Below are 57,091 nucleotides of genomic sequence, written 5' to 3' on the forward strand. Positions count from 1 at the left end.
GGGAGCAAGCTCCCTCGCCACAGTGAAAAGATTAAATGGCGGTTATTTATTGCGCGTCACCCGCCAAACGGTGTTCGCCAGGTCGTCAGCAATGATCAGCGCACCTTTCGGGTCCACCGTCACGCCCACTGGGCGGCCACGGGTCTTGCCGTCATCGCCGCGAAAGCCAGTGGCGAAATCAATCGGTTCGCCCGCCGGCTTGCCGTTGCTGAACGGCACAAAGATCACCTTGTAGCCCACCGGGTTGTCGCGGTTCCAGCTACCGTGTTCGCCGACAAACACGCCGTCGGCAAATTGTTCACCCATGGCCGGAATCGAGAAGTCCACGCCGAGTGCTGCAACGTGGGAGCCCAGGCTGTAATCCGGCTTGATCGCGGCCGCGACTTTCATCGGGTTCTGCGGTTGCGCGCGTGGGTCGACGTTCTGGCCCCAGTAGCTGTAGGGCCAGCCGTAAAAGGCGCCTTCGCGCACCGAGGTGAGGTAGTCCGGCACCAGGTCAGGGCCGAGTTCATCGCGTTCGTTAACCACCGTCCACAATTGCCCCGAGCCCGGCTGAATGGTCAGCGCGGTCGGGTTGCGCAGGCCGGTGGCGTAGGGCTTGTGCGCGCCGCTGGCCGCATCGATCTGCCAGACCATGGCGCGGTCGATCTCCACTTCCATGCCGCGTTCGGTGATGTTGCTGTTGGAGCCGATGCCCACATAGAGCTGGCGCCCGTCTTCGCTGATGGCCAGGGATTTGGTCCAGTGATGGTTGATCTGCGCCGGCAGGTCGGTGATTTTGGTGGGCGGGCCGCTGGCTTTGGTTTGGCCGTCGGCATAGTCGAAGCGCACCAGCGCATCCTGGTTGGCCACGTACAGCTTGCCGTCGGCGAAAGCCAGCCCATAGGGCGCGTTGAGGTTGTCGGCAAACACGGTCTTGAGTTCGTATTTGCCGTCACCGTCGGCATCGCGCAGCAACGTGATGCGGTTACCGCTCTTGACCTTGGTGTTGCCCTGGGCCTTGATCACGCTGGCGATTACATCCTTGGGCTTGAGCTTGGCCGCACTGCCGCCACGGCCTTCGGCAACGAGAATATCGCCATTGGGCAGCACCAGCGTCTGGCGAGGAATGGCGAGGTCGGTGGCGATGGCCGTGACGCTGTAGCCTTGCGGCACCGTGGGTTTTTGCTCGCCCCAGGCTGTCGGCTCGGCAATCTTCATGCTTGGCAACAAGCTGCTTTGTTGCGCGGGCAGTTTGGGGTCGGGACCGCGTGCCTGGGTCTTGTCGCCGGCGTCGCCACACGCGCTCAGCAACAGGGCCGCGCTCAGTAAGGTCAGCGTATGGAGTGGGTTCATTTGGCAGCTCCCGAGCGCAGGTTGGTCAGGCCGATCCATGTGGCAATAATCGCCAGGACGGTCACGAGCACCGACAGCACCAGGCCCACAGGCATCATGGCGTAGGCGTCCTTGGCATGCTGGAACGCGTTGACCAATCCGAGTACCCAGGTGATCAGTAACAGCAGGAAGTACGCGGCGGGGCGCCCGGCTTTATGCTCGGCACGCACCAGGTTGACCAGCGCAAACAACAATGCAAAGCCACAAAACACCAAGGCTCCGGCGATCAGCCAGGACGCGAAGTTGGCCCATTGGATCTGATAGGTCTGGCCATAGGCGATGTCACTGAGCAAGGCTCCGAGAAACAGCGGCACGGTGCCGGCCAACAGGGTTGAATGCAGCGGGCCAGGCCTGACGAGTGGGTAGGCGGGAAGGGTGGTCATGGGGTCGCGGCTCCTTGTTTATCCAACGCCCCGGGGCGGGGCAACGCATAGGGAAGGAGCGTAGAGCCTGGCGGATAGTTCAGCGTAATTCGTGTCGAAATATTATTTCAGGGGTTGCCAGGGCTTTAACGGGTCCACACATAGCGCACCTCTTCCAGCGTCACGCCACCGCGCACCAGCGTGCGACGGCTACCGGGTTCTTCAGTGCCGCCCAAGCTTGTATAGAAGCGTATGGCTCTTTGGTTTGCGGCTAAAACCCATAAAGAAATGCGTTTATAACCCTGGTCAACCAAACGCTGGAAACCCGCCTGCCACAATTGCGCGCCGATGCCATGGCCCCAATAGTCGGCCAGCACGTAGATAGCCATGACCTCTCCGGCTGTGGTCTCGGGCGTGTCGGCATCACGGCAAGGGCCCAGCGACAGCCAGCCGATAACGGTGCCCTCCATTTCAGCGACTAAAGTGTCAGCCTGTTTGCTTTCAATTGAACGCGCCCAGTGAGCCTCTTTCTGCGGCAAGCTTGTGGTCAGCGAGGCTAGAAAATCCGCCGGCATCAGGTCCACATAGGCCTGTTGCCAACTGCGCACATGCACGTGGGCGATGTGCTTGGCGTCCTTGGGCATTGCATCCCGAATCATAGCCATCCCTTACAGGTAATTTGTCGAAACCAGAGTGCCCATTCACTGTTACAGAATAGGTTCTCATTATGCAGAGGCCTGAAAACTGGCATGCTTCAGGGCCTGACAAAAGGAACCGTGTCCATGCCAACCCCGCAATTTCCAGGCTGCAAGATCCCATTGAGGGAAGCCCAAAGCCCAATGTTTGAAGTGCATCACCCATGAGTACCCTGACCGGTGTAGATGCTCAGGGCTGTGTGCTGACGCTGGACGATGCCGCCTTCCAGCCCGAATTTGAGCCGCTGCTGGCGGATGTCTGCGCCAGCCTCTCCCAGTTGGGGCTGGACAGCATTTATGTGTATGGCAGTGTCGCCAGGGGCGAAGCAAGCCCAGGTGAGTCGGATTTGGACCTGAGCCTGATTCTGCTCGAACCACCGGATGCACAGGTACTGGCACACCTGGAAACGCTACGCCAGGCGCTGGAGCAACGCCACCCGGAGGTCACCAAGATCGACTTCGATATCGGCCACCGCGCTGAAGTATTGGCGCCCGAGAACGCAAATAAGTGGGGCTTCTGGCTCAAGCATCATTGCCGTTGTGTGTGGGGCGAGGATCTTTCGCTGCGCTTTGATCGCTTCCAGCCCTCGCGCGCAATCGCCCTGGCTTTGAATGGTGACTTTGAACAGGTACTGAGTGGCTATCTCACCCGTATTGACCACGCTGGTACCGCATCCGAACGCTTTCGCCTGCAACGCGAGGCTGCGCGCAAGCTGATTCGAGCCACTAACACCTTGCGCGCCGACAACGCGGCAAGCTGGCCACACACGCTCGAAGAGCACGTCGCAGCATTTATCCAGCACCAGCCGACGATGCGCCTCCAGATCGCGTACTTCCTGTTTGAGGCGCGCAACCCCAGTGCCGAGGGCGAGCCTTTTACCACGCGATTGCGCGCCTTTATCGACTGGATGGTTTCACAGCAGGCATAGATAGGTATATTGGCGTTCAACCTCACTTTACATATGCCGAACCTATGATCAACTTCCGTTTGATTCGCCACCTCTGGCTGTTCCTGGCCGTCGCCGAAGAACAGAACTTCGGCCGCGCCGCCAAACGCCTGGGCATGTCGCAGCCGCCCTTGAGCGAGCAGATCCAGGTGTTGGAACAGGCACTCAAGGTCACGCTGTTCGAGCGCTCGCGGCGCGGTGCCAAGCTCACGCCAGTGGGCGCGGCGATCCTGCCGGCGGTGCGCAAGTTCGCCGAGCAGTTGGAGCGCCTGGAGCTGGCGGTAGAAGAAGCGGTGGCGGGGCAGTCGGGCATGCTCACCATCGGCGCGATTTCCACGGCGATGTTTGATGTGCTGCCGGGCCTGATCAACCAGCTCAATCAGCAATACCCGCACCTCACCGTGTCGGTGCGCGAGATTGACAGTGTCGAAGCCGTACCGGCGCTGGAGGCTGGCGATATCGACCTGGCCTTTGCGCGACTGGACGGCGACCTGGGCCAAGCGATCCAGTCGTTGCCGTTGCGCGAGGACCGCCTGATGGTGGCCTTGCCCAGCGATCATGCGCTGGCGGCGCGCACGCGCATCAGCCTGTCGAGCCTGGCCAGCGAGCCGCTGGTGATGTTTTCACGCAAGGTCAGCCCGGTGTATTTCGACAACCTGATTGCCACCTGCCGCGCCAACGGGTTTTCACCGCGAATACTGCATGAAGTGCGCTCGGTGGCTTCGCAAATTGCCTTTGTCAGCTGTGGCCAGGGCATCGCGCTGGTGCCGGCGTCGTTGAAAAAGCTGGCGCCGGACAATGTGGTGCTGCGCGCACTCACGCAAAAGCTCAATGTGGTCACCACTGCCGTGGCCTGGAACAGCGAGCGCCCCAACCCGCTGGTGACGGAGTTGGTCGCGCAGTTTCAGGCTCATACGATTGGCGTATGAATGTGTTCCGCTATCGGTCATTTACACGCAGCGGCAAACCCTTGAAATTGGCGGCCTGTTTGTCCAAGGAAACTGCACCATGTCGTTCGTTCACACCTGCGTACCGCTGACGGTAGACGGCGTTGCCCTGAACATCGCCGCCCTGCACCGTAGCGGCGAGGGCGCGCCTATCCTGTTCCTGCACGGTTTTGGTTCGACCAAGGAAGACTATGCCGATATCGTCCTGCACCCGGCGTTCGACGGGCGCGCCTTTATCGCCTACGACGCGCCCGGTTGCGGTGAAAGCCAGTGTGACGATCTGTCGAAAATCAGTATTCCCTTGCTGCTGGAGACGGCCTTGCAGGTGCTGGAGCATTTCGATATTCAGCGCTTGCATTTGGTCGGCCACTCCATGGGTGGGCTGACCGCACTGATGCTGGCGCACCGCTTTCCGGATCGCGTGCTGAGCTTTACCGACATTGAAGGCAATATCGCCCCCGAAGACTGCTTTCTGAGCCGGCAAATCGTCGACTTCCCGGCAGAGGATCCCGAGGCGTTTTTCAGTGCATTCATCGAACGCGCGCGCCACGCACCGGCGTATGCCAGTGCGCTGTATGCGGCGAGCCTGCGCCACAAAGTGCGCGCCGGTGCGGTACGCGGGATCTTCCAGTCGATGGTCGAGCTGTCTGACCACGCCGACCTGATGGGCAAGTTTCTCGGCCTGCCCTGCCCGAAGATGTTCATGTATGGCGAGCAGAACGCCTCACTGTCGTACCTGCCCCATATCCAGGCCCACGGTGTGCGCCTGGCGCCCATTGCCCGGTGCGGGCACTTTCCGATGTATTCCAACCCGGTCGCGATGTGGCAACAGATCGCGGACTTCCACAGCCGCGCGTTTTAGGATTTGAAACGCCCCACCAAAGCATTCAACTCCTGCGACAAGCTCGATAACCGCCCCGAATCATCCTGCGCAGAATTGGCCAGGCTTTCCACCAGCCGTGCCTCGTCGTAAATCTGCTGAATATGCCGGTTGATCTCTTCGGCCACGCTGTGCTGCTCCTCGGCGGCGGCGGAAATCTGCAGGTTCTGGTCGCGGATCTCGTTGACCGACAACTGGATGCCCTCAAAACTGTCCCGCGCGTTTTCGATGGACGACACGCTGGCGCGGGACAGGTCCAGGCAACTGCTCATCTTCTGGGTGACTTCTTCGGTCTTGCTGCCGAGGGTGCCGAGCAGTTGTTCGATCTCGCCGGTGGAGTCGGAGGTGCGCTTGGCCAGCGCGCGCACTTCGTCTGCCACCACTGCAAAACCACGGCCCTGATCACCTGCGCGTGCGGCTTCGATGGCGGCGTTGAGGGCCAGCAGGTTGGTCTGCTCGGCGATGGCGCGAATGGTGCCGAGGATCTGGTTGATGCTGCGGCTGCCGGCTTCCAGCTCCACCATCGCCTGGGATGACTCAGTCAGGCGGCGGCCCAGGCGGTTGACGTTATCGGTGGTGACTTCGATCTGCTGTTTGCCTTCGGCCACACGGCGATGGCCGTTTTCGGCCGACTCCGCCGCGCCGCTGCATGAACGCGCCACCTCGTTGGCGGTGGCGACCATTTCATTAAACGCGGTAGAGACCAACTCGACCGCCTCACGCTGGCGCCCGGCGGCTTCGTTCATGTTGTGTGCCACTTCACTGTTGACCCGTGACGCGTCCTGAAGGTTGGTTGAGGCTGCGCCGATATGCTGGATCAGCTGACGGATTGCGGCGAGGAATTTATTGAACCAACCCGCCAGCTCGGCGGTTTCATCCTTGCCCTGTACCTGCAACTCATGACGCAAATCGCCTTCACCCTGGGCGATGGACTGCAAGCCGGTGCTGACCTGGCCGATCGGTTTGACGATCACCTTGGAAAACGCCGCGGCGATCAGCCCGAAGATCAGCACCAGCACGGCCACGATTACTGTGGTCAGGTAGGTCATGCGCGTCGCAGCCGCCATGACTTCGTTGTATTCGATCAGCCCCACATACCGCCAGCCCAGGCCCGGCGAGGTCCACACGTTGGCCATGTAGCGCACGCCGTCGATCACCACCTCGGTTGAGCCCTGTGGCGTCTCGGCCAGGTGCGCATACGGCGCGCCGAGGTCCTTGAGCGGCTTGAAGTTATGCGCGGCATTGCGCGGGTCGACCAGCACTACGCCGTCCTCGATCAACATCACGTAGCCGCTTTCACCCAGCTTGATGCTCTTGAGCAGTTCGGTGAGGTTCTTCAGCGACACGCTGACCACGAACACACCCTTGGCCTTGCCGCTGCTATCCAGCAATGCGCGTGCGGTGCCCACCAGCGCCACATCATCCTTGTCGTAGTAGTAAGCCGGTGTGCGCACGGTCTTGTTGGGGCTGGCCATGGCGGCCTTGTACCAGGGGCGAGTGCGCGGGTCGTACTTGGCCAGCTGTGGGTCATCGGGCCATTTGGCGTAGGTGCCGTCTTCGAGGCCGATGGACAGAATCGCCGCGGAAGGGTGGGTTGCACCGAACCGAGCAAACTGCTCGATTACCTGCTGCGCCTGAGCAGGCATTGGCTGACTCGCGGCGTTGGCGGGTAGATAATCCTTCAGCGTGTTCACGGAAGTGTATACAGGATCTGCGGACATTTGATCGACGTTCTGCAACGTGCCATCGAAGAATTGCCGGATATTGCCATCGATCTGGCGTATCTCACGGGTGCTGCCATCAATGAACTGGTCAACGGCCTGGGTCCGTGTATTCAAGACGGAGATAACGGCGACCAGGCTGACCGGGATAAAAGCGACAGAGACGAACGCGAGCACGAGCTTGTTTTTTATTTTCATCGGGACGACCATCGGGCGAGAAGGCGATTTGCTATCAGTGTCTGTTTCGGCCCGATGGTTATAAAGCTTTAGCGGTATTTTGTGTACAACAATAATTGATTTTGTCCGGTAATTTTTTTCACGCCGAACAGCGCGCCTGCGACCTGTTGGTGCGCAGCAGGTCATGCCCGCTGACGATCACGATACCGGCCAACACCAGCAGCGAGCCGAGTACAAAAGACGCGTCCAGAGGTTCGTTTAACAACCCCACGCCAAACCCCACGCCAAACAACGGCGTCAGGAAGGACAACACGCCCAGGCGCGAACCGAGGTAACGGCCCAGCAGCCAGAACCACACCAGCAAGCTCAAGAAAGAAAACACCACGGTCTGAAACGCCAGGCTGACAACGGCGATACCGGAGAGATGTAAACGGGTTTGCCCGGTAGCACCGGCGATCAACGCCAGAATCAGGCAGGCACCGGCCAGTTGGTAAAACAAGGTCAGCGGCGCGGGTGCATCTGCCAACCTTGAACAGCGGATACTCAAGGTGGTCGCGCCCCAGGCGATAGCGCCGACGACGCCGAGTGCATCGCCGATACGCTGAGGCGTCAGCCACGTTTCACCCGGCGCGCCCGGTGCATAAAACGCCACGGCAATACCTGCGAACGCCGTGACGATACCCGCCCATTGCACACCACTCAGGCGTTCTGCCGGGAACCGAAAGTGCAAGCCAATCGCGGCAAACACTGGCGCGGTGTAGAGGAAAATCACCATATGCGCCGCAGAGGTGTAGCTCAGCCCGATCGACACGGCGATGTACTCAAGCGCAAATAACAACCCGACCACCACGCCACCACGCCAGGTCTCCAGACGGCACTTGAGGCGATAACGACGCAGCGTCAACAGCAGCCCTACCATCACGGCCGCAATCCCCGAGCGCAGGGCAATTTGCAGCACCGGCGCGACATCCGCTGCGGCCATTTTGATCGCGACCTGTTGCAGACCCCAGACGGCGCACACTACGACCATAATGATGGCTGCTTGCTTATCAATCGGCTGACGACTTTCCACGACACCACTCCTCTGACTCAATGACGTGAGTCTGGTGGTGTCGCAATGCTTGGATATAGCGCCGAACCGCCAAGCGATAGCGATGAAGCGTCAATCGGTAGCGGTAGCCCTGGCCATCGGCCCGCCCGCATTTCTGTACGGCGTTACTGAGGAAAGCGCACGCTATCGCGCATAATGCGTCATCCCTCGATCACTGCGCAGCCTCTCCCATGATCACGCCCGCCGAGCATCTGATCCTCGCGCCATTCACCGACGAGTTGCCCTCGCCGATCTACTTTCGCGCAGCGCGCATGCCCGCGTCGGCGGCGTACCCGACACACCGCCACCCGTGGGGCGAGTTCGTGTACTCCTTCAGTGGTGTCATGGAACTCAAGCTGGACGGCGCGCACTTCATCGCACCGCCGCAATATGGTGTGTGGCTACCGCCGAATGTGGAACACAACGCGCTGAATCATCAGGAGGCCTGCCATTGTTCGCTCTATATCGCCAAGGCCTTGTGCGACCGCTTGCCGAGTGAAGCGTGCGCGCTGACTATCACGCCGCTGATTCGCGAACTGCTTGAAGAACTGCATGCGTCACCACCAGGGCCGGTGCAAACAGCCGAAGAAAGCCGCTTGCTCATGGTGTTGCTGGACCGCTTGAACCGTACTTCGCGTGTGGGCAGTTACCTGCCGGGCTCCAGTGACCCGGTGCTGGCGCCGATCCTCGGTGCGCTGGAGCAAAATCCCGCCGATGCGCGCTCTTTGGCCGATTGGGCGCGGTTGGTCAATGCCACTGAGCGCACACTGTTGCGGCGCTGCCAGCGGGATTTGGGCATGTCGTTGGCGCAATGGAAGCAGCGTTTGAAAGTGACCACTTCGTTGCTGCAGCTTCGCGCCGGGACTTCCGTCGAGGCGGTCGCGTTTGATCTGGGCTACAGCAGTTCTTCGGCGTTCATCAGCATGTTCCGCAAGCTCACGGGCGAAACTCCGGATGAGTACCGCAGGAAACGGTTGAGCTGAGGCATTATCCCGTCATTGCCTTCAGGGCGGCCTTCAGGCCGGCGGTCGCGCTGGTCAGCGGCGCTGGCCCTGCGGTTACCAGAGCAGCGGCCCCGCCCATGGAGGCCTGGGCCAGCGCAACCACGCATGCGCCATCGACATAGGCCTGATCGGCCGCCGTGGCGACGGTCGACAGGTAGCCACCCATATCGCCCGCCTTGAACAGCACCCAAGCGCCTGGAACCAGCTGCACGTCAACGGTTGCGTCCGAGTGTAACGCTGCGCGGTGGAATAGGCTCGAGGTGGGCGCGAGGGTGGTTTCGACGGCGCATAACACCACGACCTTGCCGCCTGCTTGAACGGCTGTGAGGGCGAGGGCTTGGTCCGTCCTGAGAATGCATGACGGGATGCGCTCGTCAATTTCATCAACCGATGGCCCTAACGTCGAGCAGGTGAGCAGCACGACGTCAGCGTGTTGAGCGAGTGAAAGCAATGCGTTGGCGGTTGAGGCCGCAATTTCAGGTGTGAGACCACCCATTTCTTCCGCTGCGGCCAGAAGGTCGGCGCGCACCTCATGTTGCAGAGCGGCGGGTGCGATCCCCAGCGCTTGTGCAGCTGCGTCGAAGACTGCAATGTTGCTGGCTGCGGTATGAAGGCAGGTGATTCGCATAGGGGGCCGCCAGGTTGAAAGTGTTGAGCCCCGCAGTGTTATCACAGTTAAGATGCCATCGGTATTTTCTCATTAAGGACAATGCATGGCACTGATCACGGAACGCGTAGCGCTGGCCCGCAACGATGCCAACGATAAGGTTATTTGCCGCATGGCCTCAGGCTGGGCGGTCATGGGCGATGTGCAGTTTCTGCCGGGTTACTGCTTGTTGCTGCCCGACCCGGTGGTTGCCAGTCTCAATGATCTGGACGCCGAGGCCCGCGCAACCTACCTGCTCGACATGGCGCGCCTTGGCGATGCAGTGCTGGCGGCTACGGGTGCCGTGCGCATGAACTACGAGATACTGGGCAACTCGGAGCCAGAGTTGCACTGCCATATTTTCCCGCGTTATGCCTCGGAACCGGACGACAAACGCACGATGCCGGTGTGGTTCTACGACTGGAAGGACGCGCCACCTTACGCTGAAGAGCAGCACGGTGAGTTGCGCAACACAATCGCGCACTTACTCAAATCCGCAATGGAAGTTGGATGATGCACAGAAATAATCTGGTCCCGGAATTGATGGTGACCGATCTGAACCAGAGCCTTGATTTCTGGGTAGGTTGCCTGGGGTTCAAGGTGGCTTATCAGCGCCTGGAAGACGGCTTTGCGTATCTCGACCTGGACGGCGCTCAGGTGATGCTTGAGCAAGTCGACCCACTCGCCAATCAATGGCTCACGGGGGCATTGGAACGGCCATTTGGACGCGGCATGAACCTGCAGATAGATGTCGCGGCGGTGCTCCCGGTTATTCAACGGCTGGAGAGGGCAGCGTATCCCGTGTTCAAGGCCAGTAAAGACGTGTGGTACCGGGCGGGCGAAGTCGAGGTCGGGCAGCGCGAGTTTCTGGTACAGGACCCCGATGGTTATCTGGTGAGACTGGTAGAGCGGCTTGGCGAAAGGGCGCGGGCCAATGCGTGAGCGCAAAGCCGCACGCCTGTTGGTGGTCAGCCCGGCGCGAACAGTGCTGCTGTTCCGCTTCGTCCACAAGGACGGCGCACTGGCCGGCAGGAACTACTGGGCGACGCCCGGCGGTGGTGTTGAAGCCGGGGAAACCTTTAGCAGGCAGACGTTTTTTAAAGCATGGCCAGGATATTGGCAGTGCCTGTGACCCTGGCGTAATCCATCGCCAGGTTGCTCAGCGACAGTGCATGCACATCCTCGGCAGGCCAGAGTCGGCCCGACAAATCAGCTTGATCAAAGGTGTAGCAGGCATCCGCCGCCACGGTCACCTCAAAACCCAGGTTGCCGCCGGAGCGCGCCGTGGACTCGACAGAGTTATTGGTGATCACCCCAACGATCACCCATTGCCGGATCCCACGCCCATGTAGCCAGCGCTCCAGGCCGGTGGCGGCGAACGCGTCCGGGACGTTTTTTTCCACCACATGCTCATCCTTGAGCGGTGCCAATGCCGGCTGGAACTCACAGCCCGGTTGGCCCGGCCAAAACACCGAGCCTTCGCTGCGGGACATATGCCTTACGTGCACCACAGGGCGATTGGATTGTCTCCATGCACGCAGCAGGTGCTGTATCTGCACCTCGGCATCGGGGTTGTTGCGTCGCCCCAGCTTGGGGTCATTCATGCCTTGCTGCATGTCGATAATCAACAATGCAGCGTTTGTGGCTAGCGGCTCCATGGCAGATTCCTTGGCTTGGTCAGAGGCGAAAGATAGCAGCGATTGGGCGTACTAAAACAGGGCTGTTGTTCGAAGCCCATTTCACGAGGTACATCGATCCAAGGTGGGAGCGGGCTTGCTCGCGAAAGCGGTGGACCAGTCAATTGATGTATCGACTGACACGCAGCCTTCGCGAGCAAGCCCGCTCCCACATTAAGATCATTTTACACTCGATGAATCTTGATCCTGTGCATAGACCACCGGTCAGCGCAGCTTTTCTAGCATCTGGTAGTACCACATCCCGGCCGCCAGCATCGGGTTGCCGAACACATCGCCGAGCGGCACCTTGATGTGTTTGCACCCGGCAAAAGTGTCAAATTTCGACAGCGTGCCGGTCAGCGCTTCGGCCATGATTTCGCCCATGATGTGGCTGGTGGCGATGCCATGCCCGGAGTAGCCCTGGCAGTACCAGACGTTGTCCGAGAGCTTGCCCAATTGCGGGATGCGATTCATCACGATGCCCATGGCGCAGCTCCACTGGAACTCGATATCCACGCCTCTGAGCGCCGGGAACGTGCGTTCGATACAGGGCCGCAGTTCTGCGGCGATGTCGCGTGAGTCGAGCCCGGAATAGTTGGCGCCGCCACCAAACAACAGCCGACCATCGCCGGTCAGCCGGTAGTAGTCGAGTACAAAACGGCAGTCGTACACCGCCAGGTCCTGCGGGTTGATCTGGTGCGCCAGTTCGCCCAGGGGCGCGGTGGTGACAATGCCGCCCATGGCCGGGAAGATCTTGCCCTTGAGCTGTTTGGGTTCGAGCTTGTGGTACACATCGCCGGCCAGCAGCACCTGGTGCGCATCGATGCGGCCTTGGGCGGTGATCACCGCCGGGCGTTCGCCATGTACGATTTCCAGCACTTCGGAATTCTCGAAAATCAGCGCGCCCAGGCTGTGTGCGGCGCGCGCTTCGCCCAGGCACAGGTTCAGCGGGTGCAGGTGCAGGTTACGGGTATTTTTCAGGGCGCCCAGATACAGCGCGCTGTCCAGGTGCTGACGCACACCGGCCTGATCGAGCAGGCTGACCTGATCGCCCATGCCGCGCCGTTGTGCTTCGTCGTGAAAGGCGCGCAGTTCGGTCATGTGCGAGGGTTTCATCGCGGCATGCAGATGGCCGTGCTTGAGGTCGCAGTCAATCGCATATTTTTCTACGCGTTGCTCGATGATTGCGTGCCCACGCCAGCGCAAGTGCCAGATGAAATCATCCACCTCATCGCCCAGGCGTTTGCGCATCTGTTCGCGCATGGCCTCGTCGCCCGACAGGCTGCCGGTGACTTGCCCGCCATTGCGCCCGCTGGCGCCCCAGCCGATTCGATGGGTATCGACAATCGCCACCTTGAGCCCGCGTTCAGCGAGCTCCACGGCGCTGGCAACGCCGGTGAAACCGCCGCCGATGATCACCACGTCCACGCTGACCTGGCCTTGCAAGGTCGGGTACTGGGTGGCGTCGTTGAGGCTGGCGGTGTAATACGAGGGGCTGCGCAAAGCTGCGGTCATGGGGTGATCCTTCTGATAAATGAATGCCGGCAAGGCGTATTCGACGTGGATCAGAAGGGTGCATCAGGTGGGCGTGCATGGCGGCAATGCCACAGCGCCCAGAAGGCCAGGATGTGATTCAACAACGGGTTTTCGCAGGAACGCGCCTGTACCTTCGCGAAGGAGGGGAGCAGGGCACGACGGATCAAACGCAGGCGCGAAATCATGGTCGCCGATGCTCCCATCGTGCGTGGGTGCATTCAATCGCCGTTTGTGAACCTTCAGTTATGGCTTTGTTAAACAATCAGGGCCGATTGAGTGTATTCACATAAGCGCTGAACATAGCGGCCATGCCATCGGCATACAGCTCAATCTCGGCGGTGGTGCGCGGGCTCATGGAGAAGTCCTTGCCCACGCAACCCAGCGTGCTGCGGATCAGGTCGCACGCGAGTGCGCGGGTTGCGTCGGGCACCTCGGGCAGTAACTCGTGCATGAATGCCTCAAACGCTTGCCGGCCGGCCGCGCGCACGTGTTCCGCTTCCGGCGCGTCGCGGTACAGCGGCGCTGCGTCGTGGAGCGCGCTGCGCATCAGAGCCTCCTCGCACTCGGAATGGATAAATGCATGCACCAAGGTACGCAGGCGGGTCAGGGGCGCGACTGCGGTTTTTTCGAGGATGTCGCGCAGCATTTGGGTGGTCTGCTGCCATTCATCACTTTGCAGCCGAAACAGGATCGCGGCCTTGTTGGGGAAATATTGATACACCGAACCGACACTCACCCCGGCTTTTTCCGCGACCCGCGCGGTGGTGAAGCGTGTGGCGCCTTCCTTGGCCAAAACCTGAATAGCGGCTTCGAGAATCGCCGCCACCAGTTCGGTGGAGCGTGCCTGCTGTGGCTGTTTGCGCGAGGCAATACGCGCGGTCTGGCGGGTGGTCATTTCGGGCTCCGGGCGCTGGGCGAACGCGAATAGCGAAGGCGAGGAATCACTTGCATACTTTTAATGCGACGAATTAGTCGCATCTTAATCCCCATCCAACGGAAATCAATCATGACCACCCTGACCACCGAGCCTCTCGCCGCCTTGATCGAACGCCTTTACACCCAAGCCGATGCAGCCACCAGCCCGCTCATCGACACTGTGTCGCCGCAAGAGCGCAACCGCCTGATGCACAGCAAAACCGAATACCTGGAGCTTTACACGATGCTCAAGGACTTGTGGCTGCCGGTCTCGCGTGACACCGGCAACCTGCTCTACATGCTGGCCCGCAGCAGCCACGCAAAAGCGATTGTCGAGTTCGGCACCTCGTTTGGCTTGTCCACCCTGTTCCTGGCTGCCGCACTGCGCGACAACGGCGGCGGCGTGTTGATCGGCAGCGAATTCGAACCGTCGAAGATCGCCCTGGCGCGCGAGCATTTCATCCAAGGCGGCGTCAGCGACCTGATCGAAGTGCGTGAAGGTGATGCGCTCGTTTCACTGGCTGCAAACCTTCCGCAATCGGTCGACCTGCTGCTGCTCGATGGCGCCAAGTCACTGTATGGCGATGTGTTGAACCTGGTGGAGAAGCACCTGCGGCCGGGCGCTTTGGTGGTGGCCGATAATACCAACTACTGCCCTGAATACCTGGCGCATGTGCGCGCGCCTGCAAACGGCTATCTGTCGGTGCCGTTTGCCGATGACATCGAACTGTCGATTCGCCTCGGCTGAGGATTGGTTCAACGAGCGGTGGCCGGCCGTTAGCACCGATCGGCAGCCGATTCGCAAAACCCTGAGACTTCCCGGCGAAAATCTTCATAATGGCGGCCAATTTGTTTAGCTCGTTATTCTGGTGTGCCCGCATGGAAATTAAGGTCAACTTTCTCGACAACCTTCGGCTTGAAGCCAAGTTCGATGACTTCACGGTGATTGCCGACCAGCCGATTCGCTACAAAGGCGACGGTTCGGCCCCGGGGCCGTTCGATTACTTCCTGGCTTCGTCGGCGTTGTGCGCGGCGTACTTTGTGAAGCTGTACTGCGCAACACGCAATATTCCAACCGAGAATATTCGCCTGTCGCAGAACAACATCGTTGATCCGGAAAACCGCTACAACCAGATCTTCAAGATCCAGGTCGAGTTGCCGGCGGACATTTCCGACAAGGATCGCCAAGGCATCCTGCGTTCCATCGACCGCTGCACGGTGAAGAAAGTCGTGCAGGCCGGGCCGGAATTTGTCATCGAAGAAGTCGAAAACCTCGACGCGGATGCCCAGGCATTGTTGATGCCACATTCCACCTCCGAGGCGGGCACCTACATCGCCGGCAAGGACCTGCCGCTGGAGCAGACCATTGCCAACATGTCCGGCATTCTCGCCGGCCTGGGCATGAAGATTGAGATCGCCTCGTGGCGCAATATCGTGCCCAACGTGTGGTCGCTGCATATCCGCGACGCACACTCGCCGATGTGTTTCACCAACGGCAAGGGCGCGACCAAGGAAGGCGCACTGGCGTCGGCGTTGGGCGAGTTTATCGAGCGGCTCAACTGCAACTTTTTCTACAACGACCAGTTTTGGGGTGAGGAACTGGCCAACGCGGCGTTCGTGCACTACCCGGATGAGCGCTGGTTCCAGCCTGGGCCCAAGGATGAACTGCCGAGTGAAATCCTCGATGCCTACTGCCTGAAGATCTACAACCGTGAGGGCGAGCTGCGTGGCTCGCACCTGTTTGATACCAACTCGGGCAATGAAGAGCGCGGGATTGTTTCGTTGCCGTTCGTGCGCCAGTCCGACGGCGAAGTGGTGTATTTCCCGTCCAACCTGATCGAAAACCTTTACCTCAGCAATGGCATGAGCGCGGGCAATACCTTGGCTGAAGCCCAGGTGCAGTGCCTGTCGGAGATTTTCGAGCGTGCGGTGAAGCGCGAAATCATCGAAGGCGAGTTCGCCTTGCCGGATGTGCCCGCAGAAGTGTTGGCCAAATACCCCGGCATTGTCGCGGGTATCGAAGGCCTGGAGGCCCAGGGCTTCCCGGTGCTGGTCAAGGACGCGTCCCTGGGCGGCGAGTTCCCGGTGATGTGCGTCACCCTGATGAACCCGCGTACCGGCGGCGTATTCGCCTCGTTCGGCGCGCACCCGAGTCTGGAAGTGGCGCTGGAGCGCAGCCTCACCGAACTGCTCCAGGGCCGCAGTTTTGAGGGCCTGAATGACCTGCCGCAGCCGACCTTTGAAGGCCAGGCGGTGACCGAGCCGAACAACTTTGTCGAGCACTTTATCGACTCAAGCGGCGTGGTGTCGTGGCGTTTCTTCAGTGCGCAGTCGGACTATGAATTTGTCGAGTGGGATTTCTCGGGCGAAGGTGAAAACTCCAACGCCGAAGAAGCCGCTACCCTGTTCGGTATTCTCGAAGGCATGGGCAAAGAGTCCTACATGGCGGTGTACGAACATCTAGGCGCCACGGCTTGCCGGATCCTGGTGCCGGACTACTCGGAAATCTACCCAGTGGACGACCTGATCTGGGACAACACCAACAAGGCACTGTTTTTCCGCGCCGATATCCTCAACCTGCACAGCCTTGACGAGGAGGCGCTGCAAGCGTTGGTCGAGCGTTTGATCGAAAGCGAGCTGGACGATTACACCGACATCACCACCTTGATCGGCATTGAGTTCGACGACAACACGGCCTGGGGCCAGTTGACCATCCTGGAGTTGAAGCTGCTGATCTTCCTGGCCTTGCAGCAATATGAGGAGGCCAAGGAGTGCGTGGAGATGTTCCTGCAATACAACGACAACACCGCTGAACGCGGCCTGTTCTACCAGGCGGTGAATGCGGTGTTGGAGATGCAGCTGGACGACGACCTGGAGCTTGCCGATTACGAGGCCAACTTCCGCCGGATGTTCGGTAACGAGCGGATGGATGCGGTGATTGGTTCGGTGGGCGGCAGTGTGCGGTTTTATGGCCTGACGCCGACCAGCATGAAGCTCGAAGGGCTGGATCGGCATTTGCGCTTGATCGAGAGCTACAAGAAGCTGCACTCGGCACGGGCCAACGTCACCTCGGCCTGACTGATCGTTGACTGATCGTTCCCACGCTCCGCGTGGGAATGCCGCATGGGACGCTCCGCGTCCCGCTGTTGCCTTGGTGACGCGGAGCGTCACAGGATGCATTCCCACGCACAGCGTGGGAACGATCGTGTGGAGTTAGATCAGTGCCAGCGCCTGGGCCAGGTCGGCTCTCAAATCTTCGACATCCTCAACCCCCACCGACAACCGCACCAACCCATCGCCAATCCCCAACTGCGCCCGCGTCGCCGCCGGAATGCTTGCATGGGTCATGATCGCCGGGTGTTCAATCAGGCTTTCCACGCCGCCGAGGCTCTCAGCCAGGGCGAAAATTTTGACGTTTTCCAGAAAACGTGTGGCACCCGCCAGGTCACTGTTCAAATCCACCGAAATCATCCCGCCAAACCCGCGCATCTGCTGGCGCGCCAGTGCGTGCTGCGGGTGCGAGGCCAGGCCTGGGTAGTACACCCGCGACACTTGCGGCTGCTGCTCCAGCCAGGTGGCCAGGTCCAGGGCGTTGCTGCAGTGGCGCTCCATGCGCAGTGCCAGGGTTTTTACCCCGCGCAGGGTCAGGAAGGCATCGAACGGCCCGGCAATCGCGCCGACCGAGTTCTGCAGAAAGCCCAGGCGCTCGGCGAGTTCCGGGTTGTGGCCGACGATGGCGATACCGCCGATCACGTCGGAGTGGCCGTTGAGGTATTTGGTGGTGGAGTGCACCACGATGTCGAAGCCCAGCTCCAGTGGGCGCTGGATCCAGGGGCTGGCGAAGGTGTTGTCGGCCACACAGATGATGCCGCGATCGCGGCAGATGCGCGCAATGGCGCTGAGGTCGGTGAGGCTCAGCAGCGGGTTGCTTGGGGTCTCGACCCAGACCATGCGTGTGTCGCTCTGCAGCGAGGCTTCAAAGGCCGACAGGTCGCTGAGGTCGACAAAGCTGAAACGGTGCCCGGCGCTGCGTTGGCGCACCTTGTCGAACAGGCGGAAAGTACCGCCGTACAGGTCGTTGCCGGAAACGATGTGCGCGCCGGCATCCAGCAGTTCCAGCACGGTGGAGATCGCCGCCAGCCCGGACGCAAACGCGAACGCCGCGCTGCCGCCCTCCAGGTCGGCCACGCAGCGTTCCAGGGCAAACCGCGTGGGGTTGTGGGAGCGCCCGTAGTCAAAACCCTTGTGTACGCCAGGGCTGTCTTGCAAATAGGTGGAGTTGGCGTAGATCGGCGGCATCAGCGCGCCCGTGGTCGGGTCGGGTGATTGCCCTGCGTGGATCACACGGGTGGCAAACGCGCTTTTATCGGGCAGGCTCATGCAAGGGATCTCCGTAGGTGGTTAAGCAGGTCGACGCGGGTGATCAGGCCGTGAAAGCCCGAGGCGTCAGCAATAATGGCGACCAGGCCGCGATCCAGTTCCGCCTGCAGTTCGGCCAGACTGGCGCTGGGGGCCAGGGTTTGCAAGGTGTTGCTCATGGCATCGGCCACCACCATGGAAAAGTGTGTGGCGTCCTGATGCAGGCCCAGCAGAATGTCGGACTCATCTATTACACCCACTAGCTTCTGGCCGTCCACCAGCACCGGCAGTTGCGAGACGTCGGCCAGGCGCATGCGCTGGAAGGCGGTGAGCAAGCTGTCGTCGGGGCTGACGCTGATCACCCGGCCGTCTTCAAAGCGGCGTGCAATCACGTCGCGAAGGTCGCCGTAGTGTTTGTATTGCAACAGCCCCGCGTCGTTCATCCATTGGTCGTTGTAGACCTTGGACAAGTAGCGCGTGCCGGTGTCGCAGACGAAGGTGACCACGCGCTTGGGCTCGGTTTGTTCGCGGCAGTAACGCAGTGCGGCGGCAAGCAGGGTGCCGGTGGATGAGCCGCCGAGGATGCCTTCGGCCTTGAGCAGCTGGCGGGCGTGGTCAAAGCTTTCTTCATCGCTGATGGAGTAGGCATGGCGCACGCTGGAGAGGTCGGCAATCGAGGGGATAAAGTCTTCGCCGATGCCTTCCACGGCCCAGGAGCCGGGCGTTTGCATGTTGCCGCTGCGGCTGTATTCGGCCATCACCGAGCCCACCGGGTCGGCCAGCACCATTTCCAGTTCGGGCTGCACGCGTTTGAAGAAGCGCGTAAGGCCGGTGAGGGTGCCGGCCGAACCGACGCCCACCACAATCGCGTCCAGATCATGCTGGGTTTGCGCCCAGATTTCCGGGGCGGTGCTGGTTTCGTGGGCCAGCGGGTTGGCGGGGTTGTTGAACTGGTCGGCAAAGAATGACCCGGGAATGTCTTTGGCCAGGCGCGCGGCCACGTCCTGGTAATACTCGGGGTGGCCCTTGCCGACGTCGGAACGGGTGATGTGTACTTCGGCGCCCATGGCCTTGAGGTGCAAGACCTTTTCGGTGGACATCTTGTCGGGCACCACCAGCACCACACGGTAGCCTTTTGCCCGGCCGACCAGCGCCAGGCCCAGGCCGGTGTTGCCGGCGGTGGCTTCGATGATGGTGCCGCCCGGTTGCAGGCGGCCGTCGCGTTCGGCGGCGTCGATCATGGCCAGGCCGATACGGTCCTTGATCGAGCCACCGGGGTTTTGCGATTCAAGCTTGAGAAACAGCGTGCAAGGGCCAGTATCGAAACGGCTGACCTTGACCAGCGGCGTATTGCCGATCAGTTCGAGCACGGCGGGACGTGGGAGGCTGGGCATGAATTCACCTTGGTTGCGAGCAGACAGAGGTGGAGCAGCAAAGTAAACGCGTGCCTTGGAACATAGGCCGGGATCGCGCCGGTCGCAACCGGGCGGTCCGTTGGATGTCTTTTTTTGGCGCATGAACCCGACAGGGCGTTTACGGCAGTTCGCCCAACGCCTGCTGTACGCGCGCACTGGCTGCTTGCATCGGTGCGCGCAGTTCGCTGCCGATCAAGCCCTGCAAGGCCAACGCCGCCTTGACCGGCGCCGGGTTGGGTTCCATAAACATAGTGTTGATCAGCGGCAACAACGTGAAAAACGTCGCCCTGGCCCCGGCCAATTGGTTATCGCGCACTTGCTGGCACAGCGCCACGAAGGCCTCGGTGCGCACATGCGCCGAGGCCGCAATCGCGCCACTGGCGCCCAGGCACAGCGCGTTGAAGATCTGGATATCCTCACCACACAGCACATCGACCTCGCCGCTGGCGATCAACGCCAGGGTCGTGGCCAGGTTGCCGCCACAGTCTTTGATCGCAGCGATGCGCGGGTGTTTGACGATATTTAGGAGCGTGGCTTGCTCGAAGGTTACGCCGGTGCGGTAGGGAATGTCGTAGAGCACAATCGGCACGCTCGAGGCATCTGCCACCGTGCGAAAAAACGCCTCAAGGCCAGGCTGGGAAGGGCGGATATAGCTGGGCGCGGGCACCAGCAGACCCGCTATCGGGCGCTGGAGAATTTCAGTTTGAAAGTGCAGCAGTTCTATCTGGTTGTTGCCCGCCAGGCCCATCACCACCCGCTGCGCGGGCACCCATTGCAGCACGGCATCGAGCACGGCGAGCTGTTCCTGACGGCTCAACGACGCGGCTTCACCGGTGGTAGTGCAAACCATGATCCCGGCCACGTGTTTTTCCAGCAGGTGGCTGACCAGCCGGTGCAGGCCGATAAAGTCGATGGCGCCATCCTGAAACGGCGTGACTACGGGAACCCAGATACCTTGAAACGATGACATGCACTTTCTCCTGATGGTTGACCGCTAAAGTCACCGTCAGAAGGCCAGAGGGGATTGTGCAGAAGGAGGTGTGGTCCGTCGCGCTCAATGTCCTGTCAGCTCATCTGACGGGACAGCGCGCCCCGGTCACATGAGCGACTGTTTCTTCGATTTGAGGGCGCGCGCAACGCAACCTTGCGCCTTGGCAAACAAGCCAATGGCGGAGAGGTTAACGAAAGACGCTGCTGACATGCGCTGGCACACCCTGAATAAGATCTCCATCTTCAGGGGATGTGACGGGATGTGTCAACCCCGCCGCAGGTGCTTATAGGCAAGCGAGCGCATAGTTGGAGGGATACTCGGTCAACTGTGGGAGCGGGCTTGCTCGCGAATGCGGTGTATCAGTGACAGATGAGTTGACTGACCCACCGCATTCGCGAGCAAGCCCGCTCCCAGATTGGATCTTTGGTGCCTTCAATCACCCGCTACCGCAGCTTCGATAGCAGCCACGTCAATCTTGGCCATGGTCATCATTGCCTCGAACGCACGCTTGGCGATGGCCGGGTCGGCATGCGTTACCGCCGCAGACAAGACGCGCGGGGTGATCTGCCAGGACACGCCCCACTTGTCCTTGCACCAGCCGCAGGCGCTGGCCTGGCCGCCGTTGTTGATAATGGCATTCCAATAGCGGTCGGTTTCGGCCTGGTCGTCCGTGGCCACCTGAAACGAAAACGCCTCGGTGTGCGGGAATGCCGGGCCAGCATTCAGGCCCAGGCACGGGATGCCCAGCACGCGGAAGTCGACGGTTAACACATCGCCTTGCTTGCCCGCCGGAAAGTCGCCGGGGGCGTGATGCACGGCCTTTACAGCGCTGTCCGGGAAGGTCTTGGCGTAAAAAGTGGCGGCTTCCAGGGCGGTGCCGTTGTACCAGAGGCAGAGGGTGTTTTTGTTCATCTCGAATCTCCACGGGGTGGTCGGGTGTAGAGAGTCTAGACGGTCGATCAAGGCTTATCGGGTATCAGCTGTTGAGCTATCGCGGCTTTGTCGATGACCGACCAGGCCTGCGCAATTTTCCCGTCGCGGCACTCGTAGAACACGTTTTCGTCGAAGCTCACCGTCCTGCCATTAATCGGCAGCCCGAAGAATTCACCGCTGGGGCTCACCGTGAAATTCAACCGGCTGGCGACGGTCGGCGGGTCGGCTACCAGCAGTTGGATGCGGAACACCAGGTCGGGGATTTCACGAAAGTCGCGCTCCAGCATCGCGCGGTAGCCTGCCAGGCCGACGGTGGTGGCATTGTAGGTCACGTCCGGGTGGACGAAGTCGCCCAGGTGCTCCCAGTCCTGACGGTTGAGGCAGTCGATGTAGCCTTGGTAAAAATCGGCGAGTTCGGTTCGGGTCATGTCGCGTTCTCCCTATTCAGGGTGTCCATGTTAGTTGAGTGCGCGGAGCCACCCTCAGGCCCTGCGCGCCATCAGCAGCACCGTTGCCGCCGCCGACAGCAACCCGGCGCAGCAGCGATTGAAAAGCCGCTTGCCGCTAGGTTCGGCAAACCATCGGCGCATGTGCGTGCCCATGTAGGCGTAAGCGCTGATCGCTATCCATTCCAAACCCAGGAACATCGCACCCAGCAGCGCGAATTGTGGGGTGATCGGTTGGCCGGGCACCACGAATTGCGGGAGGAACGCGGTGAAGATCAGGATGGCTTTCGGGTTGCCGGCCGCTACCAGAAACTCCTGACGCGCCAAGGCCCACAATCCCACCTTGCCCGTGGCTGATTCAGCTTCTTTTTGCGGGTTAGCCCGCCACAGCTGAAATGCCAGATAAAACAGATACGCCGCACCGAGAATCTTGATCCCGTAGAACAGCAGCTCCGAAGTCTGCAACACCACCGCCAAACCGGCAGAGGCGAGGGCGATCATGCCGGCAAAGGCCAGCAAACGGCCAATGCCGGCAAGGCAAGAAGTGCGATAGCCATAACGCGTGGAGTTGCTCACGGACAGCAGGTTGTTGGGGCCGGGCGCCATGTTCAGGGCGAAGCAGGCGGGGAGGAAGAGGGCGAGCGTGGCGAGGTCCATGGCGGCTCCGGAGTGGGTCGAGCGGGACCGAAGAGGATAAAGGGTCTTGAGGGGGTTGGACAATCCGCGCGCACCGCTAAGTTTTAGCGGTGATTTGCCAGTAGGTACTGTGCAATTTCACACGGCATTTGACGCTAAGGTATAAACCCTGGTGCGTTCATTCTCAGCTTGAAAAAATTGATCGGGGCAGCGTCGATGCGGGTTACGTATGTGATAACGATTCGACTCTGTTTTTATAACTGGCGATAGAATAGGTCGCCAGTATAAAAATTTAGGTATTAAATAGTTTTTACACTTGGGGGTGGGGCAGGCAGGCTTTTCCAGCCTCTATTAATAAGCACGGTTATTCGATCACTTGATGAGTACGAGGCTTTTGCATGGGTTTTGATTGTTAGCGAGATGACGCCTCCTTTGAGCGTTTTTTTATTCAGCACGTTCTCAAAGGTCCCCAAAGGAAATGAATCAAGGCGGACCTCGTCTTGAATATTAATTAGGGCGGGTTCTAATCGCTTAACGGTGAATATTGTTCCGTTGTGATCAATGCTGATGAGTACAGGACTCTTGCAAATGTCGCAACACCAAGTCGCTGTGGAAATAGCAATGTGTAACCCTTGGATGTTGCAGGTTCTACAGATGTAATCCTTGTCGTAATGTGCCGTAGGCATGATCTACTTCCTGTTGGTTTTTGTTGCGGTGATAGAAAGTTTATCAGGCGGCGAGCTGATATCGAGCTGCGCTTAACCGCTCACGCAAAAAAAATTTTAGTATTGCGAGTACCGTCCTGCATTTGAGCTTGCAACCCCAGCACTCACTCACGTGCTTTAATAGTGCGCACCTTATAGTGGACGCTGCTGACCGGCTGCATGCGGCATCGATCTATCCATCCGCTTCACGTACCGCGCTTTCAGGGAGAAATCAGTTGGTTACTACGGACGTTGTTCACACACTGGGCACACCGGCAGAGCTGGATTACTACGACCGCAGGTCGGTCAAATTGCCCACTGATGTCACCGCCCTGGAGGCCTGGAACATTGTGACCGCCGAGCGCGGGTGGCCGATGCAGTTGGCTTTTCGAATCCGCGACGGGATTTCGTCGCTGTTTGGTGTGAAACGTATCGGAGGGTTCTCCGGCACACCGCGAAATGCGGTGCAGGCGGGCGAGCGCTTGGACTTTTTCCTGGTGGAGCACAGCGTTCCCGACATACTGGTGCTGACCGAGCGCGACCGGCACCTGGATGTGATGATTTGTCTGTCTGTCAGTGACCGTGAGTTTACGATTACCTCATCGGTGATCACCCACAACACTTTTGGGCGCCTGTACATGTTGCCGGTGGGGCCGGTGCACAAGCTCATCGTCAACAATGACTTGAGGCGACTGAAACGCAAGCTGGATGCGCTGCAGAAGTAACCTGTGGCGAGCAGGCTTGCCCTGCGTTGGGCTGCGTAGCAGCCCCAGCCTTGCTAACTGACTAACCGCGTTGCCTGAAGTGGGGCGGCTTCGCCACCCAGCGCGGGGCAAGCCCGCTCGCCACAGTGGCTATGTTTGCCTTGGCTGATGGGTGTGAGCCAAGTGCGGCTGTTTTTCCAATGAGACGGGCTTGTTCCGGCCTGTTTAGCCAGTATTCTGTTCCACTCTCTCAGTGAGGTTTACCCATGCGCGTCACGGTCGTAGGTGCTGGAGCAATCGGTGGTTTCCTGGCGTGTAAATTGTTCGCCGCCGGCCATGATGTCAGCGTAATCGCGCGTGGCGAAACACTCGCCGCCATTGGTGAGCATGGGCTCAAACTGCACACGGGCGATGAGGTGTTGATTGCCCCGCTGAAAGCGACCTGCGCACCTGAAGAGCTTGGCATTCAGGACATGGTCATATTTGCCGTCAAGGCACCGGCACTGCCCAGTGTGGTGGAACAGGCCAAGGCACTGATTGGCCCGCAAACTATCGTTATTCCCGCACTCAATGGGTTGCCCTGGTGGTATTTCCTGCAGTCGGCAGACGCTTTGGCGGGTATGCGTCTTGAGGCTGTCGACCCCGGTAGCGCGATAGAAAAGGCTGTGCCCGTGGCAGCCGTGGTCGGTTGCGTTGTATTTGCCTCATGTACCGTGCTGAGTCCCGGTGTGATCAAGCACATGTCCGGAAGCCGAATAGTGTTCGGCGAGCCGACCGGTGGCAATAGCGCGCGCGTAGATGCCACCACCCAGGCGTTTCGTGACGCAGGTTTTGATGCCCACGCCCACGCCAATGTGCGCGAGGAAATATGGTTGAAGCTTCTGGGCAATGCCTGCTTCAACCCGGTCAGCCTGCTAGTGGGGTGCGCGACCGATGAACTGATCGACGACCCATTCCTGCACGCCCTGTTCCTCGGCATGATGGATGAGTTGCTGGATTTGGGCCGCGCGCTGGGCATCGCACCCCAGATTGATTCCGCGCAACGCATTGCCATCACCCGCAAGCTCGGCAAGGTAAAAACCTCGATGCTGCAAGACGTTGAGGGGCACAAGCCGGTCGAGATCGAGGCCATCCTTGGCACGCTTGTTTCAGTGGCTGATCGCGTCGGGGCACCGATACCTCGCACGCGTACCGTGTATGCCCTGGCGCGGATGCGGGCAAAAAACCTGGGGATTCTGCCAGGCTGAGCCATCCTCACCTTGAGGCTTTTTTCAGGAGTGAAACCTGCGCCCCAACGCATCCAGCCTTACCGCAATCGGCGGCAACTGCTCACTGCTGCGCGCCAGGGTTTCCACATCATCTGCGGTACTTTGCGCAATGCTCTGCACCGACTGCAAGCGCCCGACTATCTCCAGATTGGCCGAGGTCTGTTCGCGGGTGGTCGTTACGATTCGCCCGTTCAGCTCGTCGATATGCGCGATGTCGGCGCCCACGGCCTGCAACATGTCCACCGCCAGTTGGCTGTCCTCTACGCAACGCGCTACACCTGCCTGGCTGTCGTGCATGGCCTCGACGGCCTGGCGGCTGCCGTGTTGCAGGCCTTCGATGATCTGTTTGATTTCCTGGGTGGAAACGGCGGTGCGTTGCGCCAGGCTGCGGACCTCGTCGGCGACCACCGCAAAACCTCGGCCTTGCTCGCCGGCGCGGGCGGCTTCGATGGCGGCGTTGAGCGCCAGCAGGTTGGTCTGATTGGCGATGCTGCTGATCACTTCGAGTACCGAGCCGATCTGCTCGGCTTGCGTGGCCAGGCCTTGCACCGTTTCATTGGTGCCGTTGATGCGTGAGGCCAATTGGGTGATTTCATGCTGGGCGCGGCCGACACTGTCCTGGCCGCGTGCAATCTGTTGGCTGGCCTTGCCCGCGTGTTCCACGGCTTGTTCAACGTGCAGGGTAATGTGGCCGGTGGCGTCTTCCATGCGCTGCATTGAGTCGGTCATCTGGTTGATTTCGACCAGTTGATGGCGTGCACCTTTTTCCAATGTGCCGCTGGCGCTGGCCAACGCCTGGCCGAGTTGGCCGAGACCGTGGGAGTCGCGGGTCACGCCATCGATCAGGTGGGTGATCTGCTGCAGGAAGTGGTCGAAACGCTTGGCCAGGGACACATGCGCCTTGCCTTCACCCTGGGCGGTTTCTACCGTGAGCTGGGACGTCACGGCGAGCATTTTTTCCAGCATCTCCTGGCTTTCGACCGCCTCAGCCTGGCTATGAATGGCGAGGTAGAGCAGGGCGATCGTCTCCATCACTACGTAAAAGGCGTGTACGAACACCATGTTCCAGCCGCCATGATGGTCCATCACAAACACCGGGAAACCTTGATGCTGCAACGCGTGAAACACCACATGGTGGACGGCGATGGTCAGCGCCGCGACGAGAATCGGCAGCCAGTCGCGATAAAACGTCAGCACCGCCAGCAGCGCGAAGATACCGAAGTGCGCTTCGATCAAGCCCTGCGCCTGGTTGATATGCAGCGCGGCCATGACCATCAGGCCGGCGCCGAGCAAACAGCGCATCAAACGGGTGCCACCGAGGGCGCGATAAAGCAGCGTAAGCACCACGCTGGCGCCGCCGCCGACGAGCACGGCTTGCAGCCAGGTGTCGTGCCAGAAGGCCAGTCCCAGGGAGAATAGAAACATCAGCCAGATCAACGCCAGCATAATGCGATCGGCTTTGCGGTAGTGCTCCAGGAAACGGGCGCGTGCGGGCATTCACTCTTACTCCATGTGGTCGAGCCAGGAACAAAGCATGCGGCGTGCCACGATGGGCCGCCGGTAAAAAGCAAAGCAGGTATCAGGTTTTTTGCCGGATCAGCTGTAACAAATCGTTATCGGCAGTGGACAGTAAGACTTAAGAACGGCCGCCCGAGCGGGCGACCGAAAATACAAACAGGATCAGAAGCTATATTTGGCGGTCACCATCATATTGCGCGGTGCGCCGTAGGAGTCACCGCCATAGCTCACGGAGTTGGAGATGGACTGGTAATACGTGCGATCAAAGATGTTGTTGGCATTGAGCTGCAGGTCCAGATGCTGGTTGACCTTGTAGCCGGCCATCAGGTCGGTCACGGCATAGGCACCTTGCTTGAGGCGGTAAGTGCTGCCGTCCGCGACTTGGAAGTCGTTATACAGGCGGCTCTGCCAGGAGATGTTGCCGCCCACACGGAGCTTTTCCAGAGCGCCCTGGAAGTGATAGCTGGTGGTCAGTTTGAACAGGTGTTCCGGGACGTCGGTGTCGAACTGTTTGTTAACCTTTTGCGGGTTGGCGTCATCCTTGATGGTGTGGGTGCGCGCATAGGTGTAGCCGCCGCCAACTTGCCAATTAGGGGTCAATGCGCCCTGCAGTTCCATGTCGATACCCTGGCTGCGAATCTCGCCTGAGGCTACCGCGCAGGATGCCTGCGGGCAGTTCGGCACCACCACCGCCACGGCACGGTTTTCCTGGTCTACACGAAACAGCGCGACACTCGCATTCAATGCGCCGCCCAGGTATTCGCCCTTGATACCGACTTCATAGTTCTTGCCGACAATCGGTTTGAGCGGTGTGCCGGTGCTGTCCTTGTCACTCTGCGGGGTAAAGATGTCGCTGTAGCTGACATACACCGAGTGGTGGTCGTCCAGCTCGTAGATAAGACCGGCGTAGCGGGTGAGGTTGCGCGTTACATGGTAATCGCCATCGTTGCTGCCACGGGCATCGTAGTCATACCAGTCCAGGCGGGCGCCAAGTATTAGCTTCAATGGGTCGGCCAGGCTCAGGCGTGTGGTGAGGTAGACACCGTCCTGGGTGGTGACGTCGCGGTCGTTGGTGGTGTGGACGAAGTCCGGCTTGCCCGCCGTCAGTGGCCAGTTCAAGTTGTATGGGCTGTAGTTGTGGGTGGTCATGTCATAGATGCGGCGGCTGGCGCCGACCACCAATTCATGGGTACGTCCGAAGGCCTGGAAGGGGCCGCTGGCGAAGGCGTCGACGCCAGCCTGGTCTTCATCGTAAGAGGCCTGGTAGACCGTGCGCGCCAGGGTGTTGTTGACCCAGCGCGACTGATAGGAGCCCGAGAACAGTGCGTTCTGTTCGGCGTAGTTGGCGTTGATCTGCAGTTTCCAGTCGTTGGCCAGGCGCTGACGCAGCTCGGCAAACACCGTGTTGATCTCCTGGTCCTTGTTCTCCCAGGTGGTCCCTGGGTTGTAGGAGCGCGGCAGGTTCAAGTGATGGCCGTCCTGGCCAACCATCGAAGAACCCCAGAAGTAGTTGGTCTTGTCCTTCTGGTTCGAGAAACCGAGGGTCAAAGTGGTGTCTTCGCTCAGGTCTGCCTCGGTGACGGCATAGAACAGGCCATGGTCTTCCTTGGCTTTGTCGATAAAACCATTGGCGTCACGGTAAGAGGTCACGACCCGGCCGCGCCATGTGCCACTGTCATTGAGTGGGCTGGAGGCGTCCAGCTCGCCACGGTAGTCGTCCCAGCTGCCGGCGGCGCCGGTGAGAGTAACCTTTTGCTCATCCAGTGGCCGCTTGCGTATCAGGTTGATGGCTGCCGAAGGGTTGCCGGCGCCGGTCACCAAACCGGTGGCACCGCGCACGATCTCGACGCGGTCGAACATTGCCAGGTTCGGCTGGGCGCCGACTGAAACGCCGTTATAGCCGGTGGGGATGCCGTCATACATCAGGTTGTCGATGTCGAAACCACGTGAAGTGTAGGACTGCCGGCCAGGGCCACTGGAGAAATTCAGGAACAGCCCCGGCGTGGCTTTTACCACGTCGTTGATGCTGGTCATCGCCTGGTCGTCCATCCGCTGACGGGTAATGACCGTGACCGCTTGCGGGGTTTCACGCAGGGTAAGCGGCAGTTTGGTCGCGGTTGCCATCGAGCCGGTGGTGTAGGACTGGCTGCCTTCGGTCGTCGCACCGAGGACTTGCTCGGTGTTGATCTGCGTCGCACCTAACTCAACCACTTCGGGCGGTTGTTGCGCGTCGGCGGCGAAGGCCGCAGGTGAGGTGGCAAGACAAACCGCCAACGCCATCAAACTGGGTGTAAAAGTTTTGCCAACATGAAGTTGCACAGACATGAAACGGAGTCTCCCCTGAACGCCGTCCCTAGCGAATAATAAATCTGTTGATAATTATTCGCATTAGTGTGGCAGATTCGCCCGAAGCAAAAAAGCCTTTGGGGAGACATAGTTAACAAAAATTTCACATTTTCCAGGGTGGCATATGGCTAGAGCCCGTCACAGCTGGTCGGCGTCTATCACGGCCTTGGCAAATGCCGCCGGCGCTTCTTGCGGCAGGTTATGGCCGATACCGCCGCTCACCAGACGGAACTGGTACTTGCCGGTAAAGCGTTTGGCGTAGTCCTCAGGTAACGGATGCGGCGCACCGTTGGCGTCGCCTTCAAGCGTGATCGTCGGCACGCCAATGCTCGGCGACTGCGCGAGTGTTTGTTCCAGGGCAGCGTATTGCGCTTCGCCCTGCACCAGGCCCAGGCGCCAGCGGTAGTTAAACACGGTGATGGCCACGTGATCGGGGTTGTCCAGGCCTTTGGCGCTGCGTTCGAAGGTGGCGTCGTCAAAGGCCCACTTCGGTGAGGCGGTCTGCCAGATCAGCTTGGCAAAGTCGTGGGTGTTTTTCTGGTAACCGGCGGCGCCGCGTTCGGTGGCGAAGTAAAACTGATACCACCACTGCAATTCCGCTTTGGGTGGCAGCGGGTTTTTGCCGGCGGCCTGGTTACCGATCAGGTAGCCACTGACTGACACCAAGGCCTTGACCCGCTCCGGCCACAGCGCCGAGACAATATCTGCTGAGCGCGCGCCCCAGTCGTAGCCACCGAGCACCGCTTGCCGGATCTTCAGCGCGTCCATGAAATCGATCACGTCCTGGGCCAGCGCCGCCGGTTCACCATTACGCACGCTTTTATCCGACAGAAAACGCGTATCGCCATACCCTCGCGCATATGGGATCAACACGCGGTAGCCCTTGGCAGCCAACAGCGGCGCGACGCTGGCATAGCTGTCGATATCGTAGGGCCAGCCATGCAACAGAATCACTACCTGGCCATTGGCCGGGCCGACCTCGGCGTAGGCCACATCCAGCAGGCCAGCCTTGATGTGCTTAAGCGCCCCGAACGCCGATTGATGCTGCGCTGCCGGGGTTTGCGCTTCGGGCATCTCGGCATGGGCCATGCCCATGGCAGCCAATGGCGACAGGGCAAAGGCCAGGAAAAGTGGGTGGCGTTTCAACTGAGGGTGCATGGCGAGCCTCCTTGGGCTTGATGGGTGCCGGATGCTCAGTTGAACGCGAAGCTGTATCGGCTGTGTTTCAGGAATGGGCGCGGGTTAAACGCTGTGTATCGCGAGGGGCGCTATACACAGTGCGATACATAAACAATCGCTAGGCAAACACGATCTCATAGGGTTCACGCATCCGCTCCAGCAACTCCTGGGCGAGCATCGGCGCCAAACCGATCTCCGGGTCGCCGACCAATTGGCTGGCATAGGCATGAGTGGCGTGAAGTTTGCGCGCGACGCTCCAACTGTCCAGCCGTACCTTGCGCGCGCGATGCCAGGGGATCACCGAGCCTTCACGCAGCGGCCAGTGCCAGGCCCATATCGGCAGTTCATACAGGTGCGCGCCGGTGAGTTGGCAGGCTTTGGCGCTGGCGCGGCCGACCGCGTCATGGTCGTCCTTGCCGTCGTGGCGCCAGGTGGTGAACACCACGTCACCTGCTTGCAGGTAGCGTGCAATGAACTGGCTCATGGGCTGTTCGCGGGCGGCGAGGGCGTCGTCGCAAAAGCCGCCGCGAATCCACTTCAGGCTGTGCAGCGGCATGCCCAGGCGCCGCAGTGCCTCAGCGCTTTCCTGCGGCCGGATCACACTCAGGCGGCTGGCCGGCCAGGCATTCGAGCCTGGGTGGCTGGCGCTGCCATCGGTGATCGAGATCAATTGCAGCGGGTGGTTGAGGCTACTGAGCAGTTGCAATAAACCGCCACACGCCAGCACCTCATCGCCGGGGTGAGGCGCGATGACAACCACGCGCGCACCGCTTGGCACCAGCGAGGAGGGCTTGATAAAGGGGATTTGCGCCAACTGCGGCGCACTGTTCCAGATTTGCGCAGGGCCGCGACGGCCCTCGCTTAATGAGGCAGGTTTCATGGGTGTCACGTCCTTGTCGAATGATGCCGGGTCGTACCCCGTTGACGGGACGACGCTCTTTTTCTCAGCACAGGCTCCGCTGCGATGAACTGCGGCCATCCAACCCTGGATGACCAGCAAGGCGACTTCAGCATAGTCAAGGATTGGGCGTTTTTACATCTTGCAAGGTCGAAATTTTCAGGTGGCCTGCATCAAGCTCTTCAAATAATCACCAAAACCGCCTTGGGCGCGGCAGTCCAGGCGCGCACTGGTAATCACCTGGGGCGTGTGGCTCCAGGCGATGGAAGCGCCGCAGCGCTCCAGGTTGCGCACCAGTTGCACATCTTCGTGGCAAGCCAATGGCTCGAAGCCGCCGGATTGCACATACGCCGCGGCACTCACGCCCAGGTTGGCACCGTGAATATGCCGATGGCCGTCGCGGGCTTCGTAGGCTTGGGTGTAGCGGATCTGCGCCGCTGCGTCGAAGCCTTCGTTCCAGGCGTCCACCGTCACCGTGCCGCACACGGCATCGGCGCCCAAGGCCAGTTGCGCCACCAACCAGTCGGGGGCGACACGGCTGTCGGCGTCGGTGCAGGAGATCCAGCGTGCGCCCTGGTTCAACAAATGCCGTGCGCCCACCCCGCGCACATGCCCGACATTACGTGCCTGCACGTGTAGACACTGCACCGGATACGCCTGGGCAATCGCCGCGCTGCCATCGCTGCAGCTGTCGAGCACGGCCAGGATCTGCACAGGTTCGCCGAGCAAACCTGGGTGGCTGGCGGCAATCATCGCGGCCTTGAGGCATTCCCCCAACAGCGCTTCTTCGTTATGCACCGGGATCAAAATGCCGATCATCGCAAGCCCTCATGGGTGGCGACCGAGGTGCCGTCACGGCTCCACAGGTCGAGTAGAAAGTCACTTTCATGATGTTGGACGAGGTGGGCCATGCCCAGGCGTTGCGCGAGCATTTCGTGCACCTGTTCAGCCGTTTGCGGGCAGCCATCAATGCGCGGGCGCCAGTGGCAGGCGAGCAGTTGGCCGTTGTCGGTCAGTGCCTTGAGGGCGCAGTCGATCAGGCGCTGTAAATCGTCGGCGTCGAGGTAATAGCAAAGCTCGCTCAACACGATCAGTTCGAATTGGCCGGCCGGCCATTCCTGAGGTAAACGGCTTTGATGCACCTGGGCGTGGGCAAACCCCAGCAAACGGGTGTGTGCCAGCGCCACGGCAGCGGCGGCCGTGTCGCAACACACCAGGCGGTCGCAACGCGCAGCCAACTCGGCACTCAGCTCACCGTTCGCGCAGCCGGGTTCAAAGATCGACGTGTAATGGGGTCGGGTCAGCACGGCCAGGGTCAGGGCGCGCTTGCGCTGTTCATACCAGCGCTGGCGAAAAGCCCATGGGTCGTCATTGCCGGCGAACAGCTGATCAAAATAGGGCGTGGCCACGCTCATACAAACACCACTTCAAAAGGTTGCAGCAAACGCTCCACCACATAGGGTGCCAGCACCGGTGCCAGGCCCATCTGCGGGTCGCCTTCCAACTGGCTGGCAAAGGCATGAATGGCGTGGCGTTTACGCGCCACGGCTTCAGGTGTCAGCGCGATCTTGCGCGCACGGTGCCACGGTACCTGGCTGTCTTCGGGCGTTGCCCAGTGCCAGGTCCAAACGGGCAGCTCGTAGAGGGTTGCACCGACCGCCTGTGCCGCTTTGGCGCTGGCGCGGCCAACGGCTTCATGGTCGCAATGCCCGTCTTCGCGCCAGGTGGTGAACACCACATCGGTGGGCTTGAGATAGCGTTCTATGAACGCGCTCAACTCATCTTCACGGGCCGCCACCTGGCTGTCGGCAAAGCCTGCGCGCAGCCACTGCAAACTGTGCAATGGCAGGCCGAGACGGTGCAGGGCCTGGGCCGATTCCTGCGGGCGCACGATGCTCAAGCGCTCGACCGGCCAGCGCCGGGAGCCTGGGTGGCTGGCGCTGCCGTCGGTGACGGAAATCAGTTGGATCGGCCGGCCCAGCATGGCCAGGCCTTGCAACAGGCCGCCGCAGCCCAGCACTTCGTCGTCCGGGTGCGGAGCAATGATTACGGCCCGGTGCCCAGCAGGCACCAACTGCTCGACACTGATGTGCGGCAATTGGGCCATATGGGCTGAATCCTGCCATTGATGCAACGGCGTGCCCTGGCCAACGATCGGGTTGGGTTTCACAACAGCCACCTCCCTGTGGCTTCGTCCGCCACCAGCTTTCCCAACGCCGCCAGGTCGCGCTCGGCGTGGCTTTGGCGTACATACACGGGCAAGTCCGCCATCAACTGGGCGAAGTGCGGATCTTTGCAATACGGCCCGGCACCCACCGCGCGACCGACATGGTGCATGACCTGCTCGACCGTATCTTCGATGCACGCCCGTGCCTGTTGGGCCAACAGCTGCGCATTGGCGCGAGGGTCGCGGTCGATCTGCTCAGCGGCGTCGCGCAGTACACAGGCGGCGCTGTTGAGCACGCTGTCGACCGCGCCCAGATGCGCCAGCGCATGGGGTTCAGGACGTTGGCTGCACTGCGCGCGCAGCACTTCGGCCAGGCGTTGAGCGCCGCCATACCAGCACGCGGCGATACCGACGCCGCCGTGCCAGAAGCCCGGCCGTGACAGGTAGTCGCCCGGTTCGCCGACCGCGATGCCGTGAGCCCCATCAAAGATGATTTCGACACTGCCGGTGGCCGCCATGCCCACGGCGTTCCAGCCTTCGTGGGTGACGGTGACGCCGGGCTGGTTCATCTCGACCGCCACTAACTGTTGGCGGTCGTCTTCGTCCCAGGCCGTCAGCAAACCATGGCTGACCACCGCTGCGCCGGAACACCAGGCTTTACGCCCATCGACGATCAGACGCTGGCCGTCGCGGCGCACGCGCACCTTGGCCGTCGGCGGTTCGGCGGCCCACATGCCCCAAACACTGCCCAGGGGCGGCAAGGGGCTGTCGAGCTCGGCGATGATCGCGAGGGCATCGGTGTGGCCTTCGAACAGCTTGCACAGGCGCAGGTCATGACCTGCCACCTGCGCCAACCGGCTGAAGCGTTCAAGCGTCTGGCCGCTGCCGGGCAATGGCAGTTGGTCCAGGCCTTCCTCCTGAAGCGCCTTCAGTGCAACGCCCAGCGCCTGCGTGTCGGCGTAGCTGCGGTTGCCTTGAAGGAATCCATGCAGAGCCATTTCACACCTCGTCGTCGCGTTGCAGTTCGAACAGCAGCAGTGAGCGTCCGGTGACCGCGTACTCGTGCTCGAAATCAAAACGCTCCTGACCGCGCACTGCCGGGGCATTGGTATCGAGCATACAGGTCCAGAACTCACCCTGAGGCACTGGCGGCAGGCGGAAATTCACCATGTCGTGGTGAGCGTTGACCACCAGTAACAGGGTCGCATCACCGCCTGGGCGACGAATCCCGGTTTCCTGGGCGCGGCCGTCCATCAGCATGCCCAGGCAGCGGCCATGGCTGTCTTCCCACTGTTCGGTGCTCATCTCGTTGCCATCCGGCGCCAGCCAGGTGACGTCTTTTACGCCGATATCTTCGTTGTAGTCGCCGACCAGGAAGCGCCCACGGCGCAGGATCGGGTAGGCCAGGCGCAGCTTGATCAGGCGTTTGACGAACTTGAGCAGTGCCTTGCCATCGTCGTCCAGGTCCCAGTTGACCCAGCCGATCTCGCTGTCCTGGCAATAGGCATTGTTGTTGCCGTGCTGGGTACGCGCGAATTCGTCACCGGCCACGATCATCGGCGTGCCTTGGGCCAGCAGCAGCGTGGCAAAGAAATTGCGCATCTGGCGCAGGCGCAGCGCATTGATTTCCGGGTCTTCGGTGGGGCCTTCGACGCCGTGGTTCCAGGACAGGTTGTTGTTACTGCCGTCCTGGTTGTTCTCGTCGTTGGCTTCGTTGTGCTTGTCGTTGTACGACACCAGGTCGTGCAGGGTGAAACCATCGTGGGCGGTGATGAAGTTCACCGAGCTGTAGGGCCTGCGACCCCGGTGGTTGAACATCTCACCCGAGGCGGTCATGCGCCCGGCAAAGTCCGCCAACTGGCCGTCGTCGCCTTTCCAGAAGGCGCGCACGGTGTCGCGGAAGCGGTCGTTCCATTCCACCCAACCCGGTGGGAAGTTGCCCACTTGATAACCACCAGGGCCACAGTCCCAGGGTTCGGCGATCATTTTCAGCTGGCGCAGCACCGGGTCCTGGCGGCAAGCTACGAGGAAGCTGTGGCGCTCGTCGAAGCCGTCGCGGTAACGCCCAAGGATGGTCGCCAAGTCAAAGCGGAAACCGTCCACATGCATCTCGGTGGCCCAGTAGCGCAGCGAGTCGGTGACCATTTGCAGCACGCAGGGGTGACTCAAGTCCAGGGTGTTACCGGTGCCGGAATCGTTGATGTAGAAGCGCTTGTCGTCGGGCATCAGCCGGTAGTACGAGGCGTTGTCGATGCCGCGCATTGACAGGGTAGGGCCGCGCTCGTTGCCTTCGGCGGTGTGGTTGTAGACCACATCGAGGATCACTTCGAGTTTTTGTTCATGCAGGTGCGCGACCATCTCCTTGAACTCGGCGATCTTGCCGCTGGCCAGGTAACGCGGGTCGGGCGCAAAAAAAGCGATGCTGTTGTAGCCCCAATAGTTGGTCATGCCTTTTTGCAGCAGGTGCTGGTCGTTGACGAAGGCATGCACCGGCAGCAGCTCAACGGATGATACGCCGAGCTGGCGGATGTGCTTGAGCACGTCATCTTCCATCAACCCGGCGCAGGTGCCGCGCACCGACTCACCCACCGACGGGTGACGCATGCTGATGCCGCGCAGGTGGGTTTCGTAGATGATCGTGCGGTCCCACGGCACCCGTACCGGCTGGTCGTTGCCCCAGGTGTGGGCGGGGTCGATGACCTTGCACTTGGGCACAAAGGGCGCGCTGTCACGTTCGTCAAAACTGAGGTCGTCGTCCGGGTGGCCGATGGTGTAGCCGAACAGCGCTTCGGACCATTTGAGTTCACCCACCAGTTGTTTGGCATACGGGTCGATCAGCAATTTGTTGTGGTTGAAGCGGTGACCATTGGCCGGGTCATACGCACCGTACACGCGGTAGCCGTAAATCAGCCCGGGGTGGGCGTCGGGCAGGTAGCCGTGGAAGGTTTCGTCGGTGTATTCGGGCAGTTCGATACGCTCAAGCTCGACCTCGCCGGTGTCATCGAACAGGCACAGCTCGACCTTGGTGGCATTCGCTGAGAACAGCGCAAAGTTGACGCCCAGGCCGTCCCAGGTGGCGCCTAGAGGGAAGGGCAAACCTTCACGAATCCGCGACGGCTCATTTTCCGGCGTGGCTGGGTTGTTTTCGGGTTTGCTCATTAAAGTGCTCCTGCAAGGGTCTTTTTCGGGCCGAGCGCTACCGTGCCGACGGTTGCTCAGCTGACGCAATAAAAAGTAAAAAGGGCCGCCTGCCGACAGTGACGGCAGGCGGCGCGTGGGCTGTTAAGGCTTGGGCTTTTTCGGCGCCGCAGGCTTCTTCGCCGCTGGCGGTGCAGGCTTGCTGGCCGCCGGGGCCGGCGGCTTGGCTTTTGGCGCAGGCTTGGGCGCGGTTTTGGGCTTGGCCGCAGCTTTAGGTTTGCTCGGGGTCAACGCCTCGGCTTCCGCTAACTTGCGCGCCATCTCCCAGTGGCGTGCATCTTCACCGTGGGGTTTGCCTTCGGATTCCCAGATCTGATGCGCCAATTCGCGTATGCGTTTGTCTTCAGTACTCATCACAATACTCCTCACAGAAAATTTTCAGCTTTCTTGATCATCGGAATTGATAAAGACATTGACCGGGAAATCCCCCAGGGCAGCGCTGATCAACAGCTCCTTGTTTGGTGTGACTGCGCCTGTATGAAAAAGTCCCTTCCAGTTTTGTGTTGTGGTGGCGAACGGTAATTTCACCCGCGTATCGCCCCAAACCTGCGCATTGATGTGGGGTTGTTCACCTTTTTCCAGCAAGCGATGGGACCAACGTGGCACCACTACCAGCAGGTGTTTGCCTTGATACGTGCGGCAAAATGCGACGACGTGATCGGCGTGTTTGCCTTCCACTTCCAGCGCGGTGTAACTGCCGCGTTGGAAGAGTTCGGTATGGGCCTTGCGCACGGCCAACACCTGGGCAATCAGCGCCTGTTTGATACGCCCGTCGCGCCAGTGGGACAACAGTTCGCCGACGTCCGGTGGGTTGTTCAGCGCGTGTTGCCGTGCGTTGAAATCCACTGGGCGGCGGTTGTCCGGGTCTACCAGGCTGAAGTCCCAGAACTCATCGCCCTGGTACAAATCCGGTACACCCGGCACGGTGATGCGAAGCAAGGATTGCGCCAGGCCGTTGAGTGCGCCCGCCGGGGCGATGGCCTGGGCGGCGCTGGCGATGGCATTGCGTAACGTCGCACCGGCATCGCTGAGCAGCAGGCGTGACAGGAAGGCTTCGACCGCCTGCTCATAGGCTTCGTTGGGCGCGCTCCAACTGCTTTGCAACTTGGCCTCGCGCAGGGCTTTTTGCTGCCATTGCCACAGGCGTTGCTGGTAAGACTGCAGGTCCGGGTTGGTTTCCAGCGGCCAACTGCCGAGCAGCACCTGGTAAAGAATCAGCTCATCGCCCGCCGACGGGCTGTGTGCATCGTCGCGCAGCGGTGCGGCGAGACGGCGCCACTGCTCGACCTGTTCGACGTACCACGGCGCACATTCACTCAGTACCGCCAGGCGCGCCCGTGTGTCTTCGCCGCGCTTGTGGTCGTGGGTGGCGGTGGCCAGCAGGTTGTCGGGGAAAGTCTGCAAACGCTGCTGGTTGGCTGCGTGAAAGTCCGCCAGGGGGGAACTGAACTGTTCAGTGCTAAAGCCCACATCGTTACGCGACAGCAGCACCGCAGAGCGATAGAACGCGGTGTCTTCCACGGCCTTGGCAGCCGCCGGAGAGGTCAATTGCTGAAAACGCACGCAGGCATGCTTGAGCATCTTGCGTTCACGCCCGACCGGGCGGTTGCGCCACGGCTGGCCGCCCAGCCATTTTTCCAGGTGGTCCAGCACCGGCCAGTCGCCTTCGCCCAAGGTACTGCGCGCACCGGCCAAGGCCTGCAGGAAAAACACATCGTCATTGGCGCTGCGCCCACGGGCACTGATGTAGGTGCGGTACACCGGGAAGTGCACGATCAGTTCCTGCAAGGCGCGGCGGATCGCGCCCAGGGTCAGGTCGCGGGTCATCACGTCATCGCGCGCCACTTGCAGCAGGGCCTGGGCCACGCTCTCGAAGTCACCGGCCAGCGAGCCGTTGAGGATCTGCTGGCGAGCCAGCCAGGCTTCTTCGATAAAGGCCGCGGGCCGTTCGCTGTGGCGCGTCCACAACTCAGCCAGCGGCGCAAAGCCTGCCGGGTCGTGCTGTAACAGTGACAGCTGGTTCATGAATTCATAGCCGGTGGTGCCGTCCACCTGCCAGTCTTCGCGTAGGGTTTCGCCTTCACCGAGGATTTTTTCCACGAAGATCGGCAAATGCCGGTTGGGCGAGAGGGCGTCCACGCGCCGGCGCAACTTGCGGCAATACCCGCGCGGGTCGGCCAGCCCGTCGATATGGTCGATGCGCAGGCCGTCCACCAGACCTTGGCTGATCAGCTCGAAAATCTTGCCGTGGGTGGCTTCGAACACGGCGCTGCGTTCTACGCGCAGGCCGCCCAGTTCATTCACGTCGAAGAAGCGCCGCCAGTTGATATCGTCCGCTGCGGTACGCCAGCTGGCCAGCCGATACACCTGTTGTTCCAGCAAGGCATGCAAGTGCTGGAAGCCGTCTCGCTGGCGGCCATCAAACTCGGCCAGCCTGCTTTCGATAGCGTGCAGCACCGAAGCTTCGCTGGCGCGCTCGGCCAACGCGTGTTTAAGCCAGCCGGCTTCGGTGTAGGCGTCATCATCAACGGCGAGGGCGCTGAAACGCTCGGCCAAGGGTTTTAACACTTCGTCGCTGCCCAGGATCATGGCGTAGTCACGCGGGCAAATCGGGAAGCGGTGTTCGTAATGTTCGACGTAAAACCCGCCATGGTCGGCATCGAACTTGAGCAACAAGTTGCCGCTTTGCAGCGCGTCACCGTAGTCGCTGCCCAGAAACGGCATCAGCAACTGGCCCTTGAGCAGCGGGTCCGGCGAGTGCCACTGGATATCGAAAAACTCGCTGTAGGGGCTAAGGCGCCCCCATTCCAGCAGGTCCAGCCACCACGGGTTGTCGGCACCGCCGACGGCCATATGGTTGGAGACGATATCGAGGATCAGCCCCATGCCATGCTCGCGCAGCGCCGCTACCAGCCGGTGCAAGGCTGGCTCGCCGCCAAGCTCGGGGTTGACGCGGGTGGGGTCAACCACGTCGTAGCCGTGCATGGAACCGGCGCGCGCGGCGAGCAGCGGCGAGGCGTACAGATGGCTGATGCCCAGTTGGGCGAAGTAGGCCACCAGCGGGACGGCATCGTCCAGGGTAAAGCCTTTATGAAATTGCAGGCGCTGGGTTGCGCGCAGGGGTAATGCGTTCATCGGTCACGCTCATGGGCCTGGTTGCGCGCCACGGCCAGCAACTCCAGGCGGCGGGCGGCACTGTCGTTGTCGAGCAGGCTGGCGGCTTCACCGGGCAGGCGGCGGCGCCAATTGGGGTGAGTGTCGGTAGTGCCGGGCAGGTTGGCTTGTTCCTCGATGCCCAGCGCGTCTTCCAGCGGCAGCAGCACCAACGGCGCGCGGGTGTGGCCCAGGTAGCGCACGCTGGCGTCGATCATGTGGTCGGTGTCGTTGCGGATTTCATCGACGAAGTTCTGCGGGTCCTGGCTCAAGGCCTGGCGCAGCGCCTGGCGTTCGCGCAGGCGGTGTTCGCTCCATTGCTCCACGGTCGGTGCATCGATCAGGCCCAGTTGGATATTCCACTCGATATCGCGGCTGTGCCACCAGCCGTTGAGGGTTGGCAAGTCATGGGTGCTGGTGGTTGCCAAGGCGTCGTCCGGCCAGTCGAGGATCGGCTTGAAGTGGCCCTCGTGGTTTTGTTCAAAGAGCAACACGCGCATGCCCAGGATCGAGCGGCCGCTGAGTTTCTCACGCAGGCCATCGGGCACGGTGCCCAGGTCTTCACCGAGCACGATGGCCTGGTGGCGGTGGGATTCCAGCGCCAACAGGCGCAGCAGGTCATCCACCGGGTAATACAAATACGCGCCTTCGCGCGGCGTAGCGTCCATGGGGATGACCCACAGGCGTTGCAGGCCCATTACATGGTCGATGCGCAGGCCGCCGGCGTGAGCGAAGTTGGCCCGCAGCATCTCGATAAAAGCGCGAAAGCCATTGCGTTTGAGGCCTTCGGGGGAAAACGCCGAGATGCCCCAACCTTGGCCCGCGCGGTTGAGAATGTCGGGTGGCGCGCCGACGGTGAGGTTGGCGAGCAACTCATCCTGCCGACTCCAGGCCTGGCTGCCGCCGCCGTCGGCGCCCACGGCCAGATCAGCGATCAGGCCGATGCCCATGCCGCTGCCACGCGCGGCTTGTTGCGCGCGCTCCAGGCTGCGTGCGATCAGCCATTGGCTGAAGGCGAAATAGCCGATCTCATCCGCATGCTCGGCGGCAAATTGCGCCAGCGCCGGGCTCTGTGGCGTGCGCCAGGCTTCGGGCCAGTGGCGCCAGTCGAGGTCTTCACCGGCGACGGCGCGCACGGCCTGTATGGCTTCGAAGCGACAGTGGTTTTCCAGCGCTTCGCCACCGGCCTGGCGAAAGCTCAGGAAATCGGCGTGTTGCGGGTGCTGGCCGTGGCGGAAATCTTCATACAAGGCGCGCAACAGGCGCTGCTTGGCGCGGGCGGCGGTGGGCCAGTCGATCAAGCTGAGTTGTTCCAGCTCGTGCAGCTCATCCGTGAGGTCCAGCGCGTCGATGGCGTTGCGCACTTCGCGCTCGCCAAGGATGCAGGCGGGCGAGGCATACAGGCTGTTGAGGAACAGGCGGCTGGACGGTGAGTAGGGGCTGTAGCGCTCGGTGTCGGCGCTGAACATGGCGTGCATCGGGCTGATGGCCAGCGCGTCGGCGCCGCGTTCGGCGGCGCTGCGCACCAAGTGCTCCAGCGCCAGGGTGTCACCGAAACCGCCGTCACCCAGGCGGCGCAGTGCATACAGTTGCGCGCTCAGGCCCCAGGCGCGGGCGGGTTGGCTGTCGACCGCTTCAGCGACGCTGTAGCAATGGGTAGGGGCCACGGCCAGGGTGAAGGTTTGGTCGTCGATATGCACCTGGTGATAACCCAGCGCAATCACGCCGGGCAGTTCGGCATTGCCATCCAAACGCAACTCCAGGGTTTCGCCCTGTTCCAGGCTGACGCGGCACGGTGTGTCCGGGGCGAAGTAACGCGCAAGGTCCAGGCCCGCGCCGGTGTCCACGGTCATCAGCGGCGGCAGGTGCTTGTCTTGTTGCACCTGTTCCATTTCGAGCAGGCTGGCATCGATCTCGGCGTCGGTATCGGCCGGGTGGCCCAGGCCTTTGAGGACGGCCCGCAAGGCGGCAGGTTTGACATGTTGCGGGCGGCCGTTTGCGTCGATCCAATCGACGGCCAGGCCCGCGCGGCTGGCGAGTATTTCCAGGTTCGCTTCGCTCAAGGGTGCTCTCCAACAGGGGATAAGGCGACGCGCGCGCTGAACGGCGCCAGTTGCGCGCCCTCATGGGCAGACGTCTCGAATAGCAGGTGCGGCGGCGCCGGGTGATCCAGCGGCGTGGCGCCCAGGTTCAGGTCAATCTGCAACACGGCGCCGTTGCTCAGGCGCCAGCGCGCGGTGACGGCGCCGTCGGCCAGTACCTGTGCGCCGAGGGCTACGCTGCCGGGCAAGTGCGGCACGATATGCAGGTGGCGCAGGTTCAGCAGCTGGCGGTACAGCTGCGCGTGTGCGTTCTCGGTGAATAAGGGCGCTGACTGCAGAAACGTCGGCAGCGCATTGGGATCGGGGATATGTTCGCGCCGTTCAGGGTCTTTGAACGCGGCGAAGTCGGCGAATTCGTTGCGCCGACCTTCGCGCACGGCTTCGGCCAGTTCACCGTGGTGATCGGTGAAAAACAGGAACGGTTGCTCGGCGTTGACTTCATCGCCCATAAACATCAGCGGAATCATCGGCGACATCAGCAGTAAGGTGGTGGCCGCTTTCAGCGCCTGGGGCGAGCACAGCTGGTGCAGGCGCTCGCCCAGGGCGCGGTTGCCGACCTGGTCGTGGTTCTGCAAAAACGCCACGAAGGCGCTGGGTGGCAGGTCGCCGCTGGGCTCGCCGCGTGCGTGGCCATGGCGGGTGGTGTGGCCTTGGTAGATAAAACCTTCGCCCAGGCAGCGCGCGAGTTTCTCGGTAGGGTTTTGCGCGAAGTCGCTGTAGTACGCATCCGTTTCGCCGGTGAGCAGCACGTGCAGCACGTTATGGAAGTCATCGTTCCACTGCGCATCAAAGTCGTACTTGAGCAGGCTGGCCTGGTTGAGTTCGTTTTCCAGTACCAGCCAAACGTGCCGGCCGGTATCCACCTGCTGGCGTACCCTGTGCGCAAGTTGTTTGAGGAAGTCGGGGTTGTCGATCGCGTGTACCGCGTCCAAGCGCAGGCCGTCGAAGCGGTACTCGAGCAACCACATCAGTGCATTGTCGAGGAAGAAGTCGCGCACCTCACGGCGATCAAAATCAATCCCGGCGCCCCAGGGCGTGTGCACGTCTTCCTCAAAGAAGCCTTGGGCATACTGGCCCAGGTAATTGCCGTCGGGGCCGAAGTGGTTGTAGACCACATCCAGGATCACCGCCAAACCGTGTTCGTGGGCACTGTCGATCAGTGCCTTGAGTTGTTCGGGGGAGCCATAGGAGGCTTGCGGGGCGTAGGGCAGAACCCCGTCGTAGCCCCAATTGCGCTCGCCGGGAAACTGCGCCAACGGCATCAGTTCAATGGCGGTAACGCCAAGTTCAGCCAGGCGTGGCAGCTGTTTTTCAACGGCTGCATAACCGCCCATTGCGCCCACATGCAGTTCGTAGATAGCGGCTTCATGCCAAGGGCGACCTTGCCACTGGCTGTGTCGCCATTGATAGGCGAGGGGATCGACGACGATGCTCCAACCGTGTACGTCAATAGCCTGAGCCCGGGACGCGGGGTCGGGAACGTCGTGTTCGCCGTCGATGTTATAGCGGTAACAAGTGCCCGCCGGGCACTTGGTTTCTACCTCGAACCAGCCATCTGCCTGGGGCAACATGGCGATGGACTTGCCGTCTTGCAATTCAACGCTGACATAAAACGCGTCTGGCGCCCACAAGGCAAAACGCGTGTGTTGCGCGTCCAGCATGATTGCGCCGTGGGGCCAGGTTTCCAGAGTCCTTGACGGCATCTATGAAGACCTCCCTTTTTTTGAAACAAAAACTAAAAATTACTTCGTGGGTTTCCCCAGCGCCTTGGCCACCAGTTGCTCATAAAGCTCGGCGTAGGGTTCCACCGCCTGGCACCAGTTGAACGGTTGGGTCATGGCGCGGCTGCGCATGGCATTAAGCAGGCCTTTGTTGGCAAATACCCTGAAGGCGCGGCTCAGCGCCTCTTCATAGCTTTCAACCGTGGACTCGTTGAACAGAAAGCCGGTCACGCCATTTTCGATGGTGTCCGCCAAGCCGCCGGTATTGCGTGCCACCGGCAGCGAGCCGAAACGCTGGGCATACATCTGGCTCAGGCCACACGGCTCATAGCGCGAAGGCATCAGCAGGAAATCGCTGCCGGCGAACATGCGCCGTGCATCGGTTTCGTTGAAGCCGATGCGCACCCCGACCTGGCCAGGAAAGCGCAGGGCCAGTTCGCGCATGGCGTGTTCTTCCTCCGGCTCGCCACGGCCGATGATGGCGATCTGGCCACCGTTCTCGACAATAAAGCTGCTGACCGCTTCGGTCAGGTCCAGGCCTTTTTGGTACACCAGCCGTGATACCACCGCGAACAGCGGGCCGCTGGACTCGTGCAGGCCGAACAGTTCGCGCACATGGGCGGCGTTCACCGCCTTGCCTTCCCAGTCGCCAATATTGAAGTTATGGGTCAAGTGTGTGTCGGTGGAGGTTTCCCAGCTTTCATCGATACCGTTGGGTATCCCGCTGAGCAGGCCTTGCTGGGTCTTGCTGGCGAGGAAACCATCGAGGCCACAGCCGAATTCCGGGGTGGTGATTTCCTGGGCGTAGGTCGCACTCACGGTGGTGATATGGCTGGAATATGCCATGCCCGCCTTGAGGAACGACATTTTGCCGTAGAACTCCATGCCTTCCTGTTGCAGGGCATGGGGTGGAATGCCCAGTTCCGGGGTCGACGCCAGGCTGACCACACCTTGGTAAGCGAGGTTATGAATGGTGAACAGTGTGGGGGTGCGCGACCCACGCCAGTGCATATAAGCCGGCGCCAGGCCTGCGGGCCAGTCATGGGCGTGCACCAGGTCCGGGCACCAGTGGATCTGCGCCAGGTTGGCAGCCATGTCGGCGGCGGCCAGGCCCAGGCGGGCGAAGCGAATATGGTTGTCCGGCCAGTCGCGGCCGTTGTTGGCGCCGTAGGGCGTGCCTTCACGCTCGTAGAGCTCAGGGCAGATCAGCACATAGATGACCAGGCCATCCTTGAGGTCCATGCGCCCGATCTTGCACGGCGGCAGCGCCGCGTGGCCGCCCAGTTCGCCGATGATATGGATCGGGTTGTCGCTTTCCATCACCTGCGGGTAACCCGGGATCAGCACGCGTACATCGTGCAGGTGCGCCATGGCACGGGGCAGGGCGGCGGAAACGTCGCCCAGGCCGCCAGTTTTCACCAGGTCGGCGAATTCGGAGGTCACAAACAAGACTTTCTTACGATTAGGGTTCTGACTCACGATCGGCCGCACAGTGTTGGGCAGGTCGGCCAACGAAGTCGGTCCCCCTGCCGGCTGACTAAAACGCTCTCCCTGAGTATCGACTGCAGCACTGATCATTGTTCTCTCCTACATGTTTGGTCGGCTGATGGCCCGCTGCCACCGGCTCCGATTGGCCACATCCTGCGGCCAGGCGCACAAGCACTGTACAAACTGGCAAGGCGTATGCCAGTTGTACCCATTGCGAAAAAAGAGTGGATGGACGGGCATTCGGCTGAATCGCCTGCGCTCGTCTCCCTTAAAAACTTGACCTGCGGCAGAGTTGTAAAGTTTCGATTTTTTGCGGGGTTTTTGTTTTGGAACGGACCCATCGGTCATGAGTCTAGGACAGATCCCAGAGCCTGCAGGGTTTGTAGGTGTTTTTTGTAGGACAAAAAACTTGTAACGATATGCACAGTTCGAAACTGTTGTGATTTTGCGAGAACGGCGGGGCAATAGTGGCTAATGGCCTAGGTGTGGCGAGCAGGGTTGTTGTGGTGAGCAGGCTTGCCCTGCGTTGGAGCGCGCAGCGCTCCCAAATGGCCCACTCGGTACATCAGATAGATCGGGTGTGCTCATTATGGGGCTGCTGCGCAGCCCAACGCAGGGCAAGCCTGCTCGCCACAACAAGCCCACATGCCACAACAAGCCCTCCTGCCACAACAAGCCTGCTTGCCAAGACAACCCTGCTTGACATACCGCTTACAGGCTATGAATCGGCGCCCCGCTGGCCCAGGCCTGAATGTTCTCGATCATCTGCTGATAAAACTGTCGGTAATTTTGTTCACTCACATAACCGACGTGGGGCGTCGCCAGCACGTTGGGCAAGCGCCGGAAGGGGTGATCAGCCGGCAGCGGCTCTTCGCTATAGACATCCAGTGCGGCCCCTGCCAGTTGCCCGGCGGATAACGCCTCGATCAGCGCCTGCTCATCCACAATCGGCCCGCGTGAGGTATTGACCAGGCGCGCGCTTGGCTTCATCCAGCCCAGCGCCTGTGCATCCACCAGGCCACGACTGCGCTCGCTGAGCACCAGATGCACGCTAAGAATGTCGGCCTGCTCGAACAGCTCGCGCTTGCTGACCCAGCTTACACCCGCCTCGGCAGCACGCTCCGGCGTGAGGTTCTCGCTCCAGGCAATCACGCGCATGCCAAATGCCTGGCCAAACTGCGCGACTTTCTGGCCGATGCTGCCCAGCCCGAGAACCCCCAGGGTTTTGCCATACAGGTCACCGCCCAGCCCGACCTGCCAGCCGCCGGCCCGCAGTGAGTTGGCTTCGGCCAGCAGGTTGCGGGTCGAGGCCATGATCAGCGCCCAGGTTAACTCCGGTGCCGCCTGCTTGTAGCTGTCGGTGCCGCACACCTGGATGCCCAGGGCTTTAGCCGCGGCGATGTCGATGGCCGCGTTGCGCATGCCGCCGGTCACCAGCAGTTTCAGCTTGGGCAGGCCTTGCAGCAGGGCCTGATCGAAGGTCGAGCGCTCGCGCATCACACAAATCACGTCGAACGCCTGCAAACGTTCGACCATCGTGGCGGTATCGGCGGGGTAGTCGTGCAGAAAATGCACCTGGCCCACCGACGCCAGTGCCGACCAATCCACCACACCACTGGCCACATTCTGCCAATCATCAATGACTGCGATCTGTACCGACATTCACGAGTGCCTCGAAAAAGGTTGGATTAAAGGGCGTTCAGCCCCTGTAACAGTGCTGTATTAAACTGCGCCGGTTCTTCCATTTGCGCTGCGTGGCCCAGGCCTGGGAACTCCACCAGCGTCGCATGGGGGATCAGCTTGGCCGCTTGCTTGCCGAGCACGTCGTAGTGACCGAGCCTGGCCTTGACCGCCGGCGGCGCGATATCGCTGCCGATGGCGGTGGTGTCGGACGTGCCGATCAACAGCAGCGTGGGCATCTGCAAGTCCTTGAACTCGTAGTACACCGGCTGGGTGAAGATCATGTCGTAAATCAGCGCCGAGTTCCACGCGACCTGCGTATGGCCGGGGCCTTTGTTCAGGCCGGCAAGCATATCGACCCAACGGTCGTACTCGGGCTTCCAGCGCCCGACGTAATAGGTATTGAGTTCATACTGGCGAATGCCGTCGGCGCTCAGTTTCAACTCGCGCTCATACCATTGGTCGACGCTGCGATAAGGCACGCCCAGGGCTTTCCAGTCTTCCAGGCCGATGGGGTTGACCAGCCCCAGTTGCTCGGTTTGCGTGGGATACAGCAGTGCATACCGGGTGGCGAGCATACCGCCGGTGGAGTGGCCGATGATTGTGGCCTTCTGAATGCCGAGTTTTTCCAGCAGTTGATGGGTGTTGATCGCCAATTGCTGGAAGCTGTATTGGTAGTGGTCAGGCTTGCTGGACGTGCAAAACCCGATCTGGTCCGGCGCGATCACGCGGTAACCCGCTTCGCTCAGGGCTTTGATCGAGTCTTCCCAGGTGGCGCCACAAAAGTTCTTGCCGTGCATCAGCACGACGCTGCGGCCATTGGCGGTGCCTTTGGCGGGCACGTCCATATACCCCATCTGCAGGGTTTTGCCCTGGGACTGGAAACTGAAGTGTTCGACCGGATAAGGGTATTGAAAGCCTTGCAGCTCCGGGCCGTAGGTCGGCCCTTCGGTGGCGGCAAAAGCGGGCAGGCCAGCGATCAACAGCAGGCTTGCGGCGCACAGAGAACGGATCGGCGTCATGGGTCAGGCTCCAGGAACAGTGCCCGGATGCTCTGACGAGGGGATTAAGCGAGGATTAACGGTGGCGCAGCGGCCTCGCTGCGCCCCGACGCAGGAGGGTTTAATACGCCAATAAACCCTGCATCAATGCCTGGTGAAAACGTTCGGGTTCTTCCACCTGTGGCGAATGGCCAAGGCCTTCGAACTCCACCAGCTTGGCATTGGGAATCAACTGGGCGACGTGCTTGCCCAGGGTTTTGTAGTCACCGAGCTTCGCCCTGACTTCAGGTGCGGCCAGGTCGCGGTTGAGGGCGGTGGTATCGGCGGTGCCGATCAACAGCAGCGTCGGCACCTGCAGGTCCTTGAACTCGTAGTACACGGGCTGGGTATAGATCATGTCCCAGATCAAGGCGGAGTTGCGTACCACTTGGGTGTGACCCGGGCCGTTAAAGAGCCCGACGAGCATATCGACCCAACGGTCATAGGCCGGCTCCCAGCGGCCGCCGTAATAATTGTCCTGTTGATACTTGCGCACGCCCGCGTAGGTGAGCTTGCGCTCTGATTGCGCCCATTGTTCGAGCGGGCGGTAAGGCACGCCCAAGGCTTTCCAGTCTTCCAGGCCGATAGGGTTGACGAGCCCAAGCTGTTCGGTTTGTGCTGGGTACATCAAGGCATATCGGGTGGCGAGCATACCGCCGGTAGAGTGGCCCAGCAGCGTGACTTTTTTGATGCCCAGTTTTTCCAGTAACTGGTGGGTATTGTTGGCCAGTTGCTGGAAGCTGTATTGGTAACCTTCGGGCTTGCTTGAGGTGCAAAAGCCAATCTGGTCGGGGACCACCACGCGAAAGCCATCCGCGCTCAGCGCCCTGATCGAGTTGTCCCAGGTGGCGCCGCAGAAATTCTTGCCGTGCATCAATACGATGGTGCGGTTCAGGGGCTTGCCCGTGGGCGCGACGTCCATGTAGCCCATCTGCAGCGACTGGCCCTGAGACCTAAACTTGAAGCGTTCGACCGGATAAGGGTATTGGAAACCTTGCAGCTCGGGGCCGTAGCTGTCGTCTTTGCCGGTGGCGCAGCCGGTAAGGGCCGTAACCAGTAGCAAGCTCGTGAGAAATAGCGTGCGCGTCGGTCGCATGGTGTGCTCCGTAGTGAAAAAAACGGAGGCTGTCGGCACAGGATTAATCGAGGATTAATCCTGTGTACCGAACGACAGACACAGCTTATTCCTACGCCAAAAGCACCTGCCACTGACAGTTGTTACGGCTTCGCCAAATGGTTCAGCGTCAACGCTGCCAGCACGGCGTAGCGGGCGCCTTTGGCCAGCGTGACCAGCAGCACAAAACGCCAGAACGGCTCACGCATGACCCCGGCCACCAAGGTCAGTGGGTCGCCAATAATCGGCACCCAACTGAGCAGCAGCGACCAATGCCCCCAGCGTTGATAGTGGCGGCGGGCTTTTTCCAGGTGCTTGGGGCTGACCGGAAACCAGCGCCGCGCCTTGTAGCGCTCAACCGATCGGCCCAGCCACCAGTTGACCACCGAACCCAACACGTTGCCGACCGTGGCGATCACCAGCAGCCCCCACAGGCTGTAGTGCCCGCTGAGCAGCAGGCCGACCAGCACGGCTTCCGATTGCAGCGGTAGCAGGGTGGCCGCGCCAAAAGCGGCAAAAAACAGCCCGAGGTAACCGACGAACATTAATCAGTGGGCCGGGTAATCAGCCACCACTACATCCTGACCCTCGCGCGTCAGGCCAATGACCTGGTAGGCCTCGCGCCGCTCACCCATTTCCATGCCGGGCGAGCCCATCGGCATGCCGGGTGCGGCAATACCCAGTAGATCATCGCGTTTGCGCAGCGCCAGCACCTGCTCGGCGGGCACATGGCCTTCGACGAACTTGCCGTCGATCACGGCGGTATGGCACGAGCCCAGGCGCGGTGCGACGCCCAGGCGTTGCTTGACGGCGCTCATGTCGGCTTCGACATGGTCGTTGACCTTGAAGCCGTTGGTTTCCAGATGGCTGATCCACTTTTTGCAGCAACCGCAGTTGGCGTCGCGGTGGACGTCGATAGGGATCAGGTCGGCGGCCTGGGCCAGGGTTGAGGTGAACAGGGCGCAGAGTAAGGCCAGTCGCAAGGGGTTTTTCATGCGGGTCTCGTGGGCAAGAGGATGGCGTCGCAATTGTGCGGCGATCATGCCGACGTCATCGCAGGCAAGCCAGCGCCCACAGGGTGATAGGTGAGGGAGTAATGTTTCTAAATTATACGAAGGCCGCGTTTTCCAGCCGATGCTTGAGCTGGTCCAGCGCAATGCCCGACAGCTCGATCATGCGCGCGTGCAAGGTGGCCAGTTGCAATTCGGTCTCGTAGGTCAGCACTCGCTTGAACAGCGTGCCGTCACGGTGGGGCTGCAGGAAGTAGTGAATCGAACCGTCGACCGCCAGGGAGGTGAACACGGTTTTGAATTCACTGGGGCGGCGGGCGATCTGCACGCGATAGCTCATGGGCACGCGCACGCCCAGCAGGTCGATAATTTCGGTAAAGCGTGTACCGGCCGGCAGTGAACCGCTGGTGCCGGTGTCGGCACTCAGGGAGGAGGGGTGCCACTCGTGCCAGCGATCCGGCTGGGTCACGTAGTCGTAGATGACCTCGATAGGCGCCTGGATGAAGCGCTCCTGACTGATCCGCTCCAAGCGGACCGAATGCTCAGTTGCATGCATGACACACCTCCTGTGTGGCGAGATTTTGTCCTGAGAACTGTCAGAATAGTCCCACTCCCGCGCATTGCACGGGAGTGTCTCAGTAAATTATCAGCGCACCTTGAAGCGGCTCATCAATGCAATCACTCGGCCATTGGCGTCCAGTAGGCTCTGGGTGTTGGTTTGCGTGGCGTGGCCGCTTTCTACCAACTCGTCGACCATCTGTCGGATCTGCACCATGCTGCGGTTGATCTCCTCGGTCACCGCACTTTGCTGCTCGGCGGCTGTGGCGATCTGGGTGCTGAGGTTATTGATATGGCTGACGGAACCGGCCATCTCATCCAGCCCGGTGTTCACCCGCGCCGTGGCATCCGCCGCCGACTGGCAACTGGCCTGGGTGTTTTCCATGGCCGCCACCGACGAACTCACGCCCGTGGTCAGGCGCGCGAGCATCTCGTTGATCTGCGAGGTGCTGGCCTGGGTGCGTGCCGCCAGCGCCCGCACTTCATCGGCCACCACCGCAAAACCACGACCTTGCTCGCCGGCCCGCGCTGCTTCAATGGCGGCGTTGAGGGCCAGCAGGTTGGTCTGGCCGGCAATCGCGCCGATCACGCCGAGGGTTTCGGTGATGCGTGCAGCGTCCTGGCGCATGGCCTCCACGGTGTGGGTGGCGCTGGCGACTTCGCCGATCAAGGCGCTGACGCTGGTGGACGCTTCGCCGACCACCACGCGGGAGCGGTCGGCATGCTCATTGGCGCGCTGGGTGAAGGAGGCGGTTTCCGCCGCATTTTGCGCCACGGTGTCGGCAGTCGAGCTCATTTCGGTGATGGCGGTGACGGTCTGGTCGGTCTCCGAGGCGTGGCGCACCAGGATCTGGTTGGTGTGGGCCGAGGTCTGCTGCAACTGAGCCAGGCTTGACGACATGGCGCCCGTGGCCTGGGTCACCTCACCAATCATGTTCTGCAGGTAGACGATAAAGTGGTTGACCGAATGGCCGATGGCGCCCAGTTCATCTTCGGCGCGAATGGTGATGCGCCGCGTCAGGTCGGCGTCGCCGGCTGACAATGCATCAATATTGGTTTTCAGTGACTTCATGCGCTGCACCAGTTGGCGGATCGCATAAGCGGCCAGCAGCACCAGCAGCAACACCATGGGGATTTGTATCAGGGCCAGGCTGCCGAGCACGTCATCGCGTTGGGCGGTGATCAACGAGGTGGGCAGGGCGGTGGCGAGGAACCACGGCGTGCCCTCGATCGGGCGCAAGTAGAAGGTGCTGGCCACGCCTTGGTTGTCGAACTCGCTGCGCACAAGCCCTTGGTCGCGATGGGCCAGGGCTATACTCACCTGGGCGGCAAACGCCGAGGTGCCGGCCAGTTCGCTGATGTTCTTCAACACCACCGGGCCACTGATGCGCGAGCTGTTGCTGATGATCTTGCCGTCGCCTTCGACGATCAGCATCTGGCCGCCGATGTCTTTTTCCTTGCTGGCCACCAGCTCATTGAAGAACCCCAGGGTTACGTCAATGGTGGCCACCCCGTAGGCCGCGCCGTCACGCTGGATAGCCATGGCGCAATTGGTGCGCGGCTCCTGGCTGGCGTCGTCCTTGTAGGCCGCCGCCCAGGCGCACTGGCCGCGTGGCGAAGCGAGGCCGCCTTTGTACCAGCTCTGGTCGTAGTAGTTGGGTGCGGCGTCGCTGTTCCAGAACGTATTGACCGCCAGCTTGCCTGAGGCATCGCGGTGCCAGAAGGTGCTGAACTTGTTGCGCCCTGGCGCGCGTTGGTTGGGCAACGGCCAGATGCCGCCGCCGAAGACTTTCAACTCGCCATACTGGTCCACCAGGCCGGGCAGCACCTTGTCGATGGCGTCGCTGTCGAGCAGGGGAATGGTTTGGGTGATGCTGCGTTGCTGGGCCTGAACCTTATTCAGTTCGCCCTGGATGCGTTCAGCCACTTCGGCGACGCGGTTGAGCACCACCTGCTCTTCGGTATGGCGCAGCGTAGGGGCCACCAACTGGCCGATACCGACGACGGTCAACACCAATATCAGCAGGACGAACAACACCAGAAACAGGGTGTAGCGGGTTTGGATGGAGCGCAGTGGGGGCATGGGGTCGTCCTTACGAAGCGTTATTATCGACGCGGCTTTGTTAGAGCTTCGTAGGGCTATCGGCTTGGCGAGAAGGAGCTTTAGGTACCATGGTGCAAAGTTGTTGGGTGAGCGGCGACCCTGCTGGCGTTTGCTGCGCAAGGTCACCGAATGGAGGCGCGGTTAGCCGAACAAATCTATTCGCCAGCCTTGTCCGGCTTCACCTCAGTGAAAGCTGAACCCTGGGTGCGGTCGAACTGATCATTGGCCCCGGCGACAATGCTGTCCAGGCTCGAGTTATGCAAGTCGCTCGCGCTTGGATGCTGTGTGTCAGTTCTGCCATTGACCTTTGCGATAAGCCCCAGGTTGCTGGCCGGTGGTTTTGTGGAACGCGCGAGTAAATGCCGCCACCGATTGGTAGCCCACCGCCAGTGACACATCGGCCACGGTCATGTCCTGTTTGAACAGGCGGCATGCATGGCGCATGCGCATCATCAACAGCACGTGCCCCGGCGACTGCCCGCACAGCTCGCTGAAGCGCTTGAAAAATGCCGAGCGCGACAAGCCGGTGCAGGCTGCCATGCTTTCCAGTGTCCATGGGTCTGCCGGACGGGCGATCAATTGTTCCAACAACTCGGCAAACGCCGGTTGGCGGCCCAGTGCGGCCAAACCGCCCAGTTCGGTGTTATCGATAACCTGCTGGCGCAGCACATACAGAAACAATAAATGGCACAAGCGCTCAAGCAATGCCGAGGAGGGCGCCGGGACGCGCTCGCACTCTTGCAGGATCAATTCGAAGAGGTTGCGCGCGGCGGTCAGTGATGGGTCGCCGGCGCGCAAGACAATCCAAGCGGGCAAGCTGTCGACGATCATCGCCGACAAACCGGAATGGAAGTGAAAAAAGCCGCAGACCAGGCCGACGCCGTCGTCGGCGTTGCTGTCCAGCGCCAGCATCGGTCGGCGCGGGCATTCCTGCGCGGCTTTGGCCGTGGCCTCGCCAGACAGCCGATACTCGAGGTCACGCAGCAGAAACACCGCATCACCATTATTCAGGTGTTGGGGAAGGGGTTCGCCGTCAATATGCAACCAGCATTGGCCCTGCACAATCAGGTGGAAACTCGCGCTGGCCAGCCCGTGGGTGCTGGCATGCCAGGCACCGCAATAGCGGCCGACATGAAACAGGCTGGTGTTGAGTTCGAGGCTGTCTAATAACCAATCAACGAGAGAACTGGACGAATTCATCTAACGGAAAGACTCTAGAGCAAGTAATCGCTACTTTAGCCTATTGAGGCGTTTTTTTATAACCAACAGACTTAGGTGATGAACCCATCAGGAGACCACTCCATGTCCCGTGTACCGTTGCTCACCCCCGAAACCGCCCCGGAAGCGGCCAAGCCATTCCTGGAAAATGCCCTCAAAGGCTCGGGTTTCATCCCCAACCTGCTCGCCGTGTTGGCCAATGCACCGGCGGCGCTGGAGACCTATATCACCGTGTCCGGGCTCAACGCCAAGTCGGAGCTGACCCTCGCCGACCGCGAAGTGGTGCAGTTGATTGCCGCCACCACCCACGGCTGCGATTTCTGTGTGGCCGGCCACACCGCTGTCGCGCGCAATAAAGCCAAGCTGCCCGAAGACGTGATTGACGCCCTGCGCCAGCGCGGTGAATTGCCCAACGCCCGGTATGAGACACTCGCCGCCTTCACCCGTGAAGTGATCGCCACCCGTGGCGATGTCAGCGACGCGGGTTTTGAAGCGTTCCGCGCCGCCGGTTATACCGATGGCCAGGCGCTGGAAGTTATTTTGGGCGTCAGCCTGGCAACCCTGTGCAACTTCGCTAACGTGTTTGCTCGTACCCCGCTGAACCCGGAGCTGGCGCAATACCGTTGGGAAAAACCGGCAAGCTGAATCGGCGATGGTCCACCTGCTGTAAAAAGGAGAAACGAATGCTTGACCCAATCTTGAGCCGTTGGCTCGATGTTCAAGCGCAGGCCCTGGATGTGGGCAGTTGCGATCCACAGGAAGTGCTGCCAAGGCTGGCAGAGTCGAATGTATTAAGTATCGGCGTACCCAAGGCGCTGGGCGGCCTGGGCGGTGATGTGACCGGCGCGGTGGAAGCCATTGCCAATGTGGCCAGCCATTCCCTGGCGGCCGCATTTGTGTGCTGGGGCCAGCGCTCTTTTATCGAATATTTGTTACAGAGCCCGAATGAGCGGCTGCGCGAGCAACTGTTGCCGGACCTGCTCAGTGGCAAGCTGGCCGGGGCCACCGGGTTGTCGAACGCGATGAAGTTTTTGTCCGGCATCGAGACCCTGCAAATCAGCGCGGAGCCAACCGAAGACGGTTGGACCCTTAACGGCCGCCTGCACTGGGTGACCAACCTGCGCAAGAACGGTTTTGTTGCGGCGGCGGCGATCGAGCATGCCGGCGGCGGCGCGCCGTTTATCCTGGCCATCCCGGATTCGGTCGCAGGGCTGCAGCGTTCGCGTGACCTGGAACTGATGGGCCTGCAATCGAGCAATACCGCAGCCCTGGGCCTGGAAGGCGTGGAGCTGAGCCGCGACTGGTTGCTGCATGAAGACGCACGCAAGTTCCTGCCGGCCGTACGCCCGGCGTTCCTGGGGTTGCAATGCGGCATGTCCATTGGCCTGGCGCGGCGCTCCCTGGCGGAGGTGGCCAACCACCTGGGCTCATCGCGCACGGTGTTGCGTGACGAGCTGGAAGCCTTGCGAGCGACCCTGGATCACCTGGTCACAGAACTCAAAAGTGGCCTGTTGGCCGGTCGTTTTGCCGTCGAGCCGGTGCCTTTGTTCAAACTGCGTATTGCCTTGGCGGAAACGGCCGCCAGCGCGGTGCAATTGGAACTCCAAGCCAGCGGCGGCAAGGCCTACCTCACCGCCCATGGCAGTGGCTTTGCACGGCGCTGGCGCGAGTCGGCCTTTGTGCCGATTGTGACGCCCAGCCTGGTGCAACTGCGCACCGAGCTGCACCGTCAGGCCAATCTATGAGCCAGGCGGTAATGCACGCCCAGGGGATTTGCCTGGGCTATGCCAGCGGGCCGGTGTTGCAAGGGTTTGACTTGCAGCTGCAAGCGGGTGAAGTGGTGTCGATCCTCGGCCCAAGCGGCGTGGGCAAGTCCAGCCTGTTACGCGTGCTGGCCGGTTTGCAGGCGCCGCAGGGCGGTAGCGTGCAGGTGCTGGGCGAGCCGCTGGCCGGGCCGCATCCACGGGTGGCAGTGGCGTTTCAAGACCCCAGCCTGTTGCCCTGGCTGAACCTGGAAAAGAACGTCGCCTTTGGCCTGGATTTCGCTCGTCAGCCGCACTTGAGCCCTGACGAGCGCCGCCAGCGCGTCGACCACGCGATTGCGGCGGTCGGCCTGGAACATGCGCGTCAGCAATTCCCTGCGCAGTTGTCCGGTGGCATGGCCCAGCGCACCGCGTTGGCCCGTTGCCTGGCGCGCCAGCCGCAGGTCTTGCTGCTGGATGAGCCGTTCGGCGCGCTGGATGAAGTCACCCGCGCCGACATGCAGCACTTGCTGCTCAAGGTCAACCGCGAGCAAGGTTCGGCGGCGGTATTGATCACCCACGACATTGATGAAGCGCTGCTGCTGTCCGACCGCATCCTGCTACTGGGCAACCGCCCGGCGCGGACCTTGGGCGAATGGCACATTGATCTGCCGCAACCGCGCGAAGAGCAGGTTGAAGCCATCGGCGCGTTGCGTATCGAGATTCTGAAAACCTTACGGCAGGCGAGCCGCCCTCAACCCAACCCCATTGACCAACAGGAGTTTTCACATGTGTCTGGATGACCTTACGCACTCGCGCCGTGACTTTCTCAAACTCTCGGCAGTGCTCAGTGCTGCCGGTGCCTTGCCGTTGTTGAGCAGCCTGCAAGCCCGCGCCGCCAGCGAGCCGGACGCACCGGTACGTATCGGCTATTTGCCGATCACAGACGCCACGCCATTACTGGTGGCGCATAACAACGGCTTGTTCGAGGCCGAAGGCATCAAGGCCGAGCGCCCGGTGCTGCTGCGCAGTTGGGCGCAGGTGATCGAGGCGTTTATTTCCGGGCAGGTCAACGTGATTCACTTGCTGTCGCCGATGACGGTATGGGCGCGCTACGGCAGCAAGGTGCCGGCCAAAGTCGTGGCCTGGAACCATGTCGGCGGTTCGGGCCTGACGGTCTCGCCGGGCATTACCGAGGTGAAGCAACTGGGCGGCAAGTCGGTGGCGATTCCGTTCTGGTACTCGATCCACAACGTGGTGGTGCAGCAACTGTTCCGCGACAACGGCCTCACGCCAGTAGCGCGTGCCGCCGGCACTGCGATTGCAGCCAATGAGGTCAACCTGATCGTGTTGCCGCCTTCGGACATGCCGCCTGCGTTGGCGAGCAAGCGCATCGACGGCTATATCGTCGCCGAGCCGTTCAACGCCC

General features: G+C 61.1%; 52 protein-coding genes and 1 pseudogene (1 of these 53 running past the window's edge). 16 read left to right on the plus strand and 37 right to left on the minus strand.

Features of this window, described 5'->3' with window-relative positions:
* Positions 1–42: 42 nt before the first annotated feature.
* The 3 genes from K0H48_RS12780 to K0H48_RS12790 all read right to left on the minus strand — a co-directional run bounded on the left by K0H48_RS12780 (position 43) and on the right by K0H48_RS12790 (position 2,395).
* Positions 43–1,335: a sorbosone dehydrogenase family protein gene (locus K0H48_RS12780; protein ID WP_219267735.1), complete on the minus strand. Its 1,293-nt coding sequence runs from the start codon at positions 1,333–1,335 to the stop codon at positions 43–45.
* Positions 1,332–1,757 (minus strand): DUF2231 domain-containing protein, encoded by a 426-nt coding sequence (locus K0H48_RS12785; RefSeq protein WP_200433199.1) that lies wholly within the window; start codon positions 1,755–1,757, stop codon positions 1,332–1,334. Before K0H48_RS12785 ends, K0H48_RS12780 begins: the two co-directional genes overlap by 4 nt.
* A 125-nt stretch (positions 1,758–1,882) precedes the next feature.
* Complete coding sequence (locus tag K0H48_RS12790) at positions 1,883–2,395, minus strand: GNAT family N-acetyltransferase (RefSeq protein WP_219267736.1); 513 nt, start codon at positions 2,393–2,395, stop codon at positions 1,883–1,885.
* A 200-nt stretch (positions 2,396–2,595) separates the two neighbouring features.
* Between K0H48_RS12790 and K0H48_RS12795 the strand changes: the two genes are divergently transcribed.
* The 3 genes from K0H48_RS12795 (at position 2,596) to K0H48_RS12805 (ending at position 5,187) form a co-directional block, all read left to right on the plus strand.
* Complete coding sequence (locus tag K0H48_RS12795) at positions 2,596–3,360, plus strand: nucleotidyltransferase domain-containing protein (RefSeq protein ID WP_219267737.1); 765 nt, start codon at positions 2,596–2,598, stop codon at positions 3,358–3,360.
* A gap of 44 nt (positions 3,361–3,404) precedes the next feature.
* Positions 3,405–4,307 carry a LysR family transcriptional regulator gene (locus K0H48_RS12800; protein ID WP_219267738.1) on the plus strand — a complete coding sequence of 301 codons (903 nt, stop codon included), beginning with the start codon at positions 3,405–3,407 and terminating at the stop codon, positions 4,305–4,307.
* A gap of 79 nt (positions 4,308–4,386) precedes the next feature.
* Positions 4,387–5,187, plus strand: a complete 801-nt coding sequence (locus tag K0H48_RS12805; RefSeq protein ID WP_219267739.1) for an alpha/beta fold hydrolase — start codon at positions 4,387–4,389, stop codon at positions 5,185–5,187.
* On the opposite strand, the gene K0H48_RS12810 is transcribed toward K0H48_RS12805, so the two are convergent.
* Positions 5,184–7,043, minus strand: a complete 1,860-nt coding sequence (locus tag K0H48_RS12810) for a methyl-accepting chemotaxis protein (RefSeq protein ID WP_257626959.1) — start codon at positions 7,041–7,043, stop codon at positions 5,184–5,186. The two genes, K0H48_RS12805 and K0H48_RS12810, sit on opposite strands and share 4 nt — an antisense overlap.
* On the opposite strand from K0H48_RS12810, the gene K0H48_RS30755 reads away from it, so the two are divergent.
* Positions 6,927–7,196, plus strand: coding sequence for a hypothetical protein (locus K0H48_RS30755; RefSeq protein WP_257626972.1), 270 nt, complete (start codon positions 6,927–6,929; stop codon positions 7,194–7,196). The genes K0H48_RS12810 and K0H48_RS30755 overlap by 117 nt on opposite strands.
* 46 nt (positions 7,197–7,242) lie before the next feature.
* Here the strand turns inward: K0H48_RS30755 and K0H48_RS12815 are convergent, their stop codons facing one another.
* On the minus strand, positions 7,243–8,175 hold the full coding sequence (locus K0H48_RS12815; RefSeq protein WP_219267741.1) for a DMT family transporter: 933 nt from the start codon (positions 8,173–8,175) through the stop codon (positions 7,243–7,245).
* 209 nt (positions 8,176–8,384) lie between these two features.
* Here K0H48_RS12815 and K0H48_RS12820 point away from each other — a divergent pair, with 209 nt between their 5' ends.
* The gene (locus K0H48_RS12820; RefSeq protein WP_219267742.1) at positions 8,385–9,176 is read left to right on the plus strand and encodes a helix-turn-helix domain-containing protein; all 792 of its coding nucleotides are present in this window, start codon (positions 8,385–8,387) and stop codon (positions 9,174–9,176) included.
* Positions 9,177–9,180: 4 nt separating this feature from the next.
* Here the strand turns inward: K0H48_RS12820 and K0H48_RS12825 are convergent, their stop codons facing one another.
* On the minus strand, positions 9,181–9,825 hold the full coding sequence (locus K0H48_RS12825; protein WP_219267743.1) for an aspartate/glutamate racemase family protein: 645 nt from the start codon (positions 9,823–9,825) through the stop codon (positions 9,181–9,183).
* An 85-nt stretch (positions 9,826–9,910) separates the two neighbouring features.
* On the opposite strand from K0H48_RS12825, the gene K0H48_RS12830 reads away from it, so the two are divergent.
* From K0H48_RS12830 to K0H48_RS12840, 3 genes and pseudogenes are all read left to right on the plus strand, one after another.
* Positions 9,911–10,357: an HIT family protein gene (locus K0H48_RS12830; protein WP_219267744.1), complete on the plus strand. Its 447-nt coding sequence runs from the start codon at positions 9,911–9,913 to the stop codon at positions 10,355–10,357.
* Entirely contained in the window at positions 10,354–10,785 is a 432-nt protein-coding gene (locus tag K0H48_RS12835; RefSeq protein WP_219267745.1) for a VOC family protein, read from the plus strand. The genes K0H48_RS12830 and K0H48_RS12835 overlap by 4 nt, the downstream gene beginning before the upstream one ends.
* Positions 10,778–10,924: pseudogene (locus tag K0H48_RS12840) on the plus strand (NUDIX domain-containing protein); the annotation flags it as partial. The gene K0H48_RS12835 and the pseudogene K0H48_RS12840, both read left to right, overlap by 8 nt.
* Before the next feature lie 16 nt (positions 10,925–10,940).
* Here K0H48_RS12840 and K0H48_RS12845 read toward each other — a convergent pair.
* The 3 genes from K0H48_RS12845 to K0H48_RS12855 form a co-directional block, all read right to left on the minus strand.
* Complete coding sequence (locus tag K0H48_RS12845; protein ID WP_219267746.1) at positions 10,941–11,501, minus strand: cysteine hydrolase family protein; 561 nt, start codon at positions 11,499–11,501, stop codon at positions 10,941–10,943.
* Positions 11,502–11,744: 243 nt separating this feature from the next.
* Entirely contained in the window at positions 11,745–13,034 is a 1,290-nt protein-coding gene (locus tag K0H48_RS12850; RefSeq protein ID WP_219267747.1) for an FAD-binding oxidoreductase, read from the minus strand.
* A 283-nt stretch (positions 13,035–13,317) separates the two neighbouring features.
* Positions 13,318–13,950: a TetR family transcriptional regulator gene (locus K0H48_RS12855; protein WP_219267748.1), complete on the minus strand. Its 633-nt coding sequence runs from the start codon at positions 13,948–13,950 to the stop codon at positions 13,318–13,320.
* Positions 13,951–14,061: 111 nt separating this feature from the next.
* On the opposite strand from K0H48_RS12855, the gene K0H48_RS12860 reads away from it, so the two are divergent.
* A complete protein-coding gene (locus K0H48_RS12860) occupies positions 14,062–14,718 on the plus strand; it encodes an O-methyltransferase (protein ID WP_219267749.1) in 657 nt (218 codons plus the stop codon).
* Positions 14,719–14,849: 131 nt separating this feature from the next.
* Complete coding sequence (locus K0H48_RS12865; RefSeq protein ID WP_219267750.1) at positions 14,850–17,048, plus strand: OsmC domain/YcaO domain-containing protein; 2,199 nt, start codon at positions 14,850–14,852, stop codon at positions 17,046–17,048.
* Positions 17,049–17,183: 135 nt separating this feature from the next.
* Here K0H48_RS12865 and K0H48_RS12870 read toward each other — a convergent pair whose 3' ends face one another.
* The 6 genes from K0H48_RS12870 to K0H48_RS12895 all read right to left on the minus strand — a co-directional run bounded on the left by K0H48_RS12870 (position 17,184) and on the right by K0H48_RS12895 (position 22,771).
* Positions 17,184–18,350 (minus strand): cystathionine gamma-synthase, encoded by a 1,167-nt coding sequence (locus K0H48_RS12870; protein WP_219267751.1) that lies wholly within the window; start codon positions 18,348–18,350, stop codon positions 17,184–17,186.
* Positions 18,347–19,723, minus strand: a complete 1,377-nt coding sequence (locus tag K0H48_RS12875) for a cystathionine beta-synthase (protein ID WP_219267752.1) — start codon at positions 19,721–19,723, stop codon at positions 18,347–18,349. Before K0H48_RS12875 ends, K0H48_RS12870 begins: the two co-directional genes overlap by 4 nt.
* 139 nt (positions 19,724–19,862) lie before the next feature.
* Positions 19,863–20,714 (minus strand): 4-hydroxy-tetrahydrodipicolinate synthase, encoded by an 852-nt coding sequence (gene dapA / locus K0H48_RS12880; RefSeq protein WP_219267753.1) that lies wholly within the window; start codon positions 20,712–20,714, stop codon positions 19,863–19,865.
* A gap of 453 nt (positions 20,715–21,167) precedes the next feature.
* Positions 21,168–21,647 (minus strand): VOC family protein, encoded by a 480-nt coding sequence (locus K0H48_RS12885; RefSeq protein ID WP_219267754.1) that lies wholly within the window; start codon positions 21,645–21,647, stop codon positions 21,168–21,170.
* 47 nt (positions 21,648–21,694) lie between these two features.
* A complete protein-coding gene (locus tag K0H48_RS12890; RefSeq protein WP_219267755.1) occupies positions 21,695–22,096 on the minus strand; it encodes an ester cyclase in 402 nt (133 codons plus the stop codon).
* A 54-nt stretch (positions 22,097–22,150) separates the two neighbouring features.
* On the minus strand, positions 22,151–22,771 hold the full coding sequence (locus K0H48_RS12895) for a LysE family translocator (protein WP_219267961.1): 621 nt from the start codon (positions 22,769–22,771) through the stop codon (positions 22,151–22,153).
* A 919-nt stretch (positions 22,772–23,690) separates the two neighbouring features.
* On the opposite strand from K0H48_RS12895, the gene K0H48_RS12900 reads away from it, so the two are divergent.
* Positions 23,691–24,179, plus strand: coding sequence for a DUF2867 domain-containing protein (locus K0H48_RS12900; RefSeq protein ID WP_219267962.1), 489 nt, complete (start codon positions 23,691–23,693; stop codon positions 24,177–24,179).
* 245 nt (positions 24,180–24,424) lie between these two features.
* Positions 24,425–25,405, plus strand: coding sequence for a ketopantoate reductase family protein (locus K0H48_RS12905; RefSeq protein WP_219267756.1), 981 nt, complete (start codon positions 24,425–24,427; stop codon positions 25,403–25,405).
* Positions 25,406–25,429: 24 nt separating this feature from the next.
* On the opposite strand, the gene K0H48_RS30945 is transcribed toward K0H48_RS12905, so the two are convergent.
* The 22 genes from K0H48_RS30945 to K0H48_RS13015 form a co-directional block, all read right to left on the minus strand.
* Positions 25,430–26,923, minus strand: coding sequence for a methyl-accepting chemotaxis protein (locus tag K0H48_RS30945; protein ID WP_219267757.1), 1,494 nt, complete (start codon positions 26,921–26,923; stop codon positions 25,430–25,432).
* 183 nt (positions 26,924–27,106) lie between these two features.
* Entirely contained in the window at positions 27,107–29,269 is a 2,163-nt protein-coding gene (locus K0H48_RS12915; protein ID WP_219267758.1) for a TonB-dependent siderophore receptor, read from the minus strand.
* A gap of 159 nt (positions 29,270–29,428) precedes the next feature.
* Entirely contained in the window at positions 29,429–30,448 is a 1,020-nt protein-coding gene (locus K0H48_RS12920) for an alpha/beta fold hydrolase (protein ID WP_219267759.1), read from the minus strand.
* 139 nt (positions 30,449–30,587) lie between these two features.
* The gene (locus K0H48_RS12925; RefSeq protein ID WP_219267760.1) at positions 30,588–31,349 is read right to left on the minus strand and encodes a PIG-L deacetylase family protein; all 762 of its coding nucleotides are present in this window, start codon (positions 31,347–31,349) and stop codon (positions 30,588–30,590) included.
* Between the two features lie 177 nt (positions 31,350–31,526).
* The gene (locus tag K0H48_RS12930) at positions 31,527–32,186 is read right to left on the minus strand and encodes a glycosyltransferase family 2 protein (protein ID WP_219267761.1); all 660 of its coding nucleotides are present in this window, start codon (positions 32,184–32,186) and stop codon (positions 31,527–31,529) included.
* A complete protein-coding gene (locus K0H48_RS12935; protein ID WP_219267762.1) occupies positions 32,183–32,782 on the minus strand; it encodes an SAM-dependent methyltransferase in 600 nt (199 codons plus the stop codon). The genes K0H48_RS12930 and K0H48_RS12935 overlap by 4 nt, the downstream gene beginning before the upstream one ends.
* Positions 32,779–33,537: a PIG-L family deacetylase gene (locus tag K0H48_RS12940; protein ID WP_219267763.1), complete on the minus strand. Its 759-nt coding sequence runs from the start codon at positions 33,535–33,537 to the stop codon at positions 32,779–32,781. The genes K0H48_RS12935 and K0H48_RS12940 overlap by 4 nt, the downstream gene beginning before the upstream one ends.
* Entirely contained in the window at positions 33,534–34,532 is a 999-nt protein-coding gene (locus tag K0H48_RS12945; protein ID WP_219267764.1) for an acyl-CoA dehydrogenase family protein, read from the minus strand. The genes K0H48_RS12940 and K0H48_RS12945 overlap by 4 nt, the downstream gene beginning before the upstream one ends.
* Before the next feature lies 1 nt (position 34,533).
* Positions 34,534–36,693 carry a glycogen debranching protein GlgX gene (gene glgX / locus K0H48_RS12950; RefSeq protein ID WP_219267765.1) on the minus strand — a complete coding sequence of 720 codons (2,160 nt, stop codon included), beginning with the start codon at positions 36,691–36,693 and terminating at the stop codon, positions 34,534–34,536.
* A 123-nt stretch (positions 36,694–36,816) separates the two neighbouring features.
* Entirely contained in the window at positions 36,817–37,086 is a 270-nt protein-coding gene (locus K0H48_RS12955; RefSeq protein ID WP_017138916.1) for a DUF2934 domain-containing protein, read from the minus strand.
* A 24-nt stretch (positions 37,087–37,110) separates the two neighbouring features.
* Positions 37,111–39,867, minus strand: coding sequence for a malto-oligosyltrehalose synthase (locus K0H48_RS12960; protein ID WP_219267766.1), 2,757 nt, complete (start codon positions 39,865–39,867; stop codon positions 37,111–37,113).
* Positions 39,864–41,948, minus strand: a complete 2,085-nt coding sequence (gene malQ / locus K0H48_RS12965) for a 4-alpha-glucanotransferase (protein ID WP_219267767.1) — start codon at positions 41,946–41,948, stop codon at positions 39,864–39,866. Before malQ ends, K0H48_RS12960 begins: the two co-directional genes overlap by 4 nt.
* Positions 41,945–43,690: a malto-oligosyltrehalose trehalohydrolase gene (gene treZ / locus K0H48_RS12970; RefSeq protein WP_219267768.1), complete on the minus strand. Its 1,746-nt coding sequence runs from the start codon at positions 43,688–43,690 to the stop codon at positions 41,945–41,947. Before treZ ends, malQ begins: the two co-directional genes overlap by 4 nt.
* Positions 43,691–43,729: 39 nt before the next feature.
* A complete protein-coding gene (gene glgA / locus K0H48_RS12975) occupies positions 43,730–45,286 on the minus strand; it encodes a glycogen synthase GlgA (protein WP_219267769.1) in 1,557 nt (518 codons plus the stop codon).
* 621 nt (positions 45,287–45,907) lie between these two features.
* Positions 45,908–46,858, minus strand: a complete 951-nt coding sequence (locus K0H48_RS12980; RefSeq protein WP_219267770.1) for a D-2-hydroxyacid dehydrogenase family protein — start codon at positions 46,856–46,858, stop codon at positions 45,908–45,910.
* A 26-nt stretch (positions 46,859–46,884) separates the two neighbouring features.
* Positions 46,885–47,898, minus strand: coding sequence for an alpha/beta fold hydrolase (locus K0H48_RS12985; RefSeq protein WP_219267771.1), 1,014 nt, complete (start codon positions 47,896–47,898; stop codon positions 46,885–46,887).
* Between the two features lie 100 nt (positions 47,899–47,998).
* Positions 47,999–49,012 (minus strand): alpha/beta fold hydrolase, encoded by a 1,014-nt coding sequence (locus tag K0H48_RS12990; protein WP_219267772.1) that lies wholly within the window; start codon positions 49,010–49,012, stop codon positions 47,999–48,001.
* Positions 49,013–49,134: 122 nt separating this feature from the next.
* Positions 49,135–49,575: a YqaA family protein gene (locus tag K0H48_RS12995; protein WP_219267773.1), complete on the minus strand. Its 441-nt coding sequence runs from the start codon at positions 49,573–49,575 to the stop codon at positions 49,135–49,137.
* A gap of 3 nt (positions 49,576–49,578) precedes the next feature.
* Positions 49,579–50,025: a DUF411 domain-containing protein gene (locus K0H48_RS13000; protein ID WP_219267774.1), complete on the minus strand. Its 447-nt coding sequence runs from the start codon at positions 50,023–50,025 to the stop codon at positions 49,579–49,581.
* Between the two features lie 112 nt (positions 50,026–50,137).
* A complete protein-coding gene (locus K0H48_RS13005; RefSeq protein WP_219267775.1) occupies positions 50,138–50,596 on the minus strand; it encodes an SRPBCC family protein in 459 nt (152 codons plus the stop codon).
* Between the two features lie 90 nt (positions 50,597–50,686).
* The gene (locus K0H48_RS13010) at positions 50,687–52,681 is read right to left on the minus strand and encodes a methyl-accepting chemotaxis protein (RefSeq protein WP_219267776.1); all 1,995 of its coding nucleotides are present in this window, start codon (positions 52,679–52,681) and stop codon (positions 50,687–50,689) included.
* Between the two features lie 309 nt (positions 52,682–52,990).
* Entirely contained in the window at positions 52,991–53,902 is a 912-nt protein-coding gene (locus K0H48_RS13015; protein ID WP_219267777.1) for an AraC family transcriptional regulator, read from the minus strand.
* A 102-nt stretch (positions 53,903–54,004) separates the two neighbouring features.
* On the opposite strand from K0H48_RS13015, the gene K0H48_RS13020 reads away from it, so the two are divergent.
* The 4 genes in view from K0H48_RS13020 to K0H48_RS13035 are tightly spaced (at most 38 nt apart) and all read left to right on the plus strand, a layout consistent with a single transcriptional unit that may run on beyond the window.
* Positions 54,005–54,565: a carboxymuconolactone decarboxylase family protein gene (locus K0H48_RS13020; protein ID WP_056860138.1), complete on the plus strand. Its 561-nt coding sequence runs from the start codon at positions 54,005–54,007 to the stop codon at positions 54,563–54,565.
* 38 nt (positions 54,566–54,603) lie between these two features.
* A complete protein-coding gene (locus tag K0H48_RS13025; RefSeq protein WP_219267778.1) occupies positions 54,604–55,665 on the plus strand; it encodes an acyl-CoA dehydrogenase family protein in 1,062 nt (353 codons plus the stop codon).
* On the plus strand, positions 55,662–56,465 hold the full coding sequence (locus K0H48_RS13030) for an ABC transporter ATP-binding protein (protein ID WP_219267779.1): 804 nt from the start codon (positions 55,662–55,664) through the stop codon (positions 56,463–56,465). The genes K0H48_RS13025 and K0H48_RS13030 overlap by 4 nt, the downstream gene beginning before the upstream one ends.
* On the plus strand, positions 56,452–57,091 hold the 5' portion of the coding sequence (locus K0H48_RS13035) for an ABC transporter substrate-binding protein (RefSeq protein WP_219267780.1). It continues 560 nt past the right edge of the window; the window shows 640 of its 1,200 coding nt (coding positions 1–640); it begins with the start codon at positions 56,452–56,454; the stop codon falls past the right edge of the window. The genes K0H48_RS13030 and K0H48_RS13035 overlap by 14 nt, the downstream gene beginning before the upstream one ends.

The sequence above is a fragment of the Pseudomonas sp. Xaverov 259 genome, from assembly GCF_019352915.1.
In the GTDB taxonomy this organism is placed as follows: domain Bacteria; phylum Pseudomonadota; class Gammaproteobacteria; order Pseudomonadales; family Pseudomonadaceae; genus Aquipseudomonas.

Coding starts and splice junctions, on each gene's coding strand:
- K0H48_RS12830 (WP_219267744.1), top strand. CDS start 9,911: ATGGCACTGATCACGGAACGCGTAGCGCTGGCCCGCAACGATGCCAAC.
- K0H48_RS12835 (WP_219267745.1), top strand. CDS start 10,354: ATGATGCACAGAAATAATCTGGTCCCGGAATTGATGGTGACCGATCTG.
- K0H48_RS12930 (WP_219267761.1), bottom strand. CDS start 32,186: ATGATCGGCATTTTGATCCCGGTGCATAACGAAGAAGCGCTGTTGGGG.
- K0H48_RS12855 (WP_219267748.1), bottom strand. CDS start 13,950: ATGACCACCCGCCAGACCGCGCGTATTGCCTCGCGCAAACAGCCACAG.
- K0H48_RS12885 (WP_219267754.1), bottom strand. CDS start 21,647: ATGAACAAAAACACCCTCTGCCTCTGGTACAACGGCACCGCCCTGGAA.
- K0H48_RS12890 (WP_219267755.1), bottom strand. CDS start 22,096: ATGACCCGAACCGAACTCGCCGATTTTTACCAAGGCTACATCGACTGC.
- K0H48_RS12920 (WP_219267759.1), bottom strand. CDS start 30,448: ATGCACCCTCAGTTGAAACGCCACCCACTTTTCCTGGCCTTTGCCCTG.
- K0H48_RS12795 (WP_219267737.1), top strand. CDS start 2,596: ATGAGTACCCTGACCGGTGTAGATGCTCAGGGCTGTGTGCTGACGCTG.
- K0H48_RS13015 (WP_219267777.1), bottom strand. CDS start 53,902: ATGAATTCGTCCAGTTCTCTCGTTGATTGGTTATTAGACAGCCTCGAA.
- glgA (WP_219267769.1), bottom strand. CDS start 45,286: ATGATCAGTGCTGCAGTCGATACTCAGGGAGAGCGTTTTAGTCAGCCG.
- treZ (WP_219267768.1), bottom strand. CDS start 43,690: ATGCCGTCAAGGACTCTGGAAACCTGGCCCCACGGCGCAATCATGCTG.
- K0H48_RS12785 (WP_200433199.1), bottom strand. CDS start 1,757: ATGACCACCCTTCCCGCCTACCCACTCGTCAGGCCTGGCCCGCTGCAT.
- K0H48_RS12985 (WP_219267771.1), bottom strand. CDS start 47,898: ATGACGCCGATCCGTTCTCTGTGCGCCGCAAGCCTGCTGTTGATCGCT.
- K0H48_RS12945 (WP_219267764.1), bottom strand. CDS start 34,532: ATGGCTCTGCATGGATTCCTTCAAGGCAACCGCAGCTACGCCGACACG.
- K0H48_RS12960 (WP_219267766.1), bottom strand. CDS start 39,867: ATGAACGCATTACCCCTGCGCGCAACCCAGCGCCTGCAATTTCATAAA.
- K0H48_RS12790 (WP_219267736.1), bottom strand. CDS start 2,395: ATGATTCGGGATGCAATGCCCAAGGACGCCAAGCACATCGCCCACGTG.
- glgX (WP_219267765.1), bottom strand. CDS start 36,693: ATGAGCAAACCCGAAAACAACCCAGCCACGCCGGAAAATGAGCCGTCG.
- K0H48_RS13030 (WP_219267779.1), top strand. CDS start 55,662: ATGAGCCAGGCGGTAATGCACGCCCAGGGGATTTGCCTGGGCTATGCC.
- K0H48_RS30945 (WP_219267757.1), bottom strand. CDS start 26,923: ATGCCCGCACGCGCCCGTTTCCTGGAGCACTACCGCAAAGCCGATCGC.
- K0H48_RS13010 (WP_219267776.1), bottom strand. CDS start 52,681: ATGCCCCCACTGCGCTCCATCCAAACCCGCTACACCCTGTTTCTGGTG.
- K0H48_RS12780 (WP_219267735.1), bottom strand. CDS start 1,335: ATGAACCCACTCCATACGCTGACCTTACTGAGCGCGGCCCTGTTGCTG.
- dapA (WP_219267753.1), bottom strand. CDS start 20,714: ATGTCATCGTTTCAAGGTATCTGGGTTCCCGTAGTCACGCCGTTTCAG.
- K0H48_RS13005 (WP_219267775.1), bottom strand. CDS start 50,596: ATGCATGCAACTGAGCATTCGGTCCGCTTGGAGCGGATCAGTCAGGAG.
- K0H48_RS12850 (WP_219267747.1), bottom strand. CDS start 13,034: ATGACCGCAGCTTTGCGCAGCCCCTCGTATTACACCGCCAGCCTCAAC.
- K0H48_RS12875 (WP_219267752.1), bottom strand. CDS start 19,723: ATGCCCAGCCTCCCACGTCCCGCCGTGCTCGAACTGATCGGCAATACG.
- K0H48_RS13000 (WP_219267774.1), bottom strand. CDS start 50,025: ATGAAAAACCCCTTGCGACTGGCCTTACTCTGCGCCCTGTTCACCTCA.
- K0H48_RS13025 (WP_219267778.1), top strand. CDS start 54,604: ATGCTTGACCCAATCTTGAGCCGTTGGCTCGATGTTCAAGCGCAGGCC.
- K0H48_RS12865 (WP_219267750.1), top strand. CDS start 14,850: ATGGAAATTAAGGTCAACTTTCTCGACAACCTTCGGCTTGAAGCCAAG.
- K0H48_RS12805 (WP_219267739.1), top strand. CDS start 4,387: ATGTCGTTCGTTCACACCTGCGTACCGCTGACGGTAGACGGCGTTGCC.
- K0H48_RS12990 (WP_219267772.1), bottom strand. CDS start 49,012: ATGCGACCGACGCGCACGCTATTTCTCACGAGCTTGCTACTGGTTACG.
- K0H48_RS12915 (WP_219267758.1), bottom strand. CDS start 29,269: ATGTCTGTGCAACTTCATGTTGGCAAAACTTTTACACCCAGTTTGATG.
- K0H48_RS12870 (WP_219267751.1), bottom strand. CDS start 18,350: ATGAGCCTGCCCGATAAAAGCGCGTTTGCCACCCGTGTGATCCACGCA.
- K0H48_RS12800 (WP_219267738.1), top strand. CDS start 3,405: ATGATCAACTTCCGTTTGATTCGCCACCTCTGGCTGTTCCTGGCCGTC.
- K0H48_RS12905 (WP_219267756.1), top strand. CDS start 24,425: ATGCGCGTCACGGTCGTAGGTGCTGGAGCAATCGGTGGTTTCCTGGCG.
- K0H48_RS12860 (WP_219267749.1), top strand. CDS start 14,062: ATGACCACCCTGACCACCGAGCCTCTCGCCGCCTTGATCGAACGCCTT.
- K0H48_RS12845 (WP_219267746.1), bottom strand. CDS start 11,501: ATGGAGCCGCTAGCCACAAACGCTGCATTGTTGATTATCGACATGCAG.
- K0H48_RS12980 (WP_219267770.1), bottom strand. CDS start 46,858: ATGTCGGTACAGATCGCAGTCATTGATGATTGGCAGAATGTGGCCAGT.
- K0H48_RS12995 (WP_219267773.1), bottom strand. CDS start 49,575: ATGTTCGTCGGTTACCTCGGGCTGTTTTTTGCCGCTTTTGGCGCGGCC.
- K0H48_RS12820 (WP_219267742.1), top strand. CDS start 8,385: ATGATCACGCCCGCCGAGCATCTGATCCTCGCGCCATTCACCGACGAG.
- K0H48_RS12825 (WP_219267743.1), bottom strand. CDS start 9,825: ATGCGAATCACCTGCCTTCATACCGCAGCCAGCAACATTGCAGTCTTC.
- K0H48_RS13020 (WP_056860138.1), top strand. CDS start 54,005: ATGTCCCGTGTACCGTTGCTCACCCCCGAAACCGCCCCGGAAGCGGCC.
- K0H48_RS12895 (WP_219267961.1), bottom strand. CDS start 22,771: ATGGACCTCGCCACGCTCGCCCTCTTCCTCCCCGCCTGCTTCGCCCTG.
- K0H48_RS12925 (WP_219267760.1), bottom strand. CDS start 31,349: ATGAAACCTGCCTCATTAAGCGAGGGCCGTCGCGGCCCTGCGCAAATC.
- K0H48_RS12955 (WP_017138916.1), bottom strand. CDS start 37,086: ATGAGTACTGAAGACAAACGCATACGCGAATTGGCGCATCAGATCTGG.
- K0H48_RS12935 (WP_219267762.1), bottom strand. CDS start 32,782: ATGAGCGTGGCCACGCCCTATTTTGATCAGCTGTTCGCCGGCAATGAC.